The sequence below is a fragment of the Rhodococcus sp. P4_C10 genome (genome assembly GCF_056402135.1).
Map to the genome: position 1 here is coordinate 1 of NZ_JBFUHZ010000033.1, position 56,629 is coordinate 56,629.

A 56,629-nucleotide genomic window follows, 5' to 3' on the forward strand; every position below is an offset into this window, starting at 1 on the left:
GCCGAGCCGAGACACACTCGGCCGCAACCGGTCTGCGTCACGTGGGGAGTAGCGGCGACCTCAGCGGTCGCGCATCTCCCGCAACAGGTCAATCACCGGGCGTTCCTTCGCGCCCGCCGCGTCCTGCAGGACGACAACCGCGACACCGTGCGCCCGGTCCAGGGCGATCGTTCCGGAGAATCCGCCGGTCCCACCGGAGTGCATCGTGTAGTCGACACCGTCCCGTGAGAACACTGCCCACGCATAGCCCCGGCGCAGCGTCGGACCGTCCTGCCAACGAGGCTGCAGCGCAGCCATTCCCGGCGCCTGATCACGCAGCAGCGCCTGGGCGTAGGTGGTCATGTCCGTGATGGTCGACCTCGCGCCGCCGCCGGGAGCGTACGCGCCGATCGCCCACGGATCCTGCGGGCGGCCCCACTCGTCGACACCGACGCTGGCAGTCGCCGGAAGGTCAGCCGCGGTGGCCGGGATCCAGGTGCTGCCCATGCCGAGCGGATCGGTGATCCGGTCACGAACCAGGCTGGCGTAGTCGGTACCGGCCGCGGAGGCCAGCGCCTGTCCCAACAGGGCCATGCCCAGGGTCGAGTACCTGAACGTCCCGCGACCGGTCAGCGGCGCGACCCGTGCCTGCTGGATCAACTGCGCCCGATCGAAGGTGAAGGGGTTGTCGCCGAACAGCTTCCACATCACACCACCGGCCAGCATCTCCGGCGTGATCGCGAACTCGAGCAGGCCCGACCGATGCCCGGCCAGTTCTTCGAGCGTCGCGTCCGCGACCTGCGTGCCCTGCACCGGCAGGAAGTCCCCGAGCCGGGAGTCCGGCCGCACCTCACCGCGGTCGACCGCCACAGCCAGCAGGGCGCCGGTGAAAGTCTTGGTCATCGAACCGATTTCATATTCGCCAGCGTCGTGAGCACCGAGTTGAGCCGACTGCACGCCCGTCGAATCGACGTATGCCACGCTCACCGACCTGCCCGCGGGCGGTGCCAGCAACTGCGCGGCGACCCGCGCCAGCTCGGACTGGCCGTCGGCTCCGCCCACCGGAACCCCTCCCCCGGGCTCACCCGACGGCGGGCCACCGGCCGATCCGCTCGGCAGGGCCAAACCTTCGGATCCGGTCGGCTGCGCCCACGAGTGCGCTCCCCCTCCCACCATCACTGCAAATGCGACCAGGACGGTCGTCAATCCCCTCGACAGCGCGCGCACTCGTTCCCCCAGTTCCACGTTCGGCCAGATGCAAAATCCCGCGCAACTTACCCGGGCGTCAGTTACTGCTGCTACTGCTGCCACTGCTGTTCGACGGCATCCTGGCGCGAAGCCAGTCGACGAGGTCCGTCGCGCTACGGGTCTGCATCCAGACCCGACCCGGCCCGGTGAACTCGGTGACAATGCCCTCGCCACCGAGAATCATCGACTTCCACCCCCCTGCCTTGCGGATGCGGTACTGGACGTTCTCGTCGAACGCGACGACGTGACCGGAATCGAGCGTCATCGACTCGCCGTCGCTGAGAATCACCGACCGGATGGCGCCGTAGCTGGACAGCAGGATCTCGCCGTTTCCGCTGCAGCGCAACAGAACGAGACCCGCACCGCTGAAGAAGCCCTTGCTGCCACCCCATTTCGAGTCGACGTCGACGGTCGCGTCGGATGCGAGCCAGCAGCCGGACTGAACGAGTAGCGCCGTCGCCTCGTCGATGGTGGTCTCCACCAGGTCACCGGGCAACGCGCCGGCGACGCCCACGACACCACCGTGATCACTGCTGAAGTCGTTGACGAAGAAGCTCGATCCGCCCAGGGATCGGCGGAGGCCCTTCAGGAAGCCGCCCCGAGTCGACGTGGTGATCGAGATGTCTCCTCGCATCATCGCCATCGCCCCGGCCTCGACCCGGACCGATCCACCAGCGGGGACACTGATTTCGGCGAATGCGAACGCGGGCCCACAACTGATTTCTGTCTTCATGACTTCCTCTCGACGACAACAACGACTGGGCGCGGTGTGGTCACCGTACCGGCGACGCAGTCCCCTTGCCGGGCAGCGAGAAGCAGGTCTGGCAGAAGTCCTCACCGAACGACGTCAGATGCACGCTGCGGCGCACGACCTTCGCGGACCGGCCCGCCTTCTTCACGGCCTCGACGATCGCCGGCTGCACCTCCACCACCTGGTAGCGGTCCAGGTCGACGGCGTCGCGGGAGAAGGCGACCAGGCCCAGACGGTGCAGGTTGTGCAGGTAGGCGTGGGTGCGGTCCAGGTGCCGGCACCCGGCCAGTTCCCCGATCATCGACAGGCCCTCGCCGACCATCTCCGAACCGACACCGAACGGCCGGCCCGTGCGAATGTCCACGCTCGGCTGCGGACCGGACGTCGCGAGCAGCCGCAGGACACGCGCCTCGTCGGGTGCCAACTGGTCGAGGATCCGGTCGTACGCCGGGTGCAGGTCGTCGCTGTCACGCACGTCGGCCGACCGCTCGAGCAACTGGTCGCCCCGGGCCCGCAACTCGGCCAGCCCGTCGGCCGTGGTCTTACGCGGCGTGGTGCGGCTCGCCGACCCGACTCGGCTCGGTGTCCGGACCCGACGCTGCGAACGCACAGGCTCCAGGCGCGGCTCCTGGCGCTCGAGCGGCTGCCTGGCGCCCTCCTTCGCGGCCTCGGCGGCCTCGGAAGCGGCCTGGACAATCTGCCGGGTGGCGACGGCGGCGGTGCCGGCCACCCAACCCGTGAGGCGCAGCGACGTGACCGCGGTCGCCGTGGTGAGCCCGATCAGGCTGCGGATCAGTCGTTCCTCGACCGGGACGGACCTCGCCGGCTCGAGGACCTCACCCTCGTGGACCCCGCCGTCCTCGAACTCGCCTTCCTCGAACTCGCCTTCCTCGAACTCGGCGTCCGCGAACCCACCCACCTCGACCTCACCGTCGTGGACATCCAGGACGCCGATCTCGGATCCCTCGGAGCCGGCCCAGGAGTCGGCGTCTACGGCTGCCTCGCGCCCGTCGGACCCGTGGTCGATCCGGAACACGTCCGGTGCGGGGGCGTCGTAGCCGTCGGTGCGGCCGTACTGGTGTTCGCTCGTGCTCATCTCATACTCCGAAGATCGCCAGGTGGAGGAAGCCGGCCAGCGACCCGAGCACGGCACCATGCACGAACAGCAGCCATTCGTCCTGTTTGACCGCCGAACGCAGCAGCTCGCTGAAGTCGTCGGGTGAGAGCTTGTTCATCTGCGCGGTGACGAACACCCGGATCTTCTCCGACTGGGCCGCCGCGAAGTCGGGGTCCGCGTACACCAGCGGCACGAAGTCGAGGACCTCCGTGGCGGCCCGGGAAGGAATCCGCTCGTAGGTCCGTGTCCCCACCGTCATCCGCACCACCGAGCGGGCCCAGCCGACCGCCTGGTCCACCGACTCCCCCAGCACCTGGTCCAGCATCATCCGGGTCCGGTCCGACCGCGGCCCCTCGAGCAGTTCGGTGCCGATGTTCTCCAGGGTGATGACGTGATCCGCCAGGGTCTTGGCGTACCCGCCGATGATCTCGGTGCGGCGCTTGAGGAACAGCCCCTGCCGCCACGGCACCCACCTGTTGGGCTGGATCGGCTCGAAGATCATCATGATGCCGAGGTAGTTGACGATGTAGCCGATGATCACGCCGCCGATCGGCAGCACCCACCAGAACGGCAGGAAGTACAGCACCGCGACCAGCACGAAACCCATCGGGAAGCCGAAGTAGAAACCGAAGTTCTGCATGAACCGCAGTTCCTTGTTTCCCATGGTCCGGAAGATGTCGTTGAGCAGCCGCGGGTTGTTCGACAGGTACCGGATCACCATCAGCTTCGCGTCGATGAAGTAGTCGATGTCCTCTTCGATGCGGGCGGTGATGGTCCGGACGCTGTCCGGCAGGTCCGCCTCCACCTTCCGGAAGACGGCCTCCTTCACCGGGCTCGGCAGGTTGTGCCACAGCTGCGGGTTCTCACTGGCCATGATCCTGGTGACCACCCCCCGCACCTCGGCGCGGGAGATGGTCACCAGATGCTCGGCGATCGTGTCGGGATCCAGGACCCGGTAGAAGTCGGCAATGCTGCCGACCTTCGCCAGCGACTTGTCCACCGCGATCGAGGCCATCTTCTCGGCCCGCGAGGGCACGATGCCCTGCCAACCGAAGCGGCCGTCGCTGGTGATCGCCGGGATCACCTGGACGCGACGCGGCAGCAGCGGGAACAACAGCTTGAGACCCGGTACGCGGAAACCGTGGAACCGTACCGGCGCGAACAGCATCAGGACGCCGGTCCAGTTCGTGATGTAGCCGATGATGCCGGTGAACAGCGGAATCGTGATCAGCTGCTCCAGCAGGTGGTCCGGCACCGGCGTACCTCCTCCTCATCCCCGTCCCGGCATCAGCCCGAGACTGCCGAGGCCACCGCCTCTCTGTTACCGGCGGGCACATGTACCCCTCGGTGGTCGCGTCAGCATAGAGGGCGGCGATCTCGGCGGCGCACTTCGCCGCGATCGGCTTGCGGCGCAGCTTCATGGTGAGGGTCAGTTCGTCGCCGCCGGGTTCCAAGAACGTCGGCAGGATGCGGAACCGCTGATCCGCTCCGAACGGGACAGTTGCGTGTCGCCGGAGAGTTTCGACTCCCGGGACGAACTGCTCATCGCGGCCTGGACCGGGTGGCGCTGGGTGCCCGCGACACCGTGCTCGCGGCGCTGACCACGGCGCCCGAGGACCAGGCCGGGCTGGTGCGGCGTGGTGAAGGCCTTCACCGGCTACATCGCGACGCCGTCAACACCACACTCAATTCGATTGCGATCTTCGGGTCTCTCGCCTCCGTGTCCCAGCACTGGCTGACCGGTAGCTCACGCATCTCACAGCGCCGCATCGTCGAGCACGCCTCGCGGGTGATCGAGGCGCTGATGCACGTGAACTGCTCACCCGCGCCCCGCGCCTGACATCGACCGCACACGAATCCGTTTCACCTTGCACGGAACTCTGTTTCGTCTTGCACTGAAATGCGTTTCGCCCCACCGGTCATGAAACCGATGGGGCGACAACGTGTTTGGTCAGATGTTATGCGGGTGCGGTCAGAGGTACTGGCCGCAAACCGGCCACGCACCCGGCCCCTGGCCGGCAAGGACGTTCTCGGCGACGCGGATCTGCTCGGCCTTCGAGGCGTTGTGCGCCGAACCCGATCCGCCGTAGGCGGCCCAGGTGCTCGGCGTGAACTGCAGGCCGCCGGAGAATCCGTTGCCGTTGTTGATGCCCCAGTTGCCGCTGCTCTCGCACTGCGCCACTGCATCCCAGTCGTGCCCGCTTGCGCTGGCGGTTCCGGTGGCGAGTCCCATCGGGACGGCGACCAGGGCGCCGGTCACGGCGACCCATCCGAGGGCCTTCTTGGACTTGGTGGCGACGTGGGCGTGAATGCGGTTCGTGATCATGCTGAGTGAGTCCTCTCGCAAATTGACGCAGTCGGCTAGGGCAGCGGCGGGCCCGTTCGGGCTCCGCACTGCTCCGTGTCGCACTGACTTCGTCCCCGCCCCTCGCGTTGTTTCAGGGGACCGAATCCGCGGGGCAGGAGTGTGAATGGCGGTTCGGTTGTGGCCCTGACTTCCGGGCCGACACCAACAGTACGACCGCATTTTGAGTCTGAAAAGAGACCTGCCGGAGGGGGTCATAACGGACCGATGTCCATATTTTGGGAATCGTACACCGTAAACCCGCAGGTCAGACGCCCCCGAGACCTTTCGCGTATCGGACTGTTATCGTTACGTTATAGTGAGCCGGATCACATGAAATTCGGACATGAATGTGGCCTCCCGCACTTGCCTTACGCGGCACGAAAGGCCCGGACAGCGGCGGTGGGGACTGCACCAGGAGGCCTCACCGCCGCCGCCGGAACCGTCAGGACGGCACGTCGAAGGACCAGACCTTCGGCCAGTCCATGCCACGGAAGGCCGCGTCGGTCCCGCCGTCGACGAAGAGCACCGATCCGACGAAGTAGGTGGACTCGGGCCCGAGCAGGAAGGCCACCACCGCGGCCACCTCCTCCGGCCGACCGGCACGCCCGGCCGGAATGGTCGCCAGGAACTGCTCCATGCCGGGGCCGATCAACGCGTCGCGTCGCCCCTCCTGGGTCATCGGGGTGTCGATCAGGCCCGGCGCGATGGCGTTCAGCCGGATTCCCTGCGCGATGTACTCGGCGGACTTGGTCCGGGCGTAGTAGGCCAGCGCGGCCTTCGTGGCCGGGTAAGCCTGGATCGCACCGAGGTCGCCGTAGGTGTCCGCGACCTCGTTGGCGGCCGCCTCGTCGCCGGCCAGGCACGCGTCGGCCAGTTCGGTCGGCCAGTTCGGCTGGCTGGTGGCGGAGTTGGAGCTGACCAGCACCACCGAGGGGTTCTCCCCCGCGGCCAGCAGCGGGCGCAGCCCCTCGAGCAGTTCGATGGCCCCGAAGTAGTTGACGGCGATCAGTGCGCTCGCGGGGCGGCCGGTGGCGGCCGCCAGCCCGGCAAACGGCACGAAGCCGTCGATCCGGCCGTCGACCAGGCCGGTGACCTGCTCGATCGCCGACCGGCGGCCCTCGGCGGTACTCAGGTCGGCATTGGCGTCGGTGCCTCGGAGGTCGACGCCGACCACCCGGTGTCCGTCGGCCTCGAGCCGGGCCTTGGTCGCCGCACCGAGCCCGGACGTTGCCCCGGTGAGCACGTAGGTCGCCATGATGTTCCCTTCGCCGCAGTCGAGATCGGCGCGGCGAGACGCCGCGCCGTTCGAGGGGCCCGACCCTGACATGGCCGCACCCGACTGCCGAAGGTATCGACCCACACGCGGCATCGTGCGGACTTGCCGGTTCTTCCCGCTGAGCGGTCACCGAAGTCCGGACCGCATCACCGAGCGACGGAGGTCGTGCGGGGGCCTCGGCAGGCTCAGTGCACGTCGAGTCGCTCGAAGGCGACCAGCGCGCCCCCGAGGAACACCGCGGCCATTCCGACGAGCACCGCCGCCCAGGCCGGCGGGAGTCCGGCGTCGAGCTGCCCGTCCCCGATCGCGTAGAAGAACGGCGAGAGGAACCGCCACGGCTTCAACCAGTCCACCACCGGCGCAAGCGAGTTGACCAGGTAGGCGGCCGCCGCGACCGCCGACGTGATCCCCAGCGCTGCACCGCGGCTGCCCGTCGCGGCGCCGACAGCCATAGCGAGTGCACCGAAGGCGATGCCCAGCAACAGAATTCCCACGGTGGTACCGATCAGCGGCCCGACGCCGACGTCCAGCTCGAAGCCGCGGCCGGCCAGCACACACAGCCCGGTGAGCACGGCCACCGGGACCGCCAACAGCGCCATGGCACCGAACTTCTGGGTCGCGATCCGGCGCCGCGAGATCGGCAGCGCTGCGACCGGCCCCAGCGTGCCGTCCTCGTCCTGACCGGCCAGGCACGCGGCCCCGTAACCGACCGTGAGCAGCAGCACGATCAGCGGCAGGAAGTTGCTGTACATGTTCGCGTTGAGCCACCCGGACGGTGAGGTCAGCGAGCCGCTCACCCCGAACAGCGCGGCCACCGTCTCGCTGTTCGCGGTGAAGGCGTCGAGCCCGGAGTCGTTCTTGAAGGCGGGGTACAACGCGACCACGGCAAAGGCGTACACGGCCATCCCGAGGGCGAAGCCGATCATCGAGCGCCTGCGCAGCAACAGGTCCAGCCGCAACACCTCAGTCCACATCGGAGACCTCCGCGGTCGGGACGTCGCGGTAGTAGCTCAGGAAGAGCTCGTCGAGATCAGCCCGCCGGGCGGTGACGTCGACGGCGCCGAGGTCGGCCGCGACCGCGAGCAGCGGCGCGACCGCACCGGTCACCGACAGGCGGACCTGACCGTCGATGCACTCCCGCACCCGCACCCCGTCGAGGCCGGCGAACCTCGCCGGGTCGACCGGACCGTCGAAGCGGAACTCGACGGTGCGCGGCGCGCTTCGGCGCAGGCTCTCGACGGTGTCGGTGACGACTATCCGCCCCTCCTTGATGATCGCGAGCCGGTCCACGAGCCGCTGCACCTCGTCGAGTTCGTGCGAGGACAGCAGCACGGTGCGGCCGTCCTCGACGGTCTCGCGGACCAGCCGGGCGAACTCGTCCTGCAGCAACGGGTCGAGCCCGCCGGTCGGTTCGTCCAGGATGAGCAACTCGGGCCGGTGCATGAAGGCGAGCACCAGGCCCAGCTTCTGCCGGTTGCCCTTGGAGAGGGTGTGCACCGGCCGGTCCAGTTCCGCGCGGAACCTCGACACGAGGCGGTCGGCGTAGCTCCGGTCGGTGAGCCCGCGCATCCGGGCGAACCGGTCCAGGTACTGGGCGCCGGTCAGCCGCGGGTACAGCGCCAGTTCACCGGGCAGGTAGCCGACGCGCGCACGGATTCGCGTCCCCTCGCGCAGCGGGTCCATGCCGAAGACGCGCATCGCGCCGGAGGTCGGACGGTACAGGCCGAGCAGCAGCCGGATGGTGGTGGACTTGCCGGCACCGTTGGGGCCGAGGAACCCGAACACCTCGCCCGCCGCGATCTCGAAACTCACATCCTCGATCCCCCGCCGGGCACCGAATCGGCGGGTCAGACGGTCGACGCCGACCAGCGGCGTCGCGGCTGCGGCCACCTCAGGAAGTCTAGAACCTAGGTGACCGCGGCCGCGGCGGTTGCGCCCGGATCGGGTCAGGCCGAGGCGAAGCTCCCGCCCTCGTCGGCCAGACGCACGAGCAGCGGTGCCGGCTCCCAGGACGGTCCGTGGAAGCGCTGCAATGCGGCCAGCACCGCGGCGGCGCCCACCTGGTCGGCGTAGAACATCGGGCCGCCGACGTGCCGGGGGAAGCCGTAGCCGGCCAGGTACACCACGTCGATGTCCGAGGAACGCAACGCGATGCCCTCATCGAGGATCCGGGCGCCCTCGTCCACCAGCGCATAGACCAGTCGCTCGACGATCTCCGACGGGTCGAAGTCCTGCCGCTCGGTGCCGTGCTCGAGGTGGAACGCCGCCAGCTGCTCCTCGACGACCGGGCTGACGATCGCGTCCCGGCGGCCGGCCTCGTAGTCGTACCACCCGCCCCCGGTCTTCTGGCCGAACCGGCCGAGTTCGCAGAGCGCGTCGGCGATCTCGTCGCGGGGAGCGTCGGGGGTCTCCGAGTAGCGGCGCTTGCGGATCGCCCAGCCGATGTCCAGCCCGGCCAGGTCGCCCATCCGGAACGGCCCCATCGCGAACCCGAATCCCTCGATCGCGGAATCGATCTGCGCGGGCGTCGCGCCCGCGTGCAGCATCGCCATGGCCGCGTCCTGGTACTTCGCGAGCATCCGGTTGCCGATGAAGCCGTCGCACACCCCGGACACCACCGCGGTCTTGCCCATCCGCTGCCCGATCGACATCGCGGTGGCCAGCACGTCGTCGGCGGTCTCCTTGCCGCGCACCACCTCCAGCAGCGGCATCACGTTGGCGGGACTGAAGAAGTGCATGCCGAGCACGTCGGCCGGCCGGGAGGTGATGGCGGCGATCGCGTCGACATCCAGGGTGGAGGTGTTCGACGCCAGGATCGCACCCGGTGCGAGCACCTCGTCGAGTCGGCCGAACACCACCCGCTTGACGTCCATGTCCTCGAACACGGCCTCGATCACCAGGTCACATCCGGCGAGGTCCTGGTACTCCAGCGTCGGCGCGAGCAGGCCCATCCGCTCCTCGAGTGCCGCTGCGGTGAGCTTGCCCTTGTCCACCTGCGCCTGGTAGTTGCGACGGATGACGCCGACGCCGCGCTCGAGCGGCTCGCTCTTCATCTCCAACAGCCTCACCGGGATAGCCGCGTTGAGGAAGTTCATGGCGATGCCGCCGCCCATCGTGCCCGCGCCGATCACGCCGACCGTCTCCACGGACCGGGTCCCGGTCTCCCGGGAAATGCCCGGGATCTTCCTCGCGGCCCGCTCCGCGAAGAACGCATGCCGCATCGCCGCGGACTGGCTGCCCGAGAGCAGTTCTGCGAAGGTGGCGGACTCGGCAGCCTTGCCCTCGGCGAACTCGGCGGTGACCGCCGTCTCCACCAGGTCCAATGCGGCCACCGGGGCAAGGAACCCACGACCGCGCTTGCGGAGCTGATCCCGAACGGCGTCGAAGTCGGGTGCCGCACCGGCGGCGGCCAGGTCCCTGACCCGCGGCAGCGGCCGCACCGATGCCACCTCCTGGGCGAATTCCACTGCGGCAGCGACCACCTCGTGCTCGACGACCTTGTCGAACAGTCGTTGCCCCGCCACCTCCGCGAGCCGGCCCGCGACGCGGGGTGCGCCGCCGGTGATCATGTCGATCGCGGTCGCGACGTCGACCACCCGGGGCAGTCGCTGCGTGCCGCCTGCGCCGGGCACCAGGCCCAGCTTCACCTCGGGAAGGCCGATCTTGCTGTGGGCCGTGACCACTCGGTAGTGCGCGCCGAGCGCGAGCTCGAGGCCTCCGCCGAAGCAGGTGCCGTCGATCGCCGCGACCACCGGCTTGTCCGCATCCTCCAGCGCGTAGATCACCTCGGAGAGAGTCGGTTCCGCCGTCGCCGCGCGCGTGCCGAACTCGGTGATGTCGGCGCCGGCCGAGAAGAATCCGCCACCGCCCGTCAGCACGACGGCCGCGACGTCGGGGGCGGCGAGGGCGCGGCGCAGGTCCGTCACGATGCCGACGCGGGTGTCGTGCCCGAGGCCGTTGACCGGAGGATTGTCGAGTCGGATGAGGGCGACGCCGTCGGTGACGCTGTACTGGGTAGCCATCTGTCGGACCTTCTCTCGCTGTGGTTTCGTTCGTGGTGGAGGGACCTCGGTCAGGGGGTGAACACGAGCCTGCCGACGGTGGTCCCGTCGCCCAGCCTCCCGAGCCCCTCCGGCACCTCCGCGAGCGAGAGTCGCTCGCCGATCAGCGGCTTGATCGAGCCCGCATCCGCCAGCCTGGTCAGCTCGACGTGGCAGTCGTCGATGGCCTGCTGGTTGTACGCCTTGTACAGACCCCAGTGCAGTCCGATGATCGAGTAGTTCTTGATCAGTGCGTGGTTGAGCCCCGGCGTCGGGATGGTGCCGCCGGCGAAGCCGATCACCAGGATCCGGCCCTCGAAGGCAATGCACTTGGTGGACTTCGCGTAGGCGTCGCCGCCGACCGGGTCGAACACCACGTCGGCGCCTCGACCGCCGGTGAACTCCTTGACGATCGGCACGAAATCCTCTGTGTGCCGGTCGATCACCAGGTCCGCTCCGAGTGCCCGGCAGTACTCCGCCTTCTCCGGCCCGCCGACCACGCCGATCACCCTGGCGCCGGCCGCCTTCCCGAGCTGCACGGCCGCGCTGCCCACACCGCCGGCGGCGGCGTGCACCAAAAGCGTCTCGCCCGGCAGCAGCTGGGTGCGCCGGTGCAGCGCGAACCAACCCGTCTGATAGCCGATGGTCAGGGCCGAGGCCTCGGCGTCGTCCAGCATGGCGGGCGCGGGAAACGTGTTGACCTCGTCCATCACGGCCAGCTCCGCGAAGCTGCCACCGGGCAGGTTCGCGGTGCCGACCACCCGGTCCCCCACCGCGAACGTGGTGACGCCCTCGCCGAGGGCCACCACCTCACCGCACAGTTCGACACCGGGGGTGAAGGGCAGCGGCGGCTTGACCTGGTACTCCCCCCGGCAGAGCAGCACGTCGGGGAAGTTGGCGGGCACCGCGAGCATCCGGACCAGGAGCTGGCCCGCACCTGCCGTGAGGTCGTCGACCTCCTCGAACCGCAGGACGTCGCGGGGTTCACCGAGTTCGTTGACGCGCCATGCCTTCACAGTGTTCTCCTGAGTGTCGTGGGTGTGGTTCCGGACGGAGCGCGGCGTCGCCGCGCTCCGTTTCAGATGCCGGCCTCGTCGGCCACTTCGCGGGCCTTGCGCACCAGCGCGTCGATTCGTTCGACGGTCGGCGTCCCGGACGCCGCCCTGTTGGCCGGCGTGTCCATGGCCCGCCGCATCACGCCCTCGGCGATCACCGCGACCTTCCACAGCCCCAGCGCGTGCCAGAACTTCAGTGCGGCCGGGTCACGTCCGGTCGCGGCCAGGTAGGTCTGGGCCATCTCGGCCCGGGTGGGGAAGCCCTCGAGCTCCGACGCGGGGAAGTCGCCCCCGGTGTCCTCGCCCGGTTCGGGCCAGTACGCGAGCAGGCTGCCCATGTCCGCCAACGGATCTCCGAGTGTCGACAGCTCCCAGTCCAGGGCGGCGGTCACCTCGCCGGTCTCGTGGGAGGTGATGACGTTGCGCAGGTGGAAGTCGCCGTGCACCAGGGTCAGCTCGCTCTGCGCGGGGACCGCGGCGATCAGCCGCCGCGTCAGGTCGTCCAGGTCGGGTGACTCCCGTGTCTTCGACTGCTCCCACTGGGCACCCCACCGCTTGAGCTGACGCTGCGCGTACGGCTTGTGGCTGGCGAGGTCGTCCAGCCCGACCGCCCGAATGTCGACGGCGTGGATCGTCGCGAGCGTCCGCGCCAGGGACAGCGCGATGTCCCGACGCCGTTGCGGCGACAGTGATTCCGCGATGTCCATGGTGTCGACCACCTGACCGTCGACGAACTCCATCAGCAGCAGCGGCACCTCGGTGACCGAGGGGTCGTCGGTCAGCCCGAACACCCGCGGCGCCGGCACGGCGGTGTCCCCGAGCGCGGACAGGATCCGCGCCTCCCGGGCGACGTCGTGCGCCGAGGCCAGCAGGTGCCCCAGCGGCGGCCGGCGCAGCACCCAGCGGCGGCCGTCGGCGTCGCCGACCAGGTAGGTCAGGTTGGACTGGCCGAGCCCGATCCGGTCGAAGCTCAGTGGTGCGGCGAACTCCACCCCGAGCGAGCGGACCCACCGCGTCACTGCCGCCGGGTCCAGGCCGACGACTTCCTGGGTGTCAGGCATGGCTGCCCTGCCCGGGCGCCACGGCGACGCGGTCGCGGTACTTGCGCAGTTCCTGCCTGGCGATCGTGCGCTTGTGCACCTCGTCCGGACCGTCCGCCAGCCGCAGCGTCCGCAGGTGCGCCCACGCCATCGCCAACGGGAAGTCGTCCGTCACTCCGGCGCCGCCGTGCACCTGGATGGCCCGGTCGACGATCTTGAGCGCGATGTTCGGCGCCGCCACCTTGATCGCGGCGATCTCGGTGCGTGCCTCCTTGTTCCCGACGGTGTCCATCAGGTGAGCGGCCTTGAACGTGAGCAGCCGGATCATCTCGATCTCGATGCGCGCCTCGGCAATCCAGTCCTGGATGTTCGCGTTCTCCGAGACCGGCCGACCGAAGGTGACCCGGGACTGGGCCCGCACGCACATCAGCTCCAGCGCCCGCTCGGCCATCCCGATCGCTCGCATGCAGTGGTGGATGCGCCCGGGGCCGAGCCGGGCCTGGCTGATCGCGAAGCCCTCCCCCTCGCCCTTGAGCACGTCCTTGACGGGAACACGCACGTCGGTGAAGTCGATCTCGGCGTGGCCCTCGCGGTCCTGGTATCCGAAGACCGGCAGCCCCCGCATCACGGTGACGCCGGGCGCGTCGATCGGCACGACCATCATCGACTGCTGTCGGTGCGGGGCGGCGGTGGGATCGGTCTTGCCCATCACGATCATCACCTTGCAGTTCTTGTGCAAGGCGTTGGAGGCGAACCACTTACGGCCGTTGAGGACGTACTCGTCGCCGTCGCGCTGCATCCGCAGCTCGATGTTCGTCGCGTCCGAGCTCGCGACCCGCGGCTCGGTCATCGCGAACGCCGACGCCATGGTGCCGTCTAGCAGCGGCTTGAGGTACTTCTCGTGGTGCTCCTCGGTTCCGAAGAGTTGGAGCACCTCCATGTTGCCGGTGTCGGGGGCATTGCAGTTGCACGCCTCGGAGGCGAGGTGGCTGCGACCCATGATCTCCGCGAGGGGCGCGTACTCGAGGTTGGTCAGGCCCGGTCCCACACCGGGGTGCGGGTGGAAGAGATTCCACAGTCCGCGCCTCTTGGCCTCCGCCTTGAGTTCCTCGAGAACCGGCGGCTGGAAGTGCGGGTCACCGGACTCACGCATCTGCCGCTCGTAGACCGCCTCCGCCGGATAGACGTGCGTGTCCATGAAGTCGAGCAGGTCGATCCGGTACTTCTCTGCACGGTCGGAAATGTCGAACATGGACATCTGAACTCCTTTGGATGGAAGGAAAATTCGGTCGGGTGGCGAGTGTGGTCAGTCGCCGAGCAAGGTCCGCTGGTAGCGGCGCATCCCGCGCAGCCACCGGTCGTAGTCCGCGCCCTTGTGGCGGTACATCTCGAGCACCTGCTCGTGCGGCAGGATCAGGAAGCGCTCGTCCTCGACGGCGGCGAGCACCACGTCCGCGACCGCGTCGGGTTCGAGCACGTCGCCCGCGGCGGTCACCGCCCGCGTGGCCGCCATCCCCAGCGCGTCCCCGGATTCCTGCCCCTCGTAGAGGAGCTTGGTGTTCACGCCCATCGGGCACAGGCAGCTGACCCGGATTCCCCGGTCGCCGTATGTGACATTGAGCCACTCCGCGAAGCCGACGGCGGCATGCTTGGTCACCGAGTAGGTGGCGGAACCGATCTGGGTGAGCAGCCCGGCCGCCGACGCGGTGCTCACGAAGTAGCCCTCGCCCCGATCGAGCCACTGCGGGACGAGCAACTGGGCGGCACGGATGTGCGCGCGCAGGTTCACGTCGATCGACAGGTCCCAGTCGCTCTCGCCGGCCTCGAGCCCGGTCGCCCCGGTGATGCCGGCGTTCGCGAAGTACATGTCCACCGGGCCGAACTCGGACTCCGCGAGGGCAATGAGCCGAGAGATCTGGGCGGTGTCCGAGACATCCGCGCCCGCGCTGACGGTGGCGCCGGGGTGGGCGGCGTTGACCTTGTCGGAGACCGTCCGCGCGGCCGCCTCGTCGAGGTCCGCGACCACCACCTTCGCTCCGTCCGCGGCCAGCCGGGCGACCAGGGCTCCGCCGATACCGCCGCCACCGCCGGTGACGATGGCAACCTTCTGCGCGACCTTCATGAGATGTCCCTTCTTTCGCCGTCCGCCGGAGTGCTCAGCCCTGTATAGTTGAATCCGCCGTCAAGTTCAATAGTTGGCGGGGCCAGGTCCACGCGTTCGCGAACCCGGCCCACCGACTCAGAACCAGGCGGCCTCCATGTCCAGAGTGGTGCGGTCGAGGCTGTCGAGCAGGTCCAGTTGCGGGCCCGCCTTGGGCAACTCGTAGCGATAGAAGAAGCGCGCGGCCTGCCGCTTGCCCTCGTAGAAGTCGCCGTCGGCCCCGGCGGCGGCCAGCACCTGCTCGAGCCAGATCCAGGCGACGACGATGTGGCCGGCCGCCTCGAGGTAGATCGACGAGTTCGCCAGTGCCACAGCGGCATCCCCGTCGGCCCAGAGCCGTTGGGTGGTCTCGACAAGTCGCTGGAGCGCACTCGCCAGCTCGTCGGCGTACCCGGCGGCGTCACCACCCGCGGCGCGGGCGCGCTCGACCGTGGCACCGATGGTCTCGGCCAGCAGCGCCAGGCCGGCCCCGCCCTGCATCACCACCTTGCGCCCCAACAGGTCCAGGCCCTGGACGCCGTGCGTGCCCTCGTGGATCGGGTTGAGCCGGTTGTCGCGGTAGAACTGCTCGACGTCGTAGTCGCGGGTGTAGCCGTAGCCGCCGTGCACCTGGATCGCGAGGCTGTTCGCCTCCAGGCACCACTGCGACGGCCAGCTCTTCGCGATCGGCGTCAGCACGTCCAGCAGCAGCGTCGCCCGGGCCGAGTCCTTGGCGTCCGTGGCCGTGTCCTGCTCGTCCACGAGCTTGGAGCAGTACAGGCCGAGCGCCAGCGCGCCCTCGACGTAGGCCTTCTGCGCCAACAGCATTCGCCGGACATCCGCGTGGCGGATCAGCGGCACCGGGGGCGACGCGGGGTCCTTGTCGTCGGCGGCCCGACCCTGGGTCCGGGTGCGGGCGTACTCGACCGACTGCAGGTACCCGGCGTAGCCGAGGGAGATGGCGAGGAATCCGACTCCGATCCGCGCCTCGTTCATCATGTGGAACATGTAGGACAGGCCCTTGTTCGGCTCCCCGACGAGGTGGCCGACCGCGCCCGCCCGGCCGCCCGGCGTGTGGGTGCCGTCGCCGAAGTTGAGCAGGGTGTTGGTGGTGCCGCGGTTGCCCATCTTGTGGTTCAGGCCCACCAGGGTGACGTCGTTGCGCTCCCCCAGCCCGCCCTCGCCGTCGGGCAGCACCTTCGGCACCACGAACAGCGAGATCCCCTTGACGCCGGCCGGCCCGCCCGGGATCTTCGCCAGCACCAGGTGCACGATGTTCTCGGACAGTTCGTGGTCGCCGCCCGAGATCCACATCTTGGTCCCGGTCAGCCGGTAGCTGCCGTCCTCCTGCAGCTCGGCCCGGGTGGTGATGTCCGCCAGGGACGAGCCGGCCTGCGGCTCGGACAGGCACATGGTGCCGAAGTAGCGACCCTCGAGCATCGGGCGCACGTAGGTGTCGATCAGCTCCTGGGAGCCGTGCGCGACGATGAGGTTGGCGTTGCCGATGGTCAGGAACGCGTACGAGGAGGTGCTCGCGTTCGCCGCCTGGAACCACGCGAACGAGGCCCGCGCGACCACGGTCGGCAACTGCATGCCGCCGAGGGAGTCGTCGAACTGTCCGGCGGTCAGCCCGGCCCGACCGAACAGGTCCAGCGCCTCCTTGACCTCGGGGATCAGCTCGACGGTGCCGTCCGGACGCATGGTCGGCTCGTTGGCGTCGGACTTCTTGTTGTGCGGCGCGAACTGCTTCGTCGCCATGTCCGCGCACAGGTCCAGCACCGCGTCGAAGGTTTCCTTCGAGTGCTCCTCGAACCGCGGCCGGGCGGTCAACGAGGTGACGTCGAGCCACTCGTAGAGCAGGAAGTCGAGATCTCGACGCGAGAGGGCGGGCGTGGTCATGGGGAGGTCCTTCCGGCGGCGGGTCGACATGTCCTACTAAGCGCTTACTTAGTATCCCCGCGTGGTGCATGATGTCAAGAGATCACCCACCGCCACGATCACCGAGGAATTTCGCCATGACCCCAGGACCGGCCCCCGCCGCGAGCCTCGACGAGTCCGTCGCAGCACTGTTCCCCGACGTCACCTCGGACGTGGCCCGGCGCCTGATCGCGTCCGCAGTGGACTGCTTCGCCACCCGCGGCTATCACGGCACCACCACCCGGGACATCTCCGAGGGCGCCGGCCTGAGCCCCGCCGCGCTCTACGTGCACTTCAGCACCAAGGAGCAGGTGCTGTTCCAGTGCAGCCTGGTGGGTCACCAGGGGGTCCTCACCGCCATTCGTGCCGCGGTCGCGGAGCACACCGCCCCCGCCGACCGGCTGCGTGAACTGGTGCGAGCCTTCACCCTCTGGCATGCCCGCTACCACACCATGTGCCGGGTCGCGCAGTACGAGCTCTCGGCCCTGACCCCGGAACACCACGAGACGGTCGCGGTCATCCGTCGCGATACGGAACGCTTTGTGCGGGAGGAGATTCAGCGTGGCGTGGACAGTGGGGACTTCGTCGTTCCCGAGGTGTCCAGCGCCGCGCTGGCGATCCTCTCGATGGGCATCGACGTGGCCCGCTGGTTCCAGCCCGGGCGGGCGGATCCGGCCACTCTTGCCGACCACTACGCGGCGCTCGCCACCGCGATGGTCACCGGGCCCTGACAATGCCGGGCCCCGACAATGCCGAACGGGCGGTTACCGGGGAGGCCTCTCGGCCGTTGTCCCGGTAACCGCCCGTTCGCGGTGGTCGATCAGTTGGTGCGCTTGCCGAACCGCAGCTTCCACGGCACCAGCGCGGACTCGAGTTGCACGCCGAGGCTCATCTTGGACACGCCGATGCTGCGCTCCTCGAACTTGATCGGCACCTCGGCAATGGTCATGCCGTGCTGGACGGTGCGGTAGTTCATCTCCACCTGGAAGGCGTAGCCGTTGCACTGCACCGACTCGACGTCGATCGCCCGGAGGGTCTGCGCGTGCCACGCCTTGAAGCCCGCGGTCGCGTCCTTGACGCCGAGACGCAGGATGGCGTTGACGTAGAAGTTCGCCCACGCCGACAGCGCCTTGCGGTGCCACGGCCAGTCGCTCGCGACCGCGCCGCCCTCGACGTACCGCGACCCGAGCACCACCGCGGCGTCCGTCGTCGTCAGCTTCTCGACCATGGCCGGGATCGCCGTGGTGGGGTGCGAGAGGTCGGCGTCCATCTGGATCACGATGTCCGCACCCTCGGCCAGCGCCCGGCTCATCCCGGCGACGTAGGCGCGCCCCAGGCCGTCCTTGACGGTCCGGTGCAGCACCGCGACGGGAATCGGGCCGTCGGCCGCGAGGGCGTCGGCAACGGCGCCGGTGCCGTCCGGGGAGTTGTCGTCGACGACCAGGACATGCAGGTTCGGGAGCCGGAGCGCCGCGAGCAGGTCCACGATCTTCGGCAGGTTGTCGCGCTCGTTGTAGGTCGGCACAACGACGGTGATCTTCGGGGCGACGCTGTTCATACCAACCTTCATTTGATCTGTGATCCCGACTGTCGTGAGGTGCTACGACGAGTGCGGTCGCGAACAAATCACAAATCCTACTACCGGGCCCATCCCGGCACGCCAGCCAGGCGGCCTCCGGCCCAGGTGGGCGGGCGGCCTGTGGGATGTCTCCTACCCGATGCCGGGGATGAATCCCGGGTAGACGAAGTGACCCGGGCCACCGCCGGGCATGTTCGAGCCGGTCGAGCCGGGGAAGTCGTAGGCGAGCATGACCAGCTTGTGCGGGTTCCCGTTCTGGTCGGCCTGCCAGCAGCCCAACTTGACCCCGTGGAACGCCTCGCAGACGATCCGGGTACTGGTACCGAACGGCGAGGTGAGCCGATCCTCGCTGACGAAGGGGTTCCAGTAGTCGAGGTCGGTCGGCGTCAGGAACTCATCGGGTAGGGCGTCGTACGGGGCGGTCGGGCTGGGGTACGGAGGCGTCGTCGGCCACTCGTCCGCCGCAGCGGTCCCTGCTGCCCCCAGGAGGGCGGTGGCGGCGACGGCGGCGGTCGCGGCGAACCGGGCGGTGCGGCGGGTGCTGGTGCTCATGTCAGACCTCTCCTCGACGGGCGTTCGGGCGGCGTGTCCACTCAAGCGTGAGGCCCGCACCGATCGCCCTCGGAAAGGCGATCGGTGCGGGGCAACGAATGGCATCGACACAATGCACATCGCTGGGGGAGAGGACGGGGTTACACACGCAAGCGAGGCCGCGGCCGTCGCGGAGGCGATAGCGTCGAACCGAACCGGGGGGACCGACCGCCGACGCGACACGAGACGAGGCCGCCATGCACAGCAACCGGACCGATGCCGCACCCGCCGACCTGGTGCTGTTCGGCGACGTCGTCACCATGGACGACGCGCGGCCGCGGGCGCGGGCGGTGGCGGTGCGCGACGGCAGGATCGCGGCCGTCGGGGAACGCGCCGAGGTCGAGACACTGATCGGACCCGCCACCACCACCGTCGACGTCGGCGCGGCCTGCGTCCTGCCCGGATTCGTCGAACCGCACGGACATCCCCTCGAGGAGGCGATCGTGCTGGGCCCGGCCGTCGTCGACATCCGGCCGGTCACGATGCCCGACGCCGACGACGTCGTGCGCGCCGTCCACGACGCGGTCCGCACCGCAGGTGCCGCCGGCGCTTCCCTCAACGGCTGGGATCCACTGTTGCAGAAGGGGTTACCCGATCCCAATCGCGACTGGCTCGATGCGGTCGCGCCGGAGCACCCGCTGGTGATCATGCACAACTCCGGCCACGTCGCCTACTTCAACACCGCCGCCGCGACGGCCGCCGGGGTCGATCGAGACACCCCGGACCCGGTGGGCGGCTCGTACGGCCGGGACGCGGCAGGCGAACTAGACGGCGCCGCCTACGAGACGCCGGCCGTCTTCGCGGTCGCGGGGCCCGCGATGACCGCCGGAGACGACTTCCCCGCGCTGGTGGTCGCGGAGTGCGCGCGCCTGAACGCCGCCGGGATCACCACGATCGGCGAGATGTCGTTCGACCCGCGAATGCGACAGACCCTCAACGCAATCGCCGCCACCGGCGCCCTGACGACGCGGCTGCGCCTGTACGAGATGTCCAACCCCGAACGCACCACCGACGCCACTCCGGGCGAGGGCGACGACCTGGTGCGTCAGGTCGGCATCAAGGTCTGGTCGGACGGGTCGCCCTGGGTCGGCAACGTCGCCACCAGCTTCCCGTACCTGGACACCGCCGCCACCCGCGCGCTCGGCATCGCCTGCACCCACGGCCACGCCAACTACACCGGCGAACAGATCCACGACATCAGTGCCGCCTACTTCGGCAAGGGCTGGCAGATCGCCTGTCACGCCCACGGCGACGACGCGATCACGATGGTGCTCGACGCGTGGGAGCAGATGCTCCGGGAGAATCCGCGCGACGACCACCGACTGCGCCTCGAGCACGTCGGCGCGATGCGACCCGACCAGTTCCGCCGCGCCACCGAGCTGGGTGTGACGGTCAGCATCTTCGTCGACCACCTGCACTACTGGGGCGACGTCCTGGTCGACGACCTGTTCGGCCCCGAACACGGGAGCACCTGGGCCGCAGCCGGTTCCGCGCTGGCGGCCGGCCAGCGGTTCTCGTTCCACAACGACGGTCCGGTCACCCCCGCGAACCCGCTGCGGAACATCCACGACGCCGTCAACCGGCTCTCGCCCAGCGGTCGGGTCGTCGGCCCGGAGGAACGGATCCCGGTGGACGCGGCGCTGCGCGCCCAGACCGTGAACGCGGCCTGGCAGCTGCAGAGCGAGGACGTCGTCGGCTCCCTCTTCCCCGGCGCGCACGCGGACCTCGTCGTCCTCTCGGGAAACCCGCTAGAGGTGGATCCGGCCACCCTCGCGGACCTACAGGTGGTCGCCACCGTCTTCGGCGGTCGGACGGTCTACGGCCGGCTCGGGTAGTCCCGCCCCGGACGGGGCGAAAGGCCCGGAGGGGCAATCCGGGCACACCTTCCGGGCACACCGGACCTACCGCCCAGGCGAATCACATGGCTTCATCGCTCGAGCGGCGCGTCGTCGGCGCCGGTGTCATCGCAGGATTCTCGGCTCTCGCGCTGATCGCGAACCCGGCCCTCGGCTCGGCAACGGTCACCGGCTCCTCGACCGTCACCACCGGCCCGACGACCGTCACCGTCGCGCTCCACAACATCGCCACCACCGAGGCGATGAACCACTGTGAGGCCCAGATCTTCCCGTTCGACGCCCCGGCCTACGACAAGACCACCCGGGTCGACGAGATCAAGTACGCCGGCTTCACCGGCGGCGAGGCCAGCGGCACCTCCATCGAGCTGCCGGCCGGCACCTACGCGGTGATCACGCAGTGCAAGGAAGGCGCCAGCACCAACCCGTACGTCAAGCTCGGCGAGCCCGCGAAGGGTGGTCCTGACCGGGACGCCCACCCCGACCCCGGGCGGCGGCAGCGCCGACTTCGGCCTGGGCGACCTGCTCGGCCTGCTCGGCTTCGACAGCTAGTCGACCATCAGCTGGGTGGCCGGTGTCCGCAATTGCGTCGGACCCTCCCGGTGACCGGGAGAACTCACCAACTTCCCCAAAAACCGCTGCGCCGTCACGGAACATGTCCTCATCACATCCATGTGCAACACGCACGAGAGAGATGAGGTCACGATGACGCTGCAATCCAACTCCGACGCCGACCAGGTCCGGTTCATCGAGGCGGCGGCGGCCCCGACCCGGTTCGCCCGTGGCTGGCACTGCCTCGGTCTGCTGAAGTCCTTCCAGGACGGCAAGCCTCACGAGGTCAAGGCATTCGGGACCTCGCTGGTGGTCTTCGCGTCCGAGTCCGACGGCAAGATCAACGTCCTCGACGCGTTCTGCCGGCACATGGGCGGCAACCTCGCCCAGGGCACCGTCAAGGGTGACTCGATCGCCTGCCCGTTCCACGACTGGCGGTGGGCCGGCAACGGCAAGTGCAGCGGCATCCCGTACGCGCGCCGGGTGCCGCCGCTGGCGAAGACCCGGTCCTGGCCGACCCTCGAGCGCAACGGTCAGCTCTTCGTCTGGCACGACCCGCAGGGCAGCAAGCCCACCGACGAGGTGACGATCCCGGAGATCGAGGGCTACGGCACCGACGAGTGGACCGACTGGACGTGGAAGACGTTGCTGGTGGAGGGCTCGCACTGCCGCGAGATCGTCGACAACGTGGTGGACATGGCGCACTTCTTCTACGTGCACTACGCCTTGCCCCGCTACTTCAAGAACGTCTTCGAGGGACACGTCGCGACCCAGTACATGAATTCGACTCCGCGGCACGATGTCTCGGTGGGCACCAGCTACGACGACCCGAACTCCAGCCTCCGGTCGGACGCCTCGTACTTCGGTCCGTCGTACATGATCGACTGGCTGTTCAGCGACACGCAGGGCTCGACCATCGAGACGGTGCTCATCAACTGCCACTACCCGGTCTCCGACAACTCCTTCGTGCTGCAGTACGGCGCGATGGTCAAGAAGCCCCAGGACATGTCCGACGAGGATGCCGCGGATCTGGTCAAGCAGTTCGCGGAGGGTGTCGAGGTCGGCTTCGAGCAGGATGTCGAGATCTGGAAGAACAAGTCGCCCATCGACAACCCGCTGCTCTCCGAGGAGGACGGCCCCGTCTACCAGCTGCGCCGTTGGTACAAGCAGTTCTACGTGGACGTCGAGGACGTCACCGAGGACATGACCGCGCGGTTCGAGTTCGAGATCGACACCGACCGGGCCGTCAAGAGCTGGGAGGAGGAGGTGGCCGAGAACGTCGCGAACGGTGTCACGCCGGTGCGGGTGGACGCCTGACTCCACCGGGATGATTCCGCGCCTCAGGCGGCGTTGGCGATCGTGCTCAGCCCCGTTCCGGTGATCGGCGCGGTGCTGCAGCTGGCAGGCCGTTGCGGCGGCCTGCCAGCTGCGTGTTGTCTGCGATCGGATGGGTGGTCCGGGATCGCTCAGTCGGGTTTGCGTCCCAGGAGTGCCACGAGCCGGTAGATCGGTGGCGCGGTCGGTGCGACGGGCTGAGGCCGCGCAAAAGGTGACCTGCCCTCGGGTATCGAGTCGACAGCAGCCGCGGAGAACCGCCACGCGCGCTCGGCGATCCCGTCGTCCCACTCGACGGCCTGCCCCGTGGCCGTCGCGATGTCCCAGCCGTGCACGAGAACCTCCACCGCACCCAACCCCAACGCGACCGCCGCGGGTACCGACCCGAAGGGGACGGTGACAGTCTTGTCCGCCGCTCCTGGCGCACTCACGCCGGCAACCAACCGGGCGGCCGCCCTCCGGAAGGCCTCGAGCCGACTGGCATCGGTTCCGCTGTCGGTCTCGTCCGGCGCCGCGCCGAACGCGTCCGCGTACCTGGTCAGGGATTCGACGAGGTGTCGAGCAACGTCATCGGTCGACCACGACTCGCATGGCGTTTCCCCACTCCACTGGCCCTCGCGAACCCCCGCGACGATGGCGTCCGTGATGGCGACGGCACCGATCAGATCGTCGACACGCTGCTGGATCATCAGGACCTCCTAGGGGCGCACGCATACTTGAAGGTGGAGACAGCCGACCAGCAGAACTGGATTCGTAGCCGGCAATTGCGGTCGGGCATCGAGATCAAGGAAGGCCTCCGACACCCAGGGGCGCCCTCCGCCGAAACACCCTCCAGGAGAAGCACATGCGTGAGGATGCAGGTAGGTCTGATCCGGCACGGGCGCTGCTCGACGCACTCGCTGCCGAGTACCTCCACGACCCCGCCGTCGGCTTCGGCACGATGTTCCGCAGTCCAGGACTGCGCGTCGCCGGCAAGATCTTCGCCTTCCTCGGCCATGACCGACGCCTGATCGTCAAACTTCCCCGCCCGCGCGCCCTGGAAGTCCTCGGCGCCGGAACCGCTCATGAAGTCACGATGGGCAAACGAACCATGAAGGAATGGGTGGCTTTCCCCGTCGACGATGACGACATCGACGGGACCTTGAACACGTGGCGCCAGGCCGCCCGCGAGGCCCATGACTTCGTCGTCAGCCTGCCCACCACTTGATTCGGGCCACCAGGCTCACCCTTCTGGCGTCTGCGTGTTCTTTCCGCTCGCGCCGCCGTTGCGAGCTTCGATGGCCTCGACGGACTTCCTGAACGGCTTTCCCAGGACACGGGTGCCGAAGACTCCGAGCACGCCCGCGAGAAGCCGTCCCCTGAGGTTCTTGCCGTCGCGGACGATGACTGCATCCACCTCGGTCTCACCTGTGGGCTGCTGAGTGAGGGTGTAGGTGTGGCCCGAGGCACCACCCCACAGGTTGGAGTCGGTGGTCCTCATCACGACGCGATGGGGGTCGGTCCAGTCGTAGTGCAGGGTTTCCCAGATACCGTTCGAGCCCTCCGTGACATCGGCGTCATGGGGGCCCTCGTGATGCACCTTGAGGTAGCTGTCTGCGCTGTTGCCGAAGATTTCCTCGCGACCCGGCCCGAAGTCGGTGAGACCGGCAAGGACCTGCTCGGGCGTCGCGGTGGTCGTCTGGTGGAGATGGATCGTGGTCATGGCGGCTTCCTTGACACTGGGATGATCCGCTCCGGTCCTGAAGGCCGGGGGAGGTGACATCTCCAGCACACCACGCGTCGTGGTGGGCGTCCAGGGTCAGCCCATCTCGGCGTGCCGGTAGCACCAACGCCACGCCTCGCCCGGCTCGTGCGAGCGCATGACGGGGTGTCCCGTCTGCTCGAAATGCGCGGTCGCGTGCCGGTGGGGACTCGAGTCGCAACATCCGACGTGGCCGCAGGTGAGACAGATCCGCAGGTGCGCCCAGTTCTGCTCACCGAGCGCCGCGCATTCCTCGCAGAGGCCGGGCGTGCGCGGCTCAGGGTCCGGTCCGGTGGCCGCGGCGAGTTCGTCGCAGGACCCGGCGGTGGCCGGACCCGGGGATCCCGCTCGGATGCGGTCAGCCGCGCGTCGCAGAACTCTCTTCATCACCTCCCATCCTGCATGCTGCAGGGTGGGATATCCACACATCCGACCGCCTGGACGGAGACCGCCGTGAACGTGGCCCTGCTCGCCGTCGCGGTGGCGGCGTTGCTCACCGCCGCCGTAGCGCGGCGCTTGAACTGGTCGGCGCCGCTGCTGCTGGTCCCGGTCGGACTGGCCGGGTCGCAGATCCCCGGACTCCCCGACACCGCACTCGATCCCGATCTCGTGTTGTACGCAGTACTACCGCCACTGCTCTACTCGGCCGCGCTCGACAGTTCCTCGCTTGCGATGCGCCGTAATGCGCGCTCGATCGGGCTGCTCGCGGTCGGGCTGCCGCTGGCAACCACCGCCGTTGTCGGGGTCGTCGCGTACCTCACCATTCCCCAGTTTCCGTTGGCCGCCGCGCTGGTACTCGGGGCGGTCGTGGCCCCGCCGGATGCGGTGTCCGCCAGCGCGATCGGACGGCGTCTCGGCCTGCCCCGACGGATCATGACACTGCTCGGCGGCGAAAGCCTGCTCAACGACGCGACCGCGCTCACCGCGTACCGTGTCGCACTCGCGGCTGCGGTCGGCACCGGCGTGACCCTGGCGGAGGGGGTACGCACCTTCCTCGGCGCCGCGGTCGGCGGCACGCTGATCGGCATCGGTGTGGGAATCGTCGTGGCGGCGATCCGTTCGCGGCTCTCGGATCCGGTGATGGAGAGCGGGATCGGGCTCCTGGTCCCATTCGTCGCGTACCTGGCGGCCGAGGAGGTGCACAGTTCCGGCGTGATCGCGGTCGTTGTCGCCGGCCTGTATCTGGGCCAGCGGTCGACCCGCGCCGGGTACGCGACCCGCCTGCAGGACACGGCGGTGTGGAAGGCCGTCGATGTCGTCCTCGAATCGTTCGTCTTCCTGCTGATCGGACTGCAACTGCCGAGCGTCGTACAAGGGCTCCACGGCCGCAGTGTGGAACAAGTCGTCGGCGCCTCCGTCGCCGTGCTCGTCGCGGTCATCGCCGTCCGGCTGCTGTGGGTCTACCCCGCGACCTACCTCCCCCGTCTGCTGTCCGCGCGGATCCGCGAGCGGGAGCCGGCACCGCCTCCCCGTGGGGTGTTCGTGGTCGCGTGGTCCGGAATGCGCGGTGTGGTCTCACTTGCTGCCGCATTCGCGATCCCGCTGACCGTCAATTCGGGCGACCCATTCCCTGAGCGCGACATGATCCTGTTCATCACCTTCGTCGTCGTGGTCGGCACCCTGCTCCTGCACGGGTTGACCCTGCCGTGGCTGATCACCCGGCTGGGGGTCGACAACGAAGAAGAACGCCGCAAGGACGCGCTGGCCCTGGCCGCCGCACAGGACAAGGCCGCACGGGCCGCAACGGAGGTGCTTGACAGCCTGGTCGCAAACGCCGACGGGGACCCCGCCGCCGTCCGGGAGCGGGCCGCGGAGATCCTGCGTACCTGGAGTGAGCACCGCGCCCACGCGGCATGGGAGCGGCTCGGGCGCAGTGAGGCCGAGTTGGGCGAGAGCCCGTCCGCCGCGTTCCGCGCACTGCGTCTGCAGATGCTGGATACCGAGCGAGGCATCTTCATCGCAGAGCGGGACAACGGACGAATCGACGACGAGGTACTGCGGCAGGTGCTGCGCGAACTCGACCTGGAGGAGGCGACCCTGAACCGGGAGTAGGTCCCGGATCGTCAGAGTCAGAGGCGGCGCGATGCGGTATCGCCGTCGATTCGGCGCGGGGTCGTGGCCCAGGACGGGCGCCAGGTCGTCTCCGGAAGCGGTGCGAGGCCTCCGAAGTGGTTGACGATCGCCCGAAGCCCCGGGTGTGGATTCAACCTGGGGAGGATCAGCGAAAGCGGGTATGCGAGTGTCGGATTCACGATGGGGATGCGGCGTAGGTCGTGGTTCGTCGGCCAGATGTACCGATCGCGTGCCCCGACAAGGGTGGCCACGTCTGCGGAGTCCGCGAGGGTGTCCAGGAGTACCTCGTCGCCGAAGTGCGGGCCGGCCGCGTCGATGCTGAGGTCGAATTCGGTGACGAGCTGGTCGTAGAACTCCGCCCATTCGGTGCGCGGCGCGATACCCGGCACCCAGATCCGATGCCGGCGCAGCTGTGGCGGCGTCAGTGTTCGTGCGGAGGCAAGGGGATGCCTCGGGCCGACAAGGAGTTCCAGCGGTGAGTCGAACGCGTGGATCATCTGCACGTCGCGCGGCAGCGTGGCCGGATCGGTGACCGTGCGGAACGAGGCGTCGATGTCGCCGGCCTCGACGGCGGCGACCGCCACGTGTGGGTCGTTGACCTTGAGGGTCACCACGTCGAGGTCGGTTCCGGGATGCGACCGCCAGTAGTCGTGCAGGACGACGGCCTGCGCGGACCGCAGACCGAGGACGTCGATCCGAAGGGCCCGCGAGCCCGGCCTGATCGCGGCGACGGCGCGATCGACACCCGTGACGATGCTTCGTGCGTGAGGAAGAAAGGCCTGGCCGTCGAGAGTCAGCTCGACCCCCCGGGCGGTACGGGTGAACAAGCGGACCTCGAGCTCCCGCTCCAGCGTCGCGATCCGCTTGGAGACGGCCTGTTGCGTCACGCCCAGCTCGTTGGCCGCGTGCTGCAGCTGTCCGAGCTCGGCCGCCCGGACAAACGATCGCACTGCCTCGGTGTCCATCGGCTCAGCCTATGCATGCCCAACTGTTCGTTGTGGCTCGCCGGGAAACAGTTGTTTGATCCCGAGCCGGTACCGCTGATGTGATTCGGCAGACCCAAACATCGGTTGTTGGAAAGGAGCCGCGTGCGCGTGCAGTTGGGACGCAGCTTCGGCTGGCTGTGGTCGGCCTACGCCGTCAGCACCTACGGCACGTGGATCGCCTTCGGAGCGTTCCCGCTCATCGCGGTGCAGGTGCTGCACTCGCCGGCATTCGCCGTCTCGCTCCTCGAGGCGGCCGGGCTCGCCGTCGCGGCGATCGTGGCGGTCCCGCTCGGGCCGTGGGTCGAACACCGGGCCAAACGGCCGGTGATGGTCTCGACGGACCTGGCCCGGTTCCTCGCGATGGCGAGCATTCCGATCGCGTACTTCGTCGGCTTGCTGACCTACGGCCAACTGCTGGTCGTCTCGGTCATCTCCGGAGCCTCGAGCATCGTCTTCACCGCCGCCTCCGGCGCGTACCTGAAGCACCTCGTCCGCAGCGATCACCTCCTGGTCGCGAACGGACGATTCGAAGGCACGAGCTGGGTGGCGACCGCGGCCGGCCCGCCCCTCGGCGGCGCCCTCCTCGGGCTGCTCGGCCCGGTCGTCACCGTCGCCGTCGACGCCCTCAGCTTTCTGCTGTCCGCACTCGGGGTCCGCCGCATCCGTGGAGACGATGTCGCAACGCCCCGCGACCCGGCCGCCAGGCTGCGTGCCACCGACCTTCTGGACGGCTGGCGATTCATCCTCCACGACCGCGTCCTACGGCGACTGTTCCTCAACTCGGTGACAGTCAGCGGCCTGATCATGGCCACCGTCCCGCTCCTGGCCGTCCTCCTACTGGGCGAATACCACTTCCCCGCTTGGCAATACGGTCTCGCCTTCGGAATCCCTGCCCTCGGCGGGTTCGCGGGCGCCCGCCTCTCCGCGCGCCTGGTCGCCCGCTACGGCCGGCACCGGGTCATGACCGTCTCCGGCTGGCTGCGCTCGATCTTCCCGCTCGGACTCGCCTTCACCCAACCCGGCATAGCCGGACTCCTCACGGTGATCGTCGTCGAGGGCCTGCTGATCACCTGCATGGGCATCTTCAACCCCATCAACGCGACAGAACGCCTGCAACGCACCCCCGCCGATCACGCCGCCAGAGTGCTGACTGCATGGAGTGTCAGCAGCAAGCTCGCCCAGGCCATCCTGATGGTGACCTGGGGCGCCCTCGCCACACTCACCAGCCCGCTGGCCGCGATCACCATGTCTGGCGTTCTCCTGCTCGCCACCCCGCTCCTGCTGCCCAAGCGGACCCAGATGCGCGAACGCCGCCCAGCTCGCGCGGTGATCGCGCCTGAGGCACCCGCGCCGCCGCTTCGGACCGCCAATTCGCACGATTCAGCAATACAGGGTTGAGGCGTAATGAACACGGGGCACCGCACGATGCTCAGGACATGTCAATTACACATAGAACTGCCTCGGCCACAGTTACCGCGCTCATCGGCGCCGCGATGGTCGTTACGGCGCCAGGCGCAGCCGGCGCCACCGACGCGGCCGACCCCTGCCAGCTCGGCTGGTCGAACGTAGGACCACGAACGTGCGCCCAGGCGCCCGTCAACATGGCCCCGGTGTGGACGCTGGGAAACGGCATCTGCGCCGGCATGCTGACCGCCTCCGGGACAGCGTTCGACGGACCCCTGGGGAAGTACTCCGAGGTGCCGGGGGCTGTCCATTCCGTCGAATTGCGAGTCGCGCAGGGCTTCTCGCCTTTGGGCGAGTGGGCGCCGACCGTCCTGGCCTGCGACGTAACTGCGGTCGTCGATTGGCGGAACCTCGACACCGGTCAAAGCGGCACGGTGAGTCGGTACGTACCCGCCGCCAACACGAGTTCCCGGCCGATGGTCGTGCAGGTCGGTACGGGCCCGGGACGGGTTCAGCTCACCATGCGGACCGACCGCCCGAGCATTCCGGCTTCGACGGAGGTCGTCGTCCCCTGACGCACGTCGCCGCGTAGCGCGACCTCCCGCCCGGTCGGCCCGGCGACTTCGCGCACCCACAGGGTGCCATTTGCGAGGTCGCCGGGCGACGCGCCGGCAAAGCCGCGCGGCAACATGCTGCGCGGCTGGGACAACGCCGGTGCCCGAACGAGGTCGTAATTGGTTGCAGCCGTCGACAAATGGATGACCCTCTACAACAGTTGTCGACGGCACTCGACCATCGGGATGCCCAGCCCGGCGACAACGAGCTGGCACTTACTGCGCCAGGCCAAGCCTATTGACCCCGTGCCCACCATCCGTGGGGAACCTCCGACCGCAGGCCTGCCGCAACCTCACGCGCCTGCTCCGTGTTGGCCAGCACGGCCGCCACGTACCTCGCCAACGCATCAGCCACCTCGAGCATCTTGCAGATCTCCTGCTCGGCAGTGAGGTTCTGAGGCAAGTCATGACGGTTCACGGCGAGGTTCGTGGGCCCGTTCGTGGTGATGCCGTAGTTGCGGGTCGTGCCAATCACGTACGCCTCCTTCTCCGGTCCAGGCCGAACGGACATCCCCGACGCGGCCTGTCTTTCATGTGGGTTGGAAGTCGCACGGCTGGACGGCCATGAAACCAAATCATAGGTTGAAAACATTATACAGCTCAGTATTCAAAGACGAGCGCCTCGAACATTCGGGGCGTGCTCGTGTCGGGAACTGCGCGTCAATCGGCCGGCGAGTGCGCTCGGTGGTCCCGGGCGGGTTGCCGAGCCTGGGACTGGGCAGACAGGACAGGCAATTGGCCGACCGACAACCAACCTACTTCCAAGCAGAGCCCTGCATATTAATGCGTATCAATTATTCTCGAGATATCTAGACCTTTTCCCAGCGTCCATCCTGGCGGCGCCACAGGCTCGGCTCGTCGTCAATGAAGGCGGCATCGTCGCCAAACCACCAAGTGGTGTCGGGATCCCAACCGGCCAGCACGGTCGCACCCGCGTTCTCGGACAAGGGGATTGCGATACCGGGCGTCGACAGGTACCCGTGCAGGCTGAGATGCGCTGCGTCGTAGTCCTCAGCCACCGCGGCCCAGTCGGGGATGAACCAGTCGCGATACTCGCCCGTCGTCTCGAACCAGACGGAACGCCTCGACTCAGGCACGGCCAGCGGGTACGCGTCGACCAGGGCCGCCCAGTCCGTCGGATTCGAGATCTCGTACACCCGAGGCGAGTTGCGGATGCTGACGGGCCACACGCGGGCTTCACCTCCGCCGGATGAATCCTCTTCCAGCAGCAGCTCCAGTGCGCCGATGCCGCCTCGCGCCCTGCTGGTGACAAGGGTGTTGCTGGTCGCCGGTGTGGACCACCACTCGCCGTCCACACTGCGGGCAGGATGGGCAGATCGATGCTCTCGAAACCACGCCTCCTGCTTCAGGACGTGCTCTCGCCACTGGTCGAGATCAGATTCCGAACGCCGATATGGCGCAGTCGATTCCGGCCACTGGACACGCGCCGGTGGATGCGCGACCATGCGCTGACTGTCGTGGTCCACAGGCTCGCCCCACCACGCTGCGTGCCGGGAGGCAAGGACAGCGGTGGCGATCGGATGCAGGGACGCCGCGATGTCCGGGCGGGCGAACATCACGTCTTCCTCGTCTGGTGGCTGCCAGTATCGCGCGACGTCCGTGGCGTGCCCGAATGCGTCGAGCAGGTCCATCTCCGACAGCTCGGCCACCGCCGCGACGTCGACTGCTTCGATCACTTCGCGCGCATCTTCGGGCGACCGTGGCCGGCCGTAGCGGGTCGCTTGCTCGTCCGTGCTGCACATGTACGCGACGTTCGCGCACAGGAAGCGGCCGCGGGGTGATCCGAGAGTGAGTGCGACCAAGTCCATAAATGGACGCTACCGGACGACCATCGCATACCTGTGTCCTGCGACAACAACTCTCGGCTCGGCGGCTGTAGGTTCCGGATCAGCTTGTCCGAATCGACCTGTGATTTTCAGGGTCTTCCACGGCAATTACTCATGAAGTTCCGCGGGAAGATGTCCTTCTGCACTGATCCTCGGCGACTCCGGAACTCCATCACCACCACCAAGGCCACGTAAGGGCGTGCCCGTTACCGCTCCTCCACCCAACGGGTAGTTCGCATCGGGCAGTGCTGGCACTCGATACCGACACGACGTTCGACTACGCGCGCCGCGAGGCACCCCAGAGAGCGCACGCCATTACGACCCAGCTTCAAGCTCCATCACCGCCACCATGCCGACAAGGGCGAGCTCAGGGTTCGAGCCCTGGGCGTTGTGCGCTCACGGCACTAAGAAGGCGCCCGTTCCGGCGATGCTCTCGTAGCCCGTCGTCATCGATGCGGTCACGAATCCCGCCCCGGTAAACACGCTCACAGCGTCGCTGTACGGGATTGCCAGCACACCGGAGGCTCCGGTCACAAGGTTTCTCCAGTGCATCCAGTAAGTGCCCTTGGCGTTGGGTGACATGGCAGGGAATGTGACGGTGCCGGGTGTCTCACCCGTGATCGCCACCGGGGTGGATACGCAGAAGATCTGGAAGCCGCAGGACCAGATGGTGTTGGTCGTGAAGAGTGGAATCTGAAAGGTATTCACGGTGGGCGCGGCCGACGCCTGAGGGAGCAGACCTATTGCGGGACCGACAGCGAGGCCCGCGGCAATGACGCTGGTACCTAGTAATCGTAGTGGACTCCACATCGGGATGCCTTTCGTCGAGTAGTTCGGCATACGAGCACGATTCCCAGCTTGCGCGTGTGCGCTCGTACGCGCCACCTCCCGAGCGCGTCGGCTGCCGCGATCCGAGGCTGCGCGCCAACCCGCGGCGGTGTCATATCGTCGTAGCAACACCGCTGGACGGGTGGACCGCGCCCGTGAAAAATCACGTTCGCGCCTAATCACCTCCGACACGGCAGGATCGCGGGCCTGCAGATGACCCTCGAGAAACACGTCCGGGCACCTCACACCGGGTGTATGCCTGAACAATCAGTCGCGAAGGCGGACTCGTTCGGCGGATCTTCCCGGAACTGTTCGGTGCCGACGCCCTCGCAAACGCGCCGGCACCAGGAGCCTGTCCTGGCGGTTCGGCTGCACACGGTTCAAACGAGCGGTGATTGCCACCCTCAAGCAGTTCGTCGCGAACCTAGCAGACGATCTAGCGGCGCGACCTCAGGAGATGCAGTGGTTCTACTACGAGATGGAAGTACGGAAGAACACAGACGCCGTCCTGAGCGATTGCCTCGAGACCGCCCCCTGGCGTCGGTGAATGAAGCAGATGTCGCTTGGGGTGACGAAGGAGAGTACGCGGCATATCTGTTGGCGGAACGTCGGTGCATGGCATGGGCGTTGGAGATGCTGGGTCACCTGGATCCTGATGCGGCAGCACATGTCGCAAAAGCCGTGTACTCGTATGAGTCTGCTGATGACCCCGACCGCGGCGCGATCTTTCATGACCGAGCGTGGCACTACGCCATGCTGCGAGTATTTGGAGAAGGCTATTGGCAGGCGCATTCTGATCGGCTCGACCCGCCTTCGGCATATGACGATCTTTGGGCGGCGACATACGAGAACTTGCGCAAGGCATCTCGCCCATCCGTCTGAGTGGTTGCGCCTGACCTTGCCACTCTCGAGTGGGAGCAGCGCGCCGCATCCGCGATGCGCTCCGCGCGAGGAGCACGAGTCTTTCTGGGTCTTCCCGGTTCTCGCTCTGACCGCTCGGCAAACCCTGCGATCTGTCAGATTGCCGAGGGCGCGGGCCCAAAGGCAAGGGGAATGAGTCTTGTCAGTTCGGTCGCGGCATCACAAAACGTCTCGTCAAGTTCGTTGAGGCGGTCCGAGAGGTCATCAGGGACAGCGGCGCAGACATCATCCATCGTCGTCACCTCATCTGATTCGCAGATGGGGCCGATGAACTGCCAGAAATCGCGGATCACCGCGAGTGTGCGAGTCGCGTCGATCTCAGTCAACCCTGCGAGCGCGACATGGACCTCTGCGATGCCCCAATTGCCGAGGAACTGCATGAGCCCGCCGTTGTAGCCGTCGGCGACGAGCCTCCACAGTGCAACCAGAGAACGGGATTGCGGCGACAACGCGGACACGTCCCCCTCCGCGGCCTTGAGTTCAGCTAGAGCGCGCTCGAACGATGCGTCCTGCTCGAGTGCCCACACATTCAGTACGCCGTCTTCGGAGGTCTGCCCCGCCGCCGGCCAATTCACGCCACGGCCGTCATCCGTTCGCACCCACCCAGCCCGCTCGGTCGCTTCCATCGCCGCAACTGTTGGCCCAGCCCACCCGTGCGGTGCGGCAAGTGCACGCCCGTCTTCGAGAACTACGAGGATTCGTCGATTCTCGAAGAGCACGTCAACTACGGGAGATCCCGCAACGCTCTTCGTCATGCCCACCTCGTTCAACGGTGGGTTACTCAGTCCCACGTCAACCACTCTCTACGTCAATTGTGGCAAGGTCGCGCCCGGGGCAGCCCCCTGGGTGAACCGCTGGCCATGTCGACGGTGCAACTCGGACATGATCGCCGTGAACGTATGTCAGGGGGATCGGCGGGCCATTTTTCGCATTCGCTGCATTCATATGGCCGAACAGGGGAGCCATGTCAACGCTGCAGTTCTCCGATCAAGCGGGTCGCTTTCATGAACCGGAGCTCGCACTACTGCCCGAGAGGTCAGCGACTCCAACAGTGAGCATGGAACACCTCCAGGACTGATTGGAGCAGCGCTGCGGTCGCCGGGTGGTCTCAAGAAGCCGTGGGCTTGGACAAGTTTGGCGGAGCGTAGCCCCCGTTTCTGAGCCTAACTCGAAGGATTTCGACCCATTCATTGTCTTTGTCATCCAGAAGTTCCCACAACGGCCAGGTGGGCGCAGCCTCGATAGCGCGCAGAACGCTCCAGTTAATCCCATAGGCGGTGTCGCCTTCGCATGGCAGCAGAGATATGAGAGCCCGGACATCCTCCGGGCTCAGCGGCTGAGTGATGACTTCGAGGAGTTCCCCTGCGGAGTCGAGCTGTCCTTCATCGAGGTCGTCGTCTAGTTTCGGGGCAACCGCGAGGAGGCGGTCGATCGAATCCTGAAGCATGCCACCAGTTTATGGAGTAGGGCTGATTCACCCGTGCGCCGCCTGCTCGGAAGTTGCCCGAACAGGATCGGACGCACTCTCGGGTAAACGTGTATCACTGCGGCAGTCGGGATACTTCTCGCACAGCCTGAATGCCTACGGTCAACGAGAGACGCCGTGCCCAAGGTGTTCGACGTCGTTGGAGTTGACGGGGCTGGACGCGTCCCTGCCGGCGCGGGCGAGGGTGTCGCTCACGGACGGTTGCCAACCCTCGTGGATATCTGGGGCTGAGCGAGCGAGCTCCTACGAGCGCTTAGTCGATTCCTGGGTACGTGACTGCGGCGGTGAGGATGGCTGCGGCCGTACCAAGGCAGAGCGGCCGGTACACCGTGTTGTCCAACCGAATGAAGCGTGGGGAGGGTTCCGCCAGACCGAGGACCCTGGTGGCCGCCCGTCCGCCGACGACGCCGCGCGCTGCAACGCCGGTGGCCACGGCGACCCTCGCCACCGTTGCGGCCCTGCCCATCCCACCCGCTCCCGCCACCAACGCGGCCGCAGCCGCCGCGAGTCCAACGACGGCGAAGCAGGCTCGGGCATCAGGCATGGTGTTGCTCCCCACCACAGCATCGGCCAAGTCGGCCCGGCTGCGCATCGGCCATGCCGAACCGAGGCCCCACGCGGTGTGGAGCAATGCCGCCGCCGCGAACGCCGACGAGCCGGTGAGGCCTGCGATGCGCGCCTTCGTTCCCAGAGAACGACTGGTGAAGACCGGGAGGGTAGTCATGCCGCCAACATATCCCGGGCACTGCAGTAAGGACCTGCTGCCCAATCCGATGAGTGGGTTGCAACCAACGGCGCGCACACCTCCGGCGTGAGTGCATCGTTTTGGCAGCAACGGCCACGCGACGGGGTCACCCAGCACGGATCGCCGCCGCGCTAGACGAGCTCGGCGGTGATTCGAGATGACCGCCGATCTGAAAGCGCGCCGGTGGGTGATCGATCCGCCGATCGGGTACGCACCCGCGGAACAGTTGCTCAAAAACATGGGCTCCCGCGGCCCCCGCTCGCCAAGAAGAACTACGCGGCAGCGGTTGTCGAGATGCAGCCAACTGGCGGAACATCCTCGCGGCGAAGACATTCACCCCAGCGAAGTAGGGTTTCTCTCACATGCCAATCAGGGCTACGGAACGCGGCGAACCTCGCCCAAGTTGAAAGGGCGGCGCGGCGTGAGTAGCTACGAGGAGGTCGAGAACTCCGTTCGTGAGTATGCGTCCGACGCCACGGTCCGGGCGCAGGTCGAGTTCGGGACCGCGGTCACGCGGGAGCTCCTCGCAGCGGATGGCGTGGCAGCGGCAGCGGCAGCAGAGCTGACGGAGGCCGGGGCACGCGCCGTCCGTGCGGCGGCCGACGGAGCAGGTACGGCGTCTGCCGAGCAGGTTCGGGTATGGATCGTGCAGATCGACGAGGGCGATCTGTCGGATGGCGACATGGATCCGGATCTCCTGCGCGCGATCACCGCGCTGGAGGCGTGGGCCGCCTATCTGGAGGAACGATCGTCGGAGCGGATCGCCGCACTCGGCATCGCCCTGCTCGAGCAGGCGGACTTCCAGGCGAGTGGGGCGCCGTTGGATGACTTCCTCGCGCCGCCGGAGACTCGGCGGGCGTTCGAGCGGATTCGTGCGGCGCTCACCGAGCCAGCGATCCACGGAAGCGAGCCGCCGGCTGTGTTCGAGAACAGCATCACGATCGATGCCGCGGACAAGGCGGCTGTCCGGCGGTCGATCGTCGATGCGGCGGTGTCGCGTCGCCTGCGGATCGCAGGCACGATCGCGCTCCCGATCGCGCTTGTCGGCGGCATCGTGTTGGCGGTGGCGGGTCGCCCCGTCGGCGTGTTCGCATCCGGGCTGATCGCAGCCCTCACGCTGCTGCTTGTCGTCTTCGTGGTCATCCTTCGTCGCGTTGCCGCGAAGACGGTCGAAGACGGCATGAGTGTCGGATCGCGACTCACGGTGCGGATCGATGCGGACGGGCTGGGGCTGGATGGCAGGTTCGGCTCATCGCGTGCGCCGTGGAATTCGCTCTCCGACGCGGTGCGCATCAAGGGCGGCATCGTGTTTCGGAACACGGCGGGGAAGGCGGCATTCTTCGTGCCAGGTCGCGCGCTCGACGACACGGCACTTGCACTGGTCGAGGAGTACATCGATCGGGATGGGACAAGGACCGGACATGAGTGACGAGGGTCGCGATCAGGCGTGGCGGGACGAGCTGATCCGCCTGGGCGGCAGCATCCATCAGGACGAGGCGGGGCCGCTCAGCGATGAGGAGGACGCCGTCCAGCAGGCGGGCATCGATCGGTACCTCACGATGCTCGATGCCCTCGACGGGCGGGCCATCGAGGCGGAAACCATCGAGGCGATCCTGTGGTCGTTGCACCCGCTCGACGACTACGGCATCTACGAGGCCGCGTACGGCGTGCTCTCGCAAGCCGATCCGGCAACGGGGGGAGCCGCCACCGCCCGGGTGCTGCCGAACTGGCTGGAGTCGCGCGGGGATCACGACAGCATCCGCACCGGCTCGATGTTCGTCACGGGTAGCGAGGACGCGAGCCGCGCGTTCCTCACGGTGACCGACACCTGGGGCGATGCGCAACGCGCGCTCGTGCGCCGAACGCTCGGCCGCTGGGTCCGTGAAGACGGGGAGTGGGAACCGATCCACGAGGCACTCGGCGGCACGAACAGGAAGCCGGTGCTCGATCCGATCCCGGACGACTGGCCCGAGGACTGGAGATCCGCAGCCGAGGCGTTCCGCGAGAGCGGCCGTGTCGATCGCGCCTGGACGAACGAGAAGGACCTCCCGAGCAACTTCGACCGCGTGTTCGCGATCATGGAGCTCGGCCACGGCGTGCGCTGGCGGGAGGTGCCCGACTTCCTCAACCCGCTGCTCATGCGTCGGAGGAACGAACTCCCGAAGTTCATCGGTGCGCTCGCCGCGCTCGCTGACGATCGCCGCGAACGTATCGTCATGGCCGTCGACGCCGCGCGCCCGGACACCGCCGAGTACCTGCGCGGGCTATTGGAACGACCCTAACGGGTTGCGCGGCCGACCTTACTTACTCACTCATCACTGACAGCGAACTTCAGCAGCGCGGTCAAGGAACTACTTCTCCAGTAGTAGCGGAGTTGTAGGTTCCGGATTGTCCGATCGGCTTGCAACTTTCAAGATCTCCCACGACAGTTGTCACTGAAACCCACGGTGGGCTTCGGCGACATCGTGGCGACAGGGGAGACCACCAGAGCGGTCGTGCTCACGCAGATAGTCGGCAACCTGATCCTGATCGGGCTGGGCGTTCGGCTGCTGACCGCTTCCGTCCAGTGGCGCCGACAGCAACTACAGAGCACCGAGCCCGGCACCTCCTCCGGCCGAGGATGAACAGCGCCGGGCGGAAGGCCGCCCGCACCACGCCGCCGATAGACAAGCGCGTCCGGCGGCACCCCGCAGCGTTGCGCCCGGTCTACGGGCCCGGTCGGGCGGTGTTGGTCAGAGTCCGGAGCCTATTTCGACGCGGCCTCCAGTGACGGCTGCGGCGAACGCGGCGTGGTCGCGTTCGTTCTGGTCGGCGTAGGTTTCGGCGAAGTCGGCGATCGCGGTCTCGAAGGTGTCGGTCTTGCCGAGGTAGGCGGCCAGCGCGACCCGATCCCCGGAGCGGGCGTGCGCGCGGGCCAGGGTCCAGCCGCACAGCCCGGCGTAGAGCGCCAGACCCCCGGGAATCATCCGTTCGATCGGGAAGGAGAACTTCCAGTCACGCAGCTGGCGGACGTAGAAGTGGCGTTCGACGCCGTCGGGCCCGGTGGAGGGTTGCCATCCCAGGAAGATGTCGCCAGCCGCCTGCATCAGGTGCTGCCCGGCGACCACCCGTTGCCCCTCGTCGGCGAAGTCGCTGCGGCCGCAGAAGTCCGCCAATACCGACGCCTGCGCCTCCTTGGCCTGCAGGAACAACGGTTCCTGCCCGTCGCCTCCGTCGAGCAGCAGAATCCACGCCCGGGTGCCGACGCTGCCCACCCCGACGACCTTGCGCGCCATCTGCACCAGGGCGAACTGCTGCAACAGGTGGCGACGGTCGGAGCGCAGGGTGCCCACATAGCCGGTCAGCAACTCTGTGATCTGCGCGTAGAGCGCGTCGACCTGCACCCCGGTGAACACCTCCTCGGCCGGCACGATCAACGGTGGATCGCTGACGATGCGTTGCCGCCCGTCGACGGTGGTGGTCAACTTGCTCACCGCCTGCATGCTGTCCCGGGTGCGGGCCTTGGCCAGCAACTTCTCGGTCTTCTTCGCCCGTTTCTTCTCGAGCTGAGACCTGAGCTGCCGCAGGCCGTCTTCGACGTTCAGGTGGGCATACCAGACGTCGAGGAGCGGCATGTCCGCGAACTCGCGCAGCGCGGAGCGGTAGGCCCCCACTCCGGCCAGGATCACCCGCCGGCGCTGCTTGGCGGAGAAGTCGTTGTCCCGCCCGGCGACGGCCAGACTCGCCGCCAGCCGCTTGACGTCCCACTCAAACGGACCGGGCAGCGTCTCGTCGAAATCGTTCACGTCGAACACCAGCCGGCGTTCCGGTGACGCGAACGCACCGAAGTTCGACAGGTGCGCATCCCCGCACAACTGCACCCGCAGACCCGAGGTCGGGGTCGTGGCCAGGTCGGCGGCCATCGACAGCGCCGCCCCCCGGTAGAAGGTGAACGGCGAGAACAGCATTCGGCCGTGCCGGATCGGCACCAGCTCGGGCACCCGGGTCCGGGCCTGACCCACCAGCTGCTCCACCGGGTCGCGGCCCGGCGCCGGATCGAACTCGCGGTGCGCGTCCAGCGGCGCCCGGGCGCGGGCCGCCTTCCCCGTCGCTCGTCTCTGCTCGCGGGTCTCACGCTGCTCCGGCATGACCGCGCCACCCCAATCCTTCTCCCGGGGCCCGGTGACGGCCTCACGTTATCCGGGGGTCGAGGTGAGGGTCCCAGCTCACGTCGATCGCGACCCGGGAATCATACTGCCGGGCCAAGCCCGGTGAACAGAGGAACCCGGGCGGTCGCGGATCCGGCTGCCGCCGCCGGCGAGACGATCGACGGGCCCACGCACCCGACACGCCGGACGGGGTATCGACCGAGCCACACGTCGGCGATACTGGATGGGACGTCCGGCTCGTCTCGAGAAGGGGTGTCAGAACGATGAGAATCGTTGCCGATCCGATCCCCGGTGGCGACACGCTGCCCTTCCCCCCACCCCCACCCGGCAGCATCGCCGGACGCACCATGCAGGAATCGGTGTACCGGCCGACGCCAAAGAAGCGCCGACTGCGCGAGGACGCACCCAATGTGTTGATCGTGCTGATCGACGACGCCGGCCCCGGACTCCCGGACACCTTCGGCGGCGAGGTCCGCACCGACACCCTGACCCGGATCAGCACCGAGGGGGTGTCCTACAACCGATTCCACACCACGGCGATGTGCTCACCAACGCGGGCGTCGCTGCTGACCGGCCGCAACCACCACCGCGTCGGCTACGGCCAGATCGCCGAACTGGCCAACGACTGGGACGGCTACTCCGGGCACATCCCCCGCTCCAGCGCCACCGCCGCGACGGTCCTGCGGCACTACGGCTACAGCACCGCCGCGTTCGGCAAATGGCACAACACCCCCGCGGAGGAGACCACCGCCGCCGGACCGTTCGACAACTGGCCCACCGGGGTGGGCTTCGACTACTTCTACGGCTTCCTCGCCGGCGAGGCCTCCCAGTACGAACCCAACCTGGTCCGCAACACCACCCTCGTCTCGCCCCCGAAGACCCCAGCGCAGGGCTACCACCTCAGCGCCGACCTCGCCGACGACGCAATCGACTGGCTTCGCAAACACAAGGCGTTCGAGGCGGACAAGCCATTCTTCCTGTACTGGGCCAGCGGCTGCCTGCACGGACCGCACCACATCATGAAGGACTGGGCCGACAAGTACGCCGGCAAGTTCGACGACGGCTGGGACGCCTACCGGCAGCGCGTCTTCGCCCGTGCCAAGGAAAAGGGATGGATCCCACCCGAGGCAGAACTTACCGAACGGCACCCGGACATGTCGGCATGGGACGAGATCCCCGACGACGAGAAACCGTTCCAGAGGCGGCTGATGGAGGTCGCGGCCGGGTTCGCCGAACACTGCGACGCCCAGGTCGGTCGCCTCGTAGACGAGCTGGACCGGCTCGACTACGGCGAGAACACCCTGATCTTCTACATCTGGGGCGACAACGGCTCCTCCGGTGAGGGACAGAACGGGACGATCTGCGAACTGATCGCCCAGAACGGCATCCCCACCACCGCGGCGCAACACATCGCCGCCCTCGACCAACTCGGCGGACTCGACGCACTCGGGTCCCCGAAGACCGAGAACCAATACCACGCCGCATGGGCCTGGGCGGGAAGCACCCCGTTCAAGGGCATGAAGCTGCTGGCATCACACCTCGGCGGCACCCGCAACCCGCTGGCGGTCCGCTGGCCGGCCACCATCACCCCCGACCCGGTGCCGCGCGACCACTTCCTGCACTGCAACGACGTCGTCCCCACCATCTACGACATCGTCGGGATCACCCCGCCCCGGACGGTGGACGGATTTCCACAGGACCGACTCGACGGCGCCGGGTTCGCCGAGACCCTCCTCGACCGGGACGCACCCGGCGGCAAACCCACCCAGTACTTCGAGGTCATGGGCAGCCGCGCGATCTACCACGACGGGTGGATGGCATCGGCCTTCGGGCCGCGAGTGCCGTGGCTGCCCGGCTTGCCGCCCGGCATCACCGACTGGACCCCCGACGGCGACGTGTGGGAGCTGTACCACCTCGACGACGACCACACCCAGAACCACGACCTCGCCGCGCAACACCCCGGCAAGCTCGCCCAGCTCAAGGAAATCTTCGCGATCGAAGCGGCGAAGAACAACGTCCTGCCGATCGGCGGCGGACTGTGGATCCCGGTCCTGCACCCCGAACAACGCATCACCCCGCCCTACACCCGGTGGGAATTCCCCGGCCCCATCACCCGGATGCCCGAATTCTGCGCCCCCGCGCTGGGCAACAAGAACAACCGCGTCACCCTCGACGTCACCGTCCCCGACCACGCCCACGGTGTCCTTTACGCGCTCGGCGGCTCCGGCGGCGGACTGACGTGCTACCTCGACGACGGTTACCTCTGCTACGAGTACAACCTGTTCATCCTCATGCGCACCCAGATCCGCGCCGAGACACCACTGGCCAGCGGCCGCAGAACCATCGAGGTGATCACCGCATACACCGAACCCCGCCCCGGCGGGCCGCTGCACGTCACCGTCAGCGTCGACGGCGAACAGGTCGCCGACGGCGTCGTCCCGATCAGCGTGCCCCTGATCTTCACCGCCAACGAATGCCTCGACATCGGTAGCTGCCTCGGCTCACCGGTATCCTTGGACTACGCCGACCGCACCCCGTTCCCGTTCACCGGCCACATCGACACCATGCGCGTCGATTACACCTGACCGGCCCGGTCCAGCGTCGACGCCCGCACACCGTCGCCGACCACGCCGCATCACCGAAGCGGCCGCCACGGCGACACCGCCTGCCCCCGGGAACGGCTCGGCGGCTCGCCACCCGCCAGTGCTGCGAGCAGTTCGAACATCGACTTGGTGCGGGTCCGCGAGGGAACGCTGACCCTTCTCGTCCCGAAGCTGCCCCCTCGCCGAAACTCGCTGACCGATCTGCTCGATCTCACCGACCTTGTGACCCAAGGCCTCGTGTGCGACCAATTGCAGAAAGTCAATCCGGTGGTGTGGACGGCGGAAGCCGACGAGAAACCTCACGTTCGCCAACACGTCGGATCGCAGCCCGACCAGATCTCGTGGCGCCAACCATGCGCTTCAAGGATATTGGTTACCCACTCGAACACCGATCGTACTTTGGCCTCCGCGAGCGCTTCGGGCGCCTTGACGTTGACGACCGTCACCGTTCGGACCGAATGAACGAGGAGGTAGTCCGGGATCTGCCGGCGTACAACCGTGCTGCCTTGCACTCCACAATCTGGAACGGTTGCACCACAACTACTTCCACGGATGGTTCGAAGTCCGCCAGTAGCAGTCGGGACAGTTCGAGCCGCGATTCGCACTAGACGTGAGCACACATCGTCGCCGACCAGTACCACCCCGGGAAGCTCCGCTGTCCCGCGTACCAAGTCAGTGACCGGACGGGCTGGATCCCAACGAGATGGTCGACGCCCACCGCCTCGAACGGCAGTGTCGACCACCGGCCAGATTCGCTCCTGACTCGGATGGCCAATCCATCCACATTCAGTCTCATGGCAACGCCACCCGCCCCGATGAATGCTGTTGGAACGTAAGCGCCCCCGACTCGGCTGAGCCAGCCGGACACCAGCACCGCTCAGCGGCACTGCGTGCCACGAATAGAGGGCGGCTGCTGTCAAAATGCGGCCAGTTGGGACATATAGGCTGGATTCATGACAAGTGTCGGACAATTAGGCCCGGAAAGGGCCGACTAGATCCGGAACCTACAGTGGTTGTCGGTTCTGGACCGACTTGTCCGATCGGCCTTCGGCTTTCAAGATCTTCCACGGAAGATGACTTGGAAATTCCGGCTGTAGATGTCTTTTTCCGCAGGTCCCCGGGTACCGAGCATCCAAGGATCACGGTCTCGGGCACCTGAGCAGCGGTCGTTGCCGCCCATTCGCCCACATGGATTCCGGTCGGAGCGGCGTTGGCACTCGATGCCGAGGCACACGGTCGGCAAGGGCTCCCGGACTCCGTGCCCCATTTCGTCTGTGCAGGCATGCAGCCCAGAACGACCGCCAGGACCAGGGCCGCTCCACTCCACTCCACCCGCCACGGTGACCGCCGTCTGTCCATTTCCGCAGATCCGATCGGCCCGGGTCTGGAGGTCCATCGCACCCGCGACGGGTCCGGGGATGCGACGACCCCGGAGAAGATCTACAGCAGGCGTGCAGTTCTCGAAGCTCGAGCCGCCTGAGCCACCCGCCTCGCCGCCACCGCCGCAACGAGCCGTACCAGGTCCGGTGCTGTGCCGACGTCCAAGCCGGTGAGTGTAGCGACCTTCCGCAGCCTGTAGGCCACCGTGTTCGGATGCACGTGCAACGCAGCGGCCGCGGCGGACCTGTCGCAGCCCGCATCGAGGTGCGACTCCAGGGTCTCGATCAAGACCGGGTGGGACTCCAACGGCGACAGAAGGTCCGCGAGCAACGGCGTCGCTGCGCTCGGCCGGGTCAGGTGATATTCGAGCGCGAGGTCCCGGAGTCGCACGGTGCCGTTGCCGCGCCCGCAGCGGCGGGCGACGTCGAGGACCTCCTGGGCCTGCGCGTACGCCTGTGGCACTTCCTGTGGCGCGGCCACCGACACCGCCGTCAGGACCGCGGCGCCGATCGTCCGTTCCATGTCCCGCAGGTTCCGGCTCAGTTGCGCGTACTGAGGGCTGTCCTGCCAGTCGTCCGCTCCCGGGTCGGGCTCGAGAATCGGGATCAGGACACCGCCGCCGCTGCTGGTGAGCACGCTCAGCGCGTGGTCGCGGCCGACGTTGTCCAGCTCGCGCTGCAATCGCCGTACCTTCCGGCGTTCTGCTACCACAGCGTCGATTTCGGCTGACCGCTCGTCCGGGTGAGGTTCGACGTGGAGCGACAGCACCCAGTACAGGCGCGGAAGATTGACCCCGAACCGCTCCGCCGTTCCCGTTGAGTTCGATCCGGACGTCAACTCCAGGAACAACTCTCGCCGCGCTGGGTCGTCCTCGCCGTGAACCGCCGGATCGGAGCCGTAACCCGCCAACACCGCGGTTGTGGCTGCCCGCAGGTGCTTGTGCAGCAGCGCCCCGGCCCGCGACAGGTCAGTGGTGTCCTCGGGTCTGGCGAGGTCACCAATCAAGTTCCACCAGTGCTCCACAGCGAGGTGATACGCGTGCAGCACCTCCGCCAGCGGAACCAGTTCCTCCGCCCGCCGCCGCGCCGATTCACGGATCCGCATCAATCCGTCATCGCCCGTCGCCTGCGACGACCGCAGGCTCGCGATGAGCGCCTCAAAGTTGCACAGGATGATCGCCGCGACGTCGCTACGTACCGCCTCTTCCGGCAGCAACCGGTAGAACGGCACCTGCCGCCATATCAACGCGACCGTCTCCGCCACGATCGTGTGGGTGCGCTGGGCGAGCTGATCGGCTACCGGTCGGCCGCCGAGAACGATGCTTTTGTCTACAGGCACAACACTTCTCCGATAGTCGGTTCGCTCGAACAACGACGACCTGTCGCTTTCCGGCGAGTATGTAATACGCGTCACTCTGGGATCGACAAATTCGACCGCACGGCGCCCGCCCGCCGACCACAGGAGGTGTCCCCGTGCGTTCCGTGACCCGAACCGTCTGCACCGCGACTGCCGCGGCCTGTCTGCCGGCCATCGACGCCAACCTGGCGCACTACGCGGACGCCGTGCCGGCTGAATCCGCTGCGCCACTGCACCCGACCGCACTGGGTACACGGGCGAACGGCACCCGTCGGGTGGATGTGGACTCAATTCGTATGCGGTCCAGTCTCGCCGACTGACCGTGCCGATCAAGTTCGAAAGGTAAACCTTCATGCGAAAATCCCTCAAACTGTTCGCGAATGCCGCAGCGACGGTTGCGATGTGCGCGACACTCGGGCTCACGGGCCCGGCCGGAACGGCGGCCGCCGAGTCGCCCGGGATCCCGAGCGTCGGGCACGACTGGGCGGGTGCAGGGCCGTACACGCCGAACGTCTCGATCGGGCTGGTACACACTCTGTACTACCCGCGTGAGCTAGGCGCACGCGGCGAGAAGCACCCCGTTGTCATCTGGGGGAACGGGACCGGCGTGCTCCCCGGTGCGTACACCTCGTTGTTGCGCCACTACGCCAGCCACGGATTCATCGTGGTCGCCGCCAATACCCCGGCGAGCAACTTCGCCGTCACCATGCGGTCGGGAATTGACCTCATCGCGGGCAAGGCGTCTAACCCATCGGGCGTCTTCTTCGGCAAAGTCGATCTGGAACACATTGGTGCGGTGGGGCACTCACAGGGCGGGTCTGCGGCGATCAATGCCGCGATCGACGACCGCGTCGACACCGCCGTCGCGATCCAGCCGGGCCCGCTCAACGATGTCGACCTCATCGACGAGCCCGTTCTCTATCTCGCCGGTGAGGCCGACGCAATCGTCTGGCCGGCGGTGGTGCGGACGATGTACGAGGACGCCGACCACGTGCCCGCCGAGTATCTGGAACTGCGCGGCGCCACGCACTTCGGCACATCGATCTCCGGCGGCGATATGCGCGGACCGAGCACGGCGTGGCTGCGGTACTGGCTACTCGACGATCCGAACGCCCGCACCGAGTTCTTCGGCGCGAGCTGCGGATACTGCACTGACACCCAGCAGTTCTCGGACTTCGACCGCAACGATCTGGCCCGGCAGATCCCGGGCTGACGGTCAAGTCCCGCACTGGAGTGCACTGTGTGCGCTGCGCACAGCGGATGTCACCCCGTCGAAGGCATGGTCTTCGACGGGGTGACGAGCGCATCGATCAGCAGTGCCGCTGCCTCGCCGCGATCGCCGCACGTGGCCGAACTCGACGAGGCGGGCAGGGTGGTCACCGGATGCCGCTCCACAATTGCCGTTGCGGTGCATGCGGATCCGTCTGCACGGCGGAGACGGTGTCGAAGCGCATCGTTGCTCGGTCACGAACGGAGTATGGCGCCCAGCCGGGATCGCCGTGTGTCGCGAATGCGATCCACGCGGCGTGCATGGTGTCGGCCAAGTCCTGCGGCGGGCGTGCTCCCACCACATTCTCGAACCCCCCGAGGCCGAGGTTGTCGAAGACGAACGGGATCTCGGCGGTATGGCAGGCGCCCAGTCGGCCGTCGAACGTCGGTGGTTGCCACGCGAATTCGTAGGCGTAGGTGCGTCCCCGGCCGTTGTCGGCATGCGCCTCGGCCAACCGGATAGCGGGTATCCGGTAGAACCAGTCGGTGCCGACGGCCGCGAGTAGGTCTCCGGGACCGGCATTCGGATCGGCTTCTCGGTAAACCGGCAGCGCGACATCGAGGTCGAGCCCGTACGCGGCGACCGCGCCATGCGACAGCTCGGCTGTGACCGCGTCGATCGCGCCGACCGGAACCAGGAAGTAGCGGAATTCCTCGGTGTTGCATCCGATCAGCACGTCGACGTCGCCGCCCGCGCCGTCCGCTATCGCTTCGGGCGGCGCGACCGGGAGCACCTCGCCGTCCACCACGGGCTCGAACGGCATGAGGTTGCGCGTCACCTCACCCCACCGTTGCGGATTCGGGTCGGCTGACACCGCGGCCCGCAACTGTTGCTGGGCGGCCAGTACCCGGTCCGTGGGCATAGTGGCGAGGGCTTCCCGGGTTGGCGAAATCCCCAGCAGGGAAGCCAGTTCTTCCGAGATCCGCTCGGCGGTCTCGGGCCGTATCGTGTGGTGGGCCGCGCCGCTCTGCAGGATTGCGCGCTGGAACAAGCCTTCGGCTTGTGGGGAGGCGAGTAGCGCTCCGATGCTCATCGCGCCGGCGGATTCGCCGAATACCGTTACAGCCGTGGGGTCGCCGCCGAAGGCTGCGATATTGTCGCGAACCCAGCGCAACGCCGCGATCTGGTCGCGCAGGCCGAGATTCGTGGCCTGCCCGCGTAGATGTCCGAACCCGTCGACGCCGAGCCGGTAGTTGATGGTCACCAGCACGACACCGTCGCGGGCGAATGCGGTGCCGTCGTAGGCGGTGGTCGAACCGGAGCCGTTGGTGAACGCACCACCGTGGATCCATACCATCACAGGCGCCGTGCCGTTCAGATCCGGTGTCCACACATTGAGGTTCAGGTAGTCCTCGCCCGGGATGAACACTTCGGAAATCAGCACATCGTAGGGAGGTGCATACGGGGAGGCCGGTGCGGTCGGTCCGTACTCGCTCGCGTCTCGCACTCCGTCCCACCGGGGACAGGGCTGGGGTGGAGCGAACCTGCGCGCACCGACCGGTGCGGCCGCATAGGGAACTCCCTTGAAGGAGACCACACCCGTGGTCGGATCCGTCCGGCCGCGTACCGCTCCGTCGGTGGTGGTGACGACCACACTCTGCGCGGTGCGTGTCATCGCACCGCTCCTTCGTCCGCTCCGACGATGCGGAGGGCGTAGCGAACATAGTTGTCGGCCACCTCGTCCGGGGTGAACGGCTCGTCCGGCCCGAACCACTGCGCCACCTGCAGGGCCATCCCGCCGATGGCTATCGCACCCAATTGGAGGCTCTCGATTCGGAAGACGCCGTCGCTGACACCGCGTTCGAGCGTATCGAGCAGCAGTCGGCTGCACGACGACCGCAATTCCAACGCGGGGGCGGCCAACTCCTCCGGTAGCGCGTGTAGCTCCGAGTTCGTCACCACGGCCAGCAGGGGAAAATCCGTGTGCAGCAGCACATGTTCGCGAACCAACGCCGACAGCTGGGCCACCGCTGCGGGCTCGGCGGCCGCCAGTGCGTTCGTCAGGCGTGCATGCAGCTCGCGGTGTCCGATCAGTACCAGCTCGGCCAGAATCTGTTCCTTGGCCCGGTAGTGCGCATACAGGCTCGCCGAGGTGATCCCGACCTCGCCGGCGATCCTACGGATGGATACCGCGCTGTATCCGGATTCGGCGAAGAGTGCCAGTGCGGCTCGAAGTATCGTCCCCCGCGTTCCGGCAGGCGCCACGCCCTCTGGTAGTTCCACGGGCACTGCGGCCACCCGCCGCGGTTTCCACACAGACACATCCACGCGAGACTCCTCCGTCATGCTCCGATTTTGCTTGCCTACCGATCGATCGGTTGACAGCGTACGCGAGGTGGATCGATAGTTAGGCACTTCACAGTGACAACCGATCGATCGGCAGGTCTATTAACGTGACAAATCTGGCAACCACACTGACGGCCTCGGCCCGGCGGCACCCCACCCGGATCGCGGTGATCTGCGGCGAGCAGCAACTCACCTACGCCGAACTGGAGACAGCCAGCGCCACACTGGCGCTCGAACTGCGCGAGCGCGGGGTTCGGTCCGGCGATCGCGTCGCAATGATGGTGCCGAATGTCCCGATGTTCGCGATCGCCTACTACGCGATCCTGCGATCCGGCGCGATCGTGGTGCCCATGAATCCGCTCCTCAAACCCCGTGAAGTCGCGCACCAACTCGCCGACAGCACGGCAGCGCTGTTGCTCGCCTGGCACGAGGCCGCAGAAGCGATCCCCGGCGCGGCGCTCGCCGACGTCGAATGCGTGACGGTACATACGCATTCGGCCATGAACCGGTCGCCGGTGCATGATGCCCAGGCCGCCGTTGAGCTCCGCAAGCCCTCGGACACCGCGGTCGTCCTCTACACCTCGGGCACCACCGGCAAGCCGAAAGGCGCTGAGCTCACTCATCACAACCTCATGCGCAATCAGGAGGTCACCAGCACCAACCTGCTGAAGCTCACCGAGGACGACGTCGTGTTCGGTGGCCTGCCGCTGTTTCACGCGTTCGGGCAGACCGTAACCCTGACCTCGGCCATCGCCCACGGCGCATGCCTCACGCTATTGCCCCGATTTGACGCCACAGATGCACTGCAGGTCCTGACCCGCGACCGCGTCACGGTATTCGTCGCCGTGCCGACGATGTACGCCGCGCTGCTCGCGCACCCCGACCGTGCCGACTGTGACCTGAGCGCGCTGCGGGTTTGCGTGTCCGGCGGCGCGGCGTTGCCGGTGGAGACGCTGCATGCCTTCGAGAAACAGTTCGACACAACGATCCTCGAAGGATGGGGGTTGTCGGAGACCTCACCGGTGGCGTGATTCAACCATCCGGACGCGATGCGCAAGGCCGGCAGTATCGGTACGCCGATCGACGGCATCAGAATGAGCGTGCTCGGCGAGGACGGGCGGGAAATGGCCGTGGGGGAGGTCGGCGAACTCGCGGTGCACGGCCACAACGTCATGAAGGGCTACTGGCGTCAGCCCGCCGCCACCGCGGCAGCGCTCTCGGATGGCTGGTTCCGGACTGGCGACCTCGGCCGGGTCGACACCAACGGGCACTACTGGATCATGGACCGGAAGAAGGACCTGATCATCCGCGGCGGATTCAACATCTACCCACGCGAGATCGAAGAGGTCCTCTACGAGTGCCCCGACGTCGAAATGGCCGCCGTCCTCGGCATTCCCGCGCCCACCCTGGGCGAGGAGATCGGCGCTGCCGTCGTACTCCGGCCCGGCTCACGAACGACGCCCGAGGAACTGCGAATCTTCGTCCGCGAACGTGTCGCTCCCTACAAGTACCCGCGGCACATCTGGCTGGTCGACGAACTTCCCAAGGGTGCCACCGGGAAGATCCTCAAACGCGCGATCGCCATACCCGAGGGCGTCATCGCTGCTGTCTCGGCATGAAAACAGCCACGCCGGCGAGGAGCCGGAACAACCGCCGCCGGGGAGCAATCGAGCGCAGCTTTGACGACCCGGATGTGGTCGGCGGCGCTGTTCCTGGTCAGCACACGACGAGGATCGTCGCCACGATTTGATCTGAAGGTCGTGGCATACAGCATCCACGACACCGCCGTGAGCCAGGCCCGGCCGGCTTCTCGCGGGCTCGGCGGCGCCCGTGGCCGACTCAGTGGCGCGGGTACACGGGCTGCGTACCGCCGTCCGCCATGCGCCGGTACCGGCCGATGCCGACCGCGAGGCCCTGGTGTGACGCCGTCGCGGCAGTGTGCCGATGACGCGAAGGGGGCTGAGCGTGGTCCGGCAGCTCACCGCCGCGGATCTGACGGGCGTGATCCGGATCCGCAGCGGCGAGATCGCGTCAGCCGTCGACCCGCGCCCGCGCGGCCGCTGCGGCGTCGTGCCGGCCGAGAGCCTCGTGGGCGTCGCCCTCCATCAGCGCGACCCGGACCGCGAGCCGCGGTGCCTCGGTCACCCGCGGCGCGGCGTCGGCGAGCACCGCGAGGGCCTCCTCGTGGCGGTCGGTCGACAGCAACGCCTGCGCGACGACGATCAGTGCGCTGCCGGAGCCGACGACGTCCTCGGCTGCGGCGTAGGCGTCGGAGGCGGCGAGCCCCGTCCGTACCGCCTCGTCGAACCGGCCCAGCTGGGACAGTGCCCGAGCCGTCGAGTCCTCGATGTCCGCACGGGTCCACGGCTCGGCATGCTCGGCCGCAGCCCGTAGGTCCTCGAGCCCGTCCTCATCGGCGAACTGGCACCGAGCCCGCCCACGTGCGTGCAGGAGGTCGGCGAGCGCGTCCGGCTGATCGGTGAGTTTCCGGGCGTCCTCGACCGCGCCGTCGAGGGCTTCGACGGCGTCCTCGTCGTCGAACTGCATCATCAGAAGCCCGAGTTCCTTGCCGACCCGTGCCGCCACCGCGTAGTCCTTGCCCGCCCGGGCCAGCTCCCGGCCCTCGGCCCACACCGCGACCGCTGCCCCCGGCTCGCCGGCATCGCGCCTCGCGTAGCCGAGCCACAGCAGGGTCAGGGCACGGGATGCGGGCTCGGTGTCCCGGGCTTCCTCGATCTCCGCCACCGTCGTGAGTTCGTCGACGGCCTCGTCGGGGCGTCCGGACCGCACGAGCGTCACGCCGAGCCTGTAGCGGTGGCCGACGGACTCGGTGCCGGCCAGATCCGCCTCGCGCATGGCCAGGCGCAGTCGGCCGGCCGCCTCGTCCAGCCGGCCCAGGTTGTCGCAGATCTGGGCGCTCAGGGCAGCCAGCGGGGCGGTCACGGACCGGGCCGCGTGGGCAACGGACAGGTCGAGCGCGGCATCGACTGCGGTCAGCGCCTCCTCGAACCGGCCGCCGCCCGCCAGCAGCTGGGCCAGCAACCGCAACAGCACCGTTCGGCGTCCGGGGGCGGTCGACGGGGTCAGTTCGGACTCGAGCCAGGCGAGCGCCGCATCCCCGCCCTCGGCGCCCAGGATCGTGTCGACCTGCTCGTCCAGCGGGCCCGCCCCCGTCACCTCGTCGACGAAGGCCGTCGTCGCGGCCGGGTCCGCCGAGGCCGGAGGTGCCGGCACAGCGTGTGTCGTGCCGATCGGCAGGTCCCAGCGTTGCCCAGCCAGAGTCCTTGCGGCGGCGACCTTCTCGCTGCGGCGCTCGGTGCGGTTGCGCTCGTCGAAACGGGTCGCGAGTTCCTCGGCGGCACGCCAGGACGCCTGTGCCAGTTCGGCGACGGTCCAGGGGCCGGTGTGCGCGCCGAAGAACCGGCGCAGGGGCTCCGCGTCGGCCCCGCGGACGTGCTCGTGGCCGATCCCGGCTCGGTCTGCGGCCGTGCACGTCACCGCGAAGGCGGTGAGGGCGTCGAGGTGCGCGACCGCGTTGAGGTTGTCGTGCGCCAGCCAGCCGATGTGCCGCTCGAGCATCTCCAGCGCGCGCTGGGCGTTTCCGGTGACCGAGAGGAAGATCAGATGCTGCCCGATCATGTCGATGTTGTCGACGTTGCGGCGCGCGAGTCGGTAGCCCCGCATGTGCATCTGCTCGGCATCGTCGAGACGACCGACCTCGAGCAGCGGCACCAGCGTGTGGGCCATCGCCCGCTCCGGTTCGTCGGCGCACCCCATGTCCTTGTCCAGCATCTCCTGGACGACGGCCAGTCCGGCCTCGAGGTCCCCGGTGGCGAGCCGGAACTGGGCCTCCTCGGAACGAACGCACGCCTCGCAGTGGCTGTAGTCGTCGCGCGGGGTCCGTCCCAGCTCCTCCAGGTAACGGGCGGCCTCCTCGATCCGGCCCGCCTCGAATGCCTGCCAGAACCGGGTCTGCACCACCCCGGACAGGCCGACGCCGGCCTGCCGGTACGCGGTCTCCATCTGTTCCATCGACTCGGCGATCGTCGCCCGCGGGAACATCGGGTTCGAGGCGAGCGCGTCGGCGATCCACTTGTGGAACCACAGCAGGTCGTGGTCGTCGACCTCGGTGGGGAAGGTGGCCGGGTCGGCGGCGTTTCGCCCGACGCACCACGCGAAAGCGGTGAGCAGGGCGTCGGTGTCGCCTGTTATGGAGGCGGACTGGATCAGGCGCATCCGCACGGCGTAGGCGGCGGCCTCGTCGCCGGTCTCCTCGGCGAGCGTGATCGCCCGCTCGATGAGTTCGCGTTCCGCCGGCCCGTAGGACGTCGAGTCGATCTCGCTGATCAGTGCGTCGAGGGTGGTCTCAGTCGGCATGGTCGTCCTTGTCGATGGTGGAGGGGGAGTGCGGTCCGGGATCGGTGACGACGCCCGCGTCGAGGCCGACGGACAGGTGCACGATGTCGGTCATGGCGTCGGTGAGGGCCGCGCGGTCGGCGGCCCGCAGCGGCCGGTGCCCGGCGAGCAGCGCCTGGACGTAGAGGATCCGCACCGCGCGCGACAGCACGGCCTCGTCGTCGAGGGTGGCGAGGGTGCGCACCAGGCGATTTCGCCAGTTGAGGGCGAGCCGGCCGGTGGTGTCCCCGTCGGACGCCGCGGCCTCGTCCACGCGGCCGAGAATGTCGGCCCACAGTCCGCCGGCTTCGCTGGCCTGTTCGCGGCGCAGACTGCGGAGCACCGCCTCGTCGGCGACGTACAGCGCGGGAACGCTGTCCGGCGCGAAGGCGCGCACGGCGGTCGCACAGTCGAGGTCGGCCAGCGCGGCGTCGGCGCGTTCCTGCAGTCGCCGCGAGGCGGCCCGCTCGGCCAGCGGCGGTACGTCCAGGTGGTCGATCTCGTCTGCGACGGTGACGATCTCAACCTCGGAGCCGGGCACGAACTCCGGCAGTCTCGCGGCGATGTCCGCGTCGTAGACGTAGCCGCCGTTGACGATCGGGGCGCCGCGGCGGGCGATGCCGGCCAGCTGCCGGAACTCGTCGACGGTTCGGGTGTACCGCACGGTGCCGCGTCGGGCGGCCTCGCCGAAGGTCGTCGGTCCCTCGGTGGTCTCGATCGGCAGGTGGGGAACGATGAACCGGGCCAGCTCGTCGTCGTGGAGGACGAGCGCACGGAGCGCGAGGTGGTGGACCGAGAGGAACGCGGCGAGCCGGTGCGGCGCCTCCGCGGCGAGTCCGATGACCCAACGGCGGACCGCGGCGCCCAGTTCGGCCCGGGTCGTCTCGAGTGCGTCGTCCTCGATCAGGGATTCGCGGGAGGCCGTCGGGTGTAATCCCGTGGTGTCGACGACGGACCGGACGAAGAACGCCCAGTCCGGCAGAAGGTCGTCCATGCGCTCGGAGAGCAGCATCCCGCCGAGGTAGACGCGGCTCGACTGCCGCTGGCCGGGGGACAGCGCGAACGGCAGCACGAACGCGGTACCCCGAGTGCCGGTCGACGGCACGTGCACCGGAAAGGCCGCGAACGGTTCGGCACCGACGATCTCCCGGCCCAGCTCACGCAGCTCCGGCGAGGGGACTGCCGTCCGCTCGAGGAACGGCGCCGGCCGGGTCACCGTCTCGCCGGCAACGGTGACGCGCACGGGAAGGTGCCGGCCGAAGCGGTCGGCCAGGTCGCGCACGCCGGCGGGTGAGACGAGGCCGGCGGCGTCGTGGCGGGGAACCAGCTCGACCCGGGTCCCTGCCGGTAGGTCGGCGGAGAGCTCGGTCACCGTGAACGTGCCGTCGACGCGCCCGACCCATTCGACGGCGGGCGCGCCGGTGACCGACCGGGACCGAACCCGGATCTCATCGCTCACCATGAAGCAGCTGAGCAGGCCGATCCCGAACCGGCCGAGGCGGTCGGTGCGGGGAAGGTCGAGGATGTCCCGCTTGGAGCTGCGGCCGACCGTCGCGAGCAACTCGCCGACCTCGGCGGTAGTCAGCCCGACGCCGTCGTCCTCGACCGCGAACACCGCGCCGGCGGCGGCGGGCAGGACCCGGATGGTGCCGTCGTGGTCCGGCTCGAACTCGCGGCGGGCCGCGATCGCATCGCACCCGTTCTGCAGCAGCTCACGGACGAAGACCTGCGGCCCGGTGTAGATGCTCGCGCTGAGCAACTCGATGATCCCGCCGAGGTGTACCTGAAATGGACGGCTGTCGCCGTCTGCTCTAGTAGTCATCGGGGACAGAGCCTATCGAGCGGGTACGACATTTCAGCCAGGGGAGATGCGGCCCCTGGTCCTCCTGCGCGATCGGCGGTTTTTGCGGCCGACAGTCATCGCGGGGGCTGCACTCGAGGTGGCCGTCGGGAGTAGTTCAGTACGTCGCCGGGAGAGAGTGCCGGACTGACGACCGCGGGGCTACCGCCTGAATCCGCGCAGAGCGCCACGTGTGCGGAGCGGCTCGAAAGCCTCGAACCAGGCCGGTGGATCGAGGTTGACTCCGTCGTCGGGCGGGACGCCGGTGAACAGAGGCAGCACATCGTGGTTCTCGAACAGGTAGTCCAACGGGCTGTCCCACGCGGCATCGTCCACGATGTTCGGGCTGCCCGCGAACTGGTCGTGGAAGTGACCGTCGCGATACAGATCCGACGCACGACGCAGGATCAGGTGCAGCGCCATCTCCTCCCCCCGTGCACGTCGGGTGAGGCTGGCGACCGGCCTCGACGTCGGAAGCGAGGTCGTCGCACGCCCTCGCTGCTTCCCGGCGCCATTTCACGAACTGGCCCCACGTGGCCGGGGGATATTCGACTTGTCCAATCGGCCTGCGGCTTTCAAGATCTCCCACGGCAGATGCCCTGGAAACTCCGGCTGTAGATGCCCCTTTCCGCAGGTCCTCGGGCACCGGGCAGCAAAGATTTGCGAGATGCCACGCCAGATTGACCAGGCAGGACGCGAAGGGGCCGCGTCCGACGCGGCGCTCCGTTCAGCGACCAAGTTCGGGATCGATCACCGGACCGCCGCTGCGCGAGTACCCGGCACAGTGCGGTCCGGTCAAGGGCCGGCCGTCGGGACGCACCGGTCATCGTTCGGCGTATGGGGCACCCCATCGACGATCATCGACGGCATGGAGAACACGAGCGCCCAACCAGACGACACCGTGCGAGAGTCATACTCGGCCAGATCCCAGGAGTACACGGATCTCTTTGGCTCCATGACCTCGACACACCCATCCGATCGGGCACTGGTAAGCAGCTGGGCCGCCACCCTGACAGGTCCCGTGCTTGACGCCGGGTGTGGTCCGGGGCAGTGGACGGACTTCTTGGCCGAGTGCGGACTAGCTGTGAGCGGAATCGATCTCGTTCCTGAGTTCGTTGAACGAGCCCGTATGGAGTACCCAGACCTCTCCTTCGAAGTCGGCAGCTTCGAGGCAGTGGACGCCGCAACAGAATCACTGGGTGGTGTGCTTTCCTGGTACTCGCTCATTCACCACAGTCCGCAGGACATCCAGACTCCGCTCGCCGAGTTCGCGCGCGTAATTCGGCCCGGCGGAGGGTTGCTGGTGGGCTTCTTCGAGGGAGCAACCGTAGGATCTTTCGACCATGCCGTAACCACGGGCTATCGATGGCCAGTGGCTGAACTCAGCCAGGAGTTGGTCACGGCCGGCTTCGAGGTGATCGAGGCACATACACGAACGGCGAGCGACTCCAGGCCTCAAGGCGCAATCACCGCACGCCGGCAGAGCACCCGGTGAGGATCCACCTACGGTGATGCACCTTGATGGACAAGCGATTTGGGGCAGCCTGGGCTCGCATTCAAGCTGGCTGCCGAAGCGCCGGGCCTTCGTGAGCATCTCGCTCAAATCCCGCCAAATTCGATGGCGCACTCCGTCGCGCGTCCTTCCGGTGCCGCGCGCCGCTAGACCACCAGATTAGATTCTCGCCCTGGCAATTTCGACCGAGAACCCAACCCGGTTCCCGACATGTCAACCACGACAACCGATACAGCATCCAGGCACAGCAATCGACCAGAGAGCAGAACGCGAATGACCATTCCAGCCCGTATCACCGATGGACCTGAACGAGTGCTGCTCGAGAACATGCTCGACCGCAACAGGGCCGCGCTCATCGACGTCGTGCGGGGCC

Annotated in this window: 51 protein-coding genes and 3 pseudogenes (1 of these 54 cut by a window edge); 20 read left to right on the forward strand and 34 right to left on the reverse strand. The window is 67.9% G+C overall.

Translation table 11 applies throughout. The features are described from left to right. Positions 1-60 precede the first annotated feature (60 nt). From AC1DWC_RS19625 to AC1DWC_RS19640, 4 genes are all read right to left on the reverse strand, one after another. A complete protein-coding gene (locus AC1DWC_RS19625) occupies positions 61-1,041 on the reverse strand; it encodes a serine hydrolase domain-containing protein (RefSeq protein WP_477910706.1) in 981 nt (326 codons plus the stop codon). 223 nt (positions 1,042-1,264) lie between these two features. Further along, positions 1,265-1,960 carry a TIGR00266 family protein gene (locus tag AC1DWC_RS19630; protein ID WP_477910708.1) on the reverse strand — a complete coding sequence of 232 codons (696 nt, stop codon included), beginning with the start codon at positions 1,958-1,960 and terminating at the stop codon, positions 1,265-1,267. Positions 1,961-2,000: 40 nt separating this feature from the next. Further along, entirely contained in the window at positions 2,001-3,074 is a 1,074-nt protein-coding gene (locus AC1DWC_RS19635) for an Abi-alpha family protein (RefSeq protein WP_477910710.1), read from the reverse strand. 1 nt (position 3,075) lies between these two features. Further along, entirely contained in the window at positions 3,076-4,350 is a 1,275-nt protein-coding gene (locus AC1DWC_RS19640) for a hypothetical protein (protein ID WP_477910712.1), read from the reverse strand. Between the two features lie 306 nt (positions 4,351-4,656). Here AC1DWC_RS19640 and AC1DWC_RS19645 point away from each other — a divergent pair, with 306 nt between their 5' ends. Further along, complete coding sequence (locus AC1DWC_RS19645; protein WP_477910802.1) at positions 4,657-4,935, forward strand: hypothetical protein; 279 nt, start codon at positions 4,657-4,659, stop codon at positions 4,933-4,935. Between the two features lie 135 nt (positions 4,936-5,070). On the opposite strand, the pseudogene AC1DWC_RS19650 reads toward AC1DWC_RS19645, so the two are convergent. From AC1DWC_RS19650 to AC1DWC_RS19695, 10 genes and pseudogenes are all read right to left on the reverse strand, one after another. After that, a pseudogene (locus tag AC1DWC_RS19650) lies at positions 5,071-5,421 on the reverse strand (transglycosylase family protein); the annotation flags it as partial. Positions 5,422-5,884: 463 nt separating this feature from the next. Beyond that, on the reverse strand, positions 5,885-6,697 hold the full coding sequence (locus tag AC1DWC_RS19655) for an SDR family oxidoreductase (protein WP_477910714.1): 813 nt from the start codon (positions 6,695-6,697) through the stop codon (positions 5,885-5,887). 206 nt (positions 6,698-6,903) lie between these two features. Further along, positions 6,904-7,692 (reverse strand): ABC transporter permease subunit, encoded by a 789-nt coding sequence (locus AC1DWC_RS19660; protein ID WP_477910716.1) that lies wholly within the window; start codon positions 7,690-7,692, stop codon positions 6,904-6,906. After that, positions 7,682-8,608, reverse strand: a complete 927-nt coding sequence (locus AC1DWC_RS19665; protein ID WP_477910718.1) for an ABC transporter ATP-binding protein — start codon at positions 8,606-8,608, stop codon at positions 7,682-7,684. The genes AC1DWC_RS19660 and AC1DWC_RS19665 overlap by 11 nt, the downstream gene beginning before the upstream one ends. Before the next feature lie 56 nt (positions 8,609-8,664). Then, on the reverse strand, positions 8,665-10,740 hold the full coding sequence (locus AC1DWC_RS19670; RefSeq protein ID WP_477910720.1) for a 3-hydroxyacyl-CoA dehydrogenase NAD-binding domain-containing protein: 2,076 nt from the start codon (positions 10,738-10,740) through the stop codon (positions 8,665-8,667). 50 nt (positions 10,741-10,790) lie between these two features. Beyond that, entirely contained in the window at positions 10,791-11,774 is a 984-nt protein-coding gene (locus tag AC1DWC_RS19675) for an NADPH:quinone oxidoreductase family protein (protein WP_477910722.1), read from the reverse strand. Between the two features lie 62 nt (positions 11,775-11,836). Further along, positions 11,837-12,874, reverse strand: coding sequence for a phosphotransferase family protein (locus AC1DWC_RS19680; protein ID WP_477910724.1), 1,038 nt, complete (start codon positions 12,872-12,874; stop codon positions 11,837-11,839). Beyond that, entirely contained in the window at positions 12,867-14,111 is a 1,245-nt protein-coding gene (locus tag AC1DWC_RS19685) for an acyl-CoA dehydrogenase family protein (protein ID WP_477910726.1), read from the reverse strand. Before AC1DWC_RS19685 ends, AC1DWC_RS19680 begins: the two co-directional genes overlap by 8 nt. A gap of 48 nt (positions 14,112-14,159) precedes the next feature. Continuing rightward, complete coding sequence (locus tag AC1DWC_RS19690; RefSeq protein WP_477910728.1) at positions 14,160-14,975, reverse strand: SDR family oxidoreductase; 816 nt, start codon at positions 14,973-14,975, stop codon at positions 14,160-14,162. Positions 14,976-15,092: 117 nt separating this feature from the next. Then, the gene (locus AC1DWC_RS19695; RefSeq protein WP_477910730.1) at positions 15,093-16,892 is read right to left on the reverse strand and encodes an acyl-CoA dehydrogenase; all 1,800 of its coding nucleotides are present in this window, start codon (positions 16,890-16,892) and stop codon (positions 15,093-15,095) included. 116 nt (positions 16,893-17,008) lie between these two features. Here AC1DWC_RS19695 and AC1DWC_RS19700 point away from each other — a divergent pair, with 116 nt between their 5' ends. Then, complete coding sequence (locus AC1DWC_RS19700; RefSeq protein WP_477910732.1) at positions 17,009-17,641, forward strand: TetR/AcrR family transcriptional regulator; 633 nt, start codon at positions 17,009-17,011, stop codon at positions 17,639-17,641. An 89-nt stretch (positions 17,642-17,730) separates the two neighbouring features. On the opposite strand, the gene AC1DWC_RS19705 is transcribed toward AC1DWC_RS19700, so the two are convergent. Further along, positions 17,731-18,468, reverse strand: a complete 738-nt coding sequence (locus AC1DWC_RS19705; RefSeq protein ID WP_477837788.1) for a polyprenol monophosphomannose synthase — start codon at positions 18,466-18,468, stop codon at positions 17,731-17,733. A 153-nt stretch (positions 18,469-18,621) separates the two neighbouring features. Next, positions 18,622-19,041: a hypothetical protein gene (locus AC1DWC_RS19710; RefSeq protein WP_477910734.1), complete on the reverse strand. Its 420-nt coding sequence runs from the start codon at positions 19,039-19,041 to the stop codon at positions 18,622-18,624. A gap of 236 nt (positions 19,042-19,277) precedes the next feature. Here AC1DWC_RS19710 and AC1DWC_RS19715 point away from each other — a divergent pair, with 236 nt between their 5' ends. From AC1DWC_RS19715 to AC1DWC_RS19725, 3 genes are all read left to right on the forward strand, one after another. Then, a complete protein-coding gene (locus tag AC1DWC_RS19715) occupies positions 19,278-20,915 on the forward strand; it encodes an amidohydrolase (RefSeq protein ID WP_477910736.1) in 1,638 nt (545 codons plus the stop codon). Between the two features lie 86 nt (positions 20,916-21,001). After that, positions 21,002-21,631: a hypothetical protein gene (locus tag AC1DWC_RS19720; RefSeq protein ID WP_477910738.1), complete on the forward strand. Its 630-nt coding sequence runs from the start codon at positions 21,002-21,004 to the stop codon at positions 21,629-21,631. Between the two features lie 7 nt (positions 21,632-21,638). Beyond that, positions 21,639-22,802: a 3-ketosteroid-9-alpha-monooxygenase, oxygenase component gene (locus tag AC1DWC_RS19725; protein WP_477910740.1), complete on the forward strand. Its 1,164-nt coding sequence runs from the start codon at positions 21,639-21,641 to the stop codon at positions 22,800-22,802. A 149-nt stretch (positions 22,803-22,951) separates the two neighbouring features. Here AC1DWC_RS19725 and AC1DWC_RS19730 read toward each other — a convergent pair whose 3' ends face one another. Beyond that, complete coding sequence (locus tag AC1DWC_RS19730; protein ID WP_477910742.1) at positions 22,952-23,509, reverse strand: TIGR03086 family metal-binding protein; 558 nt, start codon at positions 23,507-23,509, stop codon at positions 22,952-22,954. Positions 23,510-23,664: 155 nt separating this feature from the next. Between AC1DWC_RS19730 and AC1DWC_RS19735 the strand changes: the two genes are divergently transcribed. Further along, the gene (locus AC1DWC_RS19735) at positions 23,665-24,027 is read left to right on the forward strand and encodes a hypothetical protein (protein ID WP_477910744.1); all 363 of its coding nucleotides are present in this window, start codon (positions 23,665-23,667) and stop codon (positions 24,025-24,027) included. A 15-nt stretch (positions 24,028-24,042) separates the two neighbouring features. On the opposite strand, the gene AC1DWC_RS19740 is transcribed toward AC1DWC_RS19735, so the two are convergent. Together AC1DWC_RS19740 and AC1DWC_RS19745 are read right to left on the reverse strand one after the other, a co-directional pair. Next, positions 24,043-24,522, reverse strand: coding sequence for a hypothetical protein (locus AC1DWC_RS19740; protein WP_477910746.1), 480 nt, complete (start codon positions 24,520-24,522; stop codon positions 24,043-24,045). 96 nt (positions 24,523-24,618) lie between these two features. Continuing rightward, positions 24,619-24,948 (reverse strand): UBP-type zinc finger domain-containing protein, encoded by a 330-nt coding sequence (locus AC1DWC_RS19745; RefSeq protein WP_477641509.1) that lies wholly within the window; start codon positions 24,946-24,948, stop codon positions 24,619-24,621. A 66-nt stretch (positions 24,949-25,014) separates the two neighbouring features. On the opposite strand from AC1DWC_RS19745, the gene AC1DWC_RS19750 reads away from it, so the two are divergent. After that, the gene (locus AC1DWC_RS19750; protein ID WP_477910747.1) at positions 25,015-26,613 is read left to right on the forward strand and encodes a Na+/H+ antiporter; all 1,599 of its coding nucleotides are present in this window, start codon (positions 25,015-25,017) and stop codon (positions 26,611-26,613) included. Between the two features lie 17 nt (positions 26,614-26,630). On the opposite strand, the gene AC1DWC_RS19755 is transcribed toward AC1DWC_RS19750, so the two are convergent. Then, complete coding sequence (locus AC1DWC_RS19755; protein WP_477910748.1) at positions 26,631-27,599, reverse strand: LysR family transcriptional regulator; 969 nt, start codon at positions 27,597-27,599, stop codon at positions 26,631-26,633. A 123-nt stretch (positions 27,600-27,722) separates the two neighbouring features. On the opposite strand from AC1DWC_RS19755, the gene AC1DWC_RS19760 reads away from it, so the two are divergent. Further along, positions 27,723-29,018 carry an MFS transporter gene (locus AC1DWC_RS19760; protein WP_477910749.1) on the forward strand — a complete coding sequence of 432 codons (1,296 nt, stop codon included), beginning with the start codon at positions 27,723-27,725 and terminating at the stop codon, positions 29,016-29,018. A 517-nt stretch (positions 29,019-29,535) separates the two neighbouring features. On the opposite strand, the gene AC1DWC_RS19765 is transcribed toward AC1DWC_RS19760, so the two are convergent. From AC1DWC_RS19765 to AC1DWC_RS19780, 4 genes are all read right to left on the reverse strand, one after another. Next, the gene (locus tag AC1DWC_RS19765; RefSeq protein WP_477910751.1) at positions 29,536-29,778 is read right to left on the reverse strand and encodes a hypothetical protein; all 243 of its coding nucleotides are present in this window, start codon (positions 29,776-29,778) and stop codon (positions 29,536-29,538) included. 95 nt (positions 29,779-29,873) lie between these two features. Further along, positions 29,874-30,113: a hypothetical protein gene (locus tag AC1DWC_RS19770; protein ID WP_477910753.1), complete on the reverse strand. Its 240-nt coding sequence runs from the start codon at positions 30,111-30,113 to the stop codon at positions 29,874-29,876. Between the two features lie 334 nt (positions 30,114-30,447). Further along, on the reverse strand, positions 30,448-31,467 hold the full coding sequence (locus tag AC1DWC_RS19775) for a hypothetical protein (RefSeq protein WP_477910755.1): 1,020 nt from the start codon (positions 31,465-31,467) through the stop codon (positions 30,448-30,450). Between the two features lie 414 nt (positions 31,468-31,881). Beyond that, entirely contained in the window at positions 31,882-32,325 is a 444-nt protein-coding gene (locus AC1DWC_RS19780) for a hypothetical protein (protein WP_477910757.1), read from the reverse strand. A 531-nt stretch (positions 32,326-32,856) separates the two neighbouring features. Between AC1DWC_RS19780 and AC1DWC_RS19785 the strand changes: the two genes are divergently transcribed. Further along, positions 32,857-33,195, forward strand: coding sequence for a hypothetical protein (locus AC1DWC_RS19785; RefSeq protein WP_477910759.1), 339 nt, complete (start codon positions 32,857-32,859; stop codon positions 33,193-33,195). 134 nt (positions 33,196-33,329) lie between these two features. Here the strand turns inward: AC1DWC_RS19785 and AC1DWC_RS19790 are convergent, their stop codons facing one another. Beyond that, on the reverse strand, positions 33,330-33,860 hold the full coding sequence (locus AC1DWC_RS19790; RefSeq protein ID WP_477910761.1) for a DMP19 family protein: 531 nt from the start codon (positions 33,858-33,860) through the stop codon (positions 33,330-33,332). Positions 33,861-34,133: 273 nt separating this feature from the next. Here AC1DWC_RS19790 and AC1DWC_RS19795 point away from each other — a divergent pair, with 273 nt between their 5' ends. Continuing rightward, positions 34,134-34,289, forward strand: a complete 156-nt coding sequence (locus AC1DWC_RS19795) for a zinc finger domain-containing protein (RefSeq protein ID WP_477910798.1) — start codon at positions 34,134-34,136, stop codon at positions 34,287-34,289. A 53-nt stretch (positions 34,290-34,342) separates the two neighbouring features. Here the strand turns inward: AC1DWC_RS19795 and AC1DWC_RS19800 are convergent, their stop codons facing one another. Further along, a complete protein-coding gene (locus AC1DWC_RS19800) occupies positions 34,343-34,681 on the reverse strand; it encodes a hypothetical protein (RefSeq protein ID WP_477910763.1) in 339 nt (112 codons plus the stop codon). Positions 34,682-34,973: 292 nt separating this feature from the next. After that, positions 34,974-35,444 carry a DUF3995 domain-containing protein gene (locus AC1DWC_RS19805; RefSeq protein ID WP_477910765.1) on the reverse strand — a complete coding sequence of 157 codons (471 nt, stop codon included), beginning with the start codon at positions 35,442-35,444 and terminating at the stop codon, positions 34,974-34,976. Positions 35,445-35,622: 178 nt separating this feature from the next. Here AC1DWC_RS19805 and AC1DWC_RS19810 point away from each other — a divergent pair, with 178 nt between their 5' ends. From AC1DWC_RS19810 to AC1DWC_RS19820, 3 genes and pseudogenes are all read left to right on the forward strand, one after another. Beyond that, positions 35,623-36,894 (forward strand): YcxB family protein, encoded by a 1,272-nt coding sequence (locus AC1DWC_RS19810; protein ID WP_477910767.1) that lies wholly within the window; start codon positions 35,623-35,625, stop codon positions 36,892-36,894. After that, positions 36,887-37,747, forward strand: a complete 861-nt coding sequence (locus AC1DWC_RS19815; RefSeq protein ID WP_477910769.1) for a hypothetical protein — start codon at positions 36,887-36,889, stop codon at positions 37,745-37,747. The genes AC1DWC_RS19810 and AC1DWC_RS19815 overlap by 8 nt, the downstream gene beginning before the upstream one ends. Positions 37,748-37,894: 147 nt before the next feature. Further along, a pseudogene (locus AC1DWC_RS19820) lies at positions 37,895-38,089 on the forward strand (hypothetical protein); the annotation flags it as partial. 108 nt (positions 38,090-38,197) lie between these two features. On the opposite strand, the gene AC1DWC_RS19825 reads toward AC1DWC_RS19820, so the two are convergent. After that, on the reverse strand, positions 38,198-39,592 hold the full coding sequence (locus AC1DWC_RS19825; protein ID WP_477910770.1) for a DUF2252 domain-containing protein: 1,395 nt from the start codon (positions 39,590-39,592) through the stop codon (positions 38,198-38,200). A 284-nt stretch (positions 39,593-39,876) separates the two neighbouring features. Between AC1DWC_RS19825 and AC1DWC_RS19830 the strand changes: the two genes are divergently transcribed. Together AC1DWC_RS19830 and AC1DWC_RS19835 are read left to right on the forward strand one after the other, a co-directional pair. Beyond that, entirely contained in the window at positions 39,877-42,198 is a 2,322-nt protein-coding gene (locus AC1DWC_RS19830) for an arylsulfatase (RefSeq protein WP_477910772.1), read from the forward strand. A 147-nt stretch (positions 42,199-42,345) separates the two neighbouring features. Continuing rightward, positions 42,346-42,678, forward strand: coding sequence for a hypothetical protein (locus tag AC1DWC_RS19835; protein ID WP_477910774.1), 333 nt, complete (start codon positions 42,346-42,348; stop codon positions 42,676-42,678). A 978-nt stretch (positions 42,679-43,656) separates the two neighbouring features. Here AC1DWC_RS19835 and AC1DWC_RS19840 read toward each other — a convergent pair. Next, positions 43,657-44,967 carry a PucR family transcriptional regulator gene (locus AC1DWC_RS19840; protein WP_477910776.1) on the reverse strand — a complete coding sequence of 437 codons (1,311 nt, stop codon included), beginning with the start codon at positions 44,965-44,967 and terminating at the stop codon, positions 43,657-43,659. A 101-nt stretch (positions 44,968-45,068) separates the two neighbouring features. Between AC1DWC_RS19840 and AC1DWC_RS19845 the strand changes: the two genes are divergently transcribed. Both AC1DWC_RS19845 and AC1DWC_RS19850 read left to right on the forward strand, forming a co-directional pair. Next, positions 45,069-45,272, forward strand: coding sequence for a hypothetical protein (locus AC1DWC_RS19845; protein WP_477910778.1), 204 nt, complete (start codon positions 45,069-45,071; stop codon positions 45,270-45,272). An 80-nt stretch (positions 45,273-45,352) separates the two neighbouring features. Then, entirely contained in the window at positions 45,353-46,165 is an 813-nt protein-coding gene (locus AC1DWC_RS19850; protein WP_477910800.1) for an alpha/beta hydrolase family protein, read from the forward strand. Between the two features lie 163 nt (positions 46,166-46,328). Here the strand turns inward: AC1DWC_RS19850 and AC1DWC_RS19855 are convergent, their stop codons facing one another. Both AC1DWC_RS19855 and AC1DWC_RS19860 read right to left on the reverse strand, forming a co-directional pair. Beyond that, positions 46,329-47,837, reverse strand: coding sequence for a carboxylesterase/lipase family protein (locus AC1DWC_RS19855; RefSeq protein ID WP_477910780.1), 1,509 nt, complete (start codon positions 47,835-47,837; stop codon positions 46,329-46,331). Then, positions 47,834-48,508, reverse strand: coding sequence for a TetR/AcrR family transcriptional regulator (locus AC1DWC_RS19860; protein WP_477910782.1), 675 nt, complete (start codon positions 48,506-48,508; stop codon positions 47,834-47,836). The genes AC1DWC_RS19855 and AC1DWC_RS19860 overlap by 4 nt, the downstream gene beginning before the upstream one ends. Positions 48,509-48,615: 107 nt before the next feature. Here AC1DWC_RS19860 and AC1DWC_RS19865 point away from each other — a divergent pair. Continuing rightward, positions 48,616-50,127, forward strand: a pseudogene (locus tag AC1DWC_RS19865) (long-chain-fatty-acid--CoA ligase). 412 nt (positions 50,128-50,539) lie between these two features. Here AC1DWC_RS19865 and AC1DWC_RS19870 read toward each other — a convergent pair. From AC1DWC_RS19870 to AC1DWC_RS19880, 3 genes are all read right to left on the reverse strand, one after another. Beyond that, a complete protein-coding gene (locus tag AC1DWC_RS19870) occupies positions 50,540-52,885 on the reverse strand; it encodes an ATP-binding protein (protein WP_477910784.1) in 2,346 nt (781 codons plus the stop codon). Continuing rightward, positions 52,875-54,725 (reverse strand): HSP90 family protein, encoded by a 1,851-nt coding sequence (locus AC1DWC_RS19875; protein WP_477910786.1) that lies wholly within the window; start codon positions 54,723-54,725, stop codon positions 52,875-52,877. The genes AC1DWC_RS19870 and AC1DWC_RS19875 overlap by 11 nt, the downstream gene beginning before the upstream one ends. Before the next feature lie 180 nt (positions 54,726-54,905). Continuing rightward, positions 54,906-55,166, reverse strand: coding sequence for a hypothetical protein (locus AC1DWC_RS19880; protein WP_477910788.1), 261 nt, complete (start codon positions 55,164-55,166; stop codon positions 54,906-54,908). 445 nt (positions 55,167-55,611) lie between these two features. Between AC1DWC_RS19880 and AC1DWC_RS19885 the strand changes: the two genes are divergently transcribed. Both AC1DWC_RS19885 and AC1DWC_RS19890 read left to right on the forward strand, forming a co-directional pair. Then, on the forward strand, positions 55,612-56,238 hold the full coding sequence (locus AC1DWC_RS19885; protein WP_477910790.1) for a class I SAM-dependent methyltransferase: 627 nt from the start codon (positions 55,612-55,614) through the stop codon (positions 56,236-56,238). A gap of 291 nt (positions 56,239-56,529) precedes the next feature. Further along, positions 56,530-56,629: the start of a DinB family protein gene (locus tag AC1DWC_RS19890; protein ID WP_477910792.1), read on the forward strand. The gene runs 395 nt beyond the window's last position; 100 of the gene's 495 nt are visible here — the first part of the coding sequence; its start codon is at positions 56,530-56,532; its stop codon lies beyond the right edge, outside the window.

Excerpts from the sequence above, each read along its gene's own strand:
- AC1DWC_RS19745 (WP_477641509.1), bottom strand. The coding sequence starts at position 24,948 with ATGAAGAGAGTTCTGCGACGCGCGGCTGACCGCATCCGAGCGGGATCC.
- AC1DWC_RS19725 (WP_477910740.1), top strand. The coding sequence starts at position 21,639 with ATGACGCTGCAATCCAACTCCGACGCCGACCAGGTCCGGTTCATCGAG.
- AC1DWC_RS19695 (WP_477910730.1), bottom strand. The coding sequence starts at position 16,892 with ATGACCACGCCCGCCCTCTCGCGTCGAGATCTCGACTTCCTGCTCTAC.
- AC1DWC_RS19670 (WP_477910720.1), bottom strand. The coding sequence starts at position 10,740 with ATGGCTACCCAGTACAGCGTCACCGACGGCGTCGCCCTCATCCGACTC.
- AC1DWC_RS19710 (WP_477910734.1), bottom strand. The coding sequence starts at position 19,041 with ATGAGCACCAGCACCCGCCGCACCGCCCGGTTCGCCGCGACCGCCGCC.
- AC1DWC_RS19810 (WP_477910767.1), top strand. The coding sequence starts at position 35,623 with ATGACCGCCGATCTGAAAGCGCGCCGGTGGGTGATCGATCCGCCGATC.
- AC1DWC_RS19715 (WP_477910736.1), top strand. The coding sequence starts at position 19,278 with ATGCACAGCAACCGGACCGATGCCGCACCCGCCGACCTGGTGCTGTTC.
- AC1DWC_RS19880 (WP_477910788.1), bottom strand. The coding sequence starts at position 55,166 with ATGGCGCTGCACCTGATCCTGCGTCGTGCGTCGGATCTGTATCGCGAC.
- AC1DWC_RS19700 (WP_477910732.1), top strand. The coding sequence starts at position 17,009 with ATGACCCCAGGACCGGCCCCCGCCGCGAGCCTCGACGAGTCCGTCGCA.
- AC1DWC_RS19860 (WP_477910782.1), bottom strand. The coding sequence starts at position 48,508 with ATGACGGAGGAGTCTCGCGTGGATGTGTCTGTGTGGAAACCGCGGCGG.
- AC1DWC_RS19705 (WP_477837788.1), bottom strand. The coding sequence starts at position 18,468 with ATGAACAGCGTCGCCCCGAAGATCACCGTCGTTGTGCCGACCTACAAC.
- AC1DWC_RS19635 (WP_477910710.1), bottom strand. The coding sequence starts at position 3,074 with ATGAGCACGAGCGAACACCAGTACGGCCGCACCGACGGCTACGACGCC.
- AC1DWC_RS19825 (WP_477910770.1), bottom strand. The coding sequence starts at position 39,592 with ATGCCGGAGCAGCGTGAGACCCGCGAGCAGAGACGAGCGACGGGGAAG.
- AC1DWC_RS19775 (WP_477910755.1), bottom strand. The coding sequence starts at position 31,467 with ATGGACTTGGTCGCACTCACTCTCGGATCACCCCGCGGCCGCTTCCTG.
- AC1DWC_RS19740 (WP_477910746.1), bottom strand. The coding sequence starts at position 24,522 with ATGACCACGATCCATCTCCACCAGACGACCACCGCGACGCCCGAGCAG.
- AC1DWC_RS19800 (WP_477910763.1), bottom strand. The coding sequence starts at position 34,681 with ATGCTTCAGGATTCGATCGACCGCCTCCTCGCGGTTGCCCCGAAACTA.
- AC1DWC_RS19690 (WP_477910728.1), bottom strand. The coding sequence starts at position 14,975 with ATGAAGGTCGCGCAGAAGGTTGCCATCGTCACCGGCGGTGGCGGCGGT.
- AC1DWC_RS19830 (WP_477910772.1), top strand. The coding sequence starts at position 39,877 with ATGAGAATCGTTGCCGATCCGATCCCCGGTGGCGACACGCTGCCCTTC.
- AC1DWC_RS19720 (WP_477910738.1), top strand. The coding sequence starts at position 21,002 with ATGGCTTCATCGCTCGAGCGGCGCGTCGTCGGCGCCGGTGTCATCGCA.
- AC1DWC_RS19795 (WP_477910798.1), top strand. The coding sequence starts at position 34,134 with ATGTCAGGGGGATCGGCGGGCCATTTTTCGCATTCGCTGCATTCATAT.
- AC1DWC_RS19875 (WP_477910786.1), bottom strand. The coding sequence starts at position 54,725 with ATGACTACTAGAGCAGACGGCGACAGCCGTCCATTTCAGGTACACCTC.
- AC1DWC_RS19685 (WP_477910726.1), bottom strand. The coding sequence starts at position 14,111 with ATGTCCATGTTCGACATTTCCGACCGTGCAGAGAAGTACCGGATCGAC.
- AC1DWC_RS19885 (WP_477910790.1), top strand. The coding sequence starts at position 55,612 with ATGGAGAACACGAGCGCCCAACCAGACGACACCGTGCGAGAGTCATAC.
- AC1DWC_RS19870 (WP_477910784.1), bottom strand. The coding sequence starts at position 52,885 with ATGCCGACTGAGACCACCCTCGACGCACTGATCAGCGAGATCGACTCG.
- AC1DWC_RS19790 (WP_477910761.1), bottom strand. The coding sequence starts at position 33,860 with ATGGAAGCGACCGAGCGGGCTGGGTGGGTGCGAACGGATGACGGCCGT.
- AC1DWC_RS19815 (WP_477910769.1), top strand. The coding sequence starts at position 36,887 with ATGAGTGACGAGGGTCGCGATCAGGCGTGGCGGGACGAGCTGATCCGC.
- AC1DWC_RS19660 (WP_477910716.1), bottom strand. The coding sequence starts at position 7,692 with ATGTGGACTGAGGTGTTGCGGCTGGACCTGTTGCTGCGCAGGCGCTCG.
- AC1DWC_RS19755 (WP_477910748.1), bottom strand. The coding sequence starts at position 27,599 with ATGGACACCGAGGCAGTGCGATCGTTTGTCCGGGCGGCCGAGCTCGGA.
- AC1DWC_RS19850 (WP_477910800.1), top strand. The coding sequence starts at position 45,353 with ATGTGCGCGACACTCGGGCTCACGGGCCCGGCCGGAACGGCGGCCGCC.
- AC1DWC_RS19655 (WP_477910714.1), bottom strand. The coding sequence starts at position 6,697 with ATGGCGACCTACGTGCTCACCGGGGCAACGTCCGGGCTCGGTGCGGCG.
- AC1DWC_RS19855 (WP_477910780.1), bottom strand. The coding sequence starts at position 47,837 with ATGACACGCACCGCGCAGAGTGTGGTCGTCACCACCACCGACGGAGCG.
- AC1DWC_RS19780 (WP_477910757.1), bottom strand. The coding sequence starts at position 32,325 with ATGCCGAACTACTCGACGAAAGGCATCCCGATGTGGAGTCCACTACGA.
- AC1DWC_RS19680 (WP_477910724.1), bottom strand. The coding sequence starts at position 12,874 with ATGCCTGACACCCAGGAAGTCGTCGGCCTGGACCCGGCGGCAGTGACG.
- AC1DWC_RS19735 (WP_477910744.1), top strand. The coding sequence starts at position 23,665 with ATGCGTGAGGATGCAGGTAGGTCTGATCCGGCACGGGCGCTGCTCGAC.
- AC1DWC_RS19730 (WP_477910742.1), bottom strand. The coding sequence starts at position 23,509 with ATGATCCAGCAGCGTGTCGACGATCTGATCGGTGCCGTCGCCATCACG.
- AC1DWC_RS19630 (WP_477910708.1), bottom strand. The coding sequence starts at position 1,960 with ATGAAGACAGAAATCAGTTGTGGGCCCGCGTTCGCATTCGCCGAAATC.
- AC1DWC_RS19805 (WP_477910765.1), bottom strand. The coding sequence starts at position 35,444 with ATGACTACCCTCCCGGTCTTCACCAGTCGTTCTCTGGGAACGAAGGCG.